This window comes from Novosphingobium guangzhouense (assembly GCF_002896965.1).
In the GTDB taxonomy this organism is placed as follows: Bacteria; Pseudomonadota; Alphaproteobacteria; order Sphingomonadales; family Sphingomonadaceae; genus Novosphingobium; species Novosphingobium guangzhouense.
Genome location: NZ_LYMM01000062.1, coordinates 169920 through 225349, shown reverse-complemented (window position 1 = coordinate 225349; position 55430 = coordinate 169920). Strand labels below are relative to the sequence as shown.

Here is a 55430-nt window from a genome sequence, read left to right as displayed (position 1 = left end):
CGGGTCGGGGCGAGGCGCGGGGTGACAAGCACCAGCAGCCCGGCATAACCGATCCCGCCCAGTACGTGAGGCATGGCCATGCCCCAGACCAGCGCGGCGTGCATGGCAACGGGGGGGAAGTGGCGCGGCCATGCCCAGCCCAGGAACATCGCCGTCAGCGTCGTTCCGGCAAACGTGCAGGCAAGCGATACTTCGATCAGGCGCCTGCGCGGCAGGCGACCATCGAAGAACCCCGAACGGTAGAGCACCATGCCGATCAGCATCAGAGGCAGTGTTTCGGAAAAGGCGCCGGATACCATCTGGATCTGCCACAAGGGCCGTTCCGTCAGTTTCACGCACAGCAGGTCCAGCCAGCCCAGCTTGGCCTCGCGCATTTCCTGCGCGGCCCAGTCGAGCATAGGCTGGATGCGCTCGGCCACCAGTTGCAACTGTTCCGCACTGGCCACGCCATCGCGCAGGGCATGCTCTGCGTCGATGGCGGTAGCGGCATCGAACATGCCCCAGATATGCCACGCGTAATACAGCGCCAATGCGGTCCACAGCAGCATGCGGTCGCTCAGCGGGCGCATCAGCAGCGCGGCGATGCCGCAGGCCGCGTAGAGGAACAGGATATCGCCCCACCACAGCAGCAGATAGTGGGCGATACCCAGCAGCAGCAGCCAGCCGAGCCGCCGCAGCTGCAGTTGGTCGGCATCGCGATCGGCCGCCTCCGCGCGTTCGTGGAACAGCACCAGCCCCGCGCCGAACAGCAGCGTGAACAGGGCGCGCATCTTCCCTTCGAAGACAAGGAGCCCGAAGGCCCATGCCGCTTCGTCCACCGGAGCAGCGGGATGGGGCAGATTGGGCGTGGTCGTGCCTATCATCGGCCCGGCGAATCCGGCGATGTTGATGGCAAGGATGCCAAGCACGGCGACGCCGCGTATCAGGTCAAGCGTATCCAGCCGCGCCGGGACGGCGGCGCAGGCGTCTTCCTCTTGCGAGAGGGTGTCGAGGGTCAGTCCCTGCTTGGCAGGCACCCGAAGCCACCGGCGGTCAGGCGGGCGCAGGCGGCATCGGCGTCCGCCTTCGAAGCGAATCCGGTGGCCTGCAGCTTGGTCAGCTTGCCCGCAGGCACCAGCGCGCGCGGATGGCCCGCCAGTTCAGGGCGTCCCTTGATCTTGCCCCACAGGGCTTCGGCATTGCCCGCAACGCCGAACGCGCCAAGTTGCACGCGCCAGGGGCCGGAAGTGACGGGCCGGGGTGCCGTTGCAGGTTTGGCCGCCGGCGCCGGTTGGGGCTTGGACACGGGAGCGGGAGCAGGCGCAGGCGAAGTTTGCGGCTCCGGCTTGGCCGCTGCCGGGCGTGCCGGGGGCGGCGCGTTACTTGCCACCGCAATCGGTGCGTGCGTCCCCAATTCGCTGGAGGCCGTCAACTGCTGGCGGTTGGCCTGTGTTTCGGCCGCGAGCTGCTGGGCAAGGACCACGCTCTTCTGGCGGTCTTCCAGCGGGATGCTGCGGTCCATCTGCTCCAGAGCGCTGGTCGCCTGTGGCAATCCGGCCTGCCTTGCAAGGCTGGCAAGGGCATAGGCCCGCACCCAGTCCTTGGGCACCAGGTCACCGTTGAAGTGAGCGACGCCCAGGATGTACTGCGCGCGCGGATCGCCGCGCGCGGCGGAATTGCGGATATAGGGCAGGGCGCGCTGGCGCTCTCCGCGCTGGAACAGCAGCAGGCCATAGGCATCGGCGGCCTGAACATGGCCCTTCGCTGCGGCCATGCCGTAAAGCGCCTCTGCGCGGGAGAGGTCAAGCGGCTCTCCGCGGCCCAGCTTGTACGCCTGCGCCAGATTGAACTGCGCGTCGGGATCGCCCCGGTCGGCCAGCGGCTGCCAGATGCGCACGGCGCCGTCATAATTCCCGGCGGACCATGCATCGACGCCGTCCTTGACGCTTGTCCCGGCTGCGGGCGCAGCTTGGACCCCCGCCCACGCAGGCAGGGCGAATGCGATCACGGCCGCAGTCAGTATCGGGAGAATCTTGCTCACGTTGTCGGCTTTCCGGTGCTGCCCCGTCGAAGGCTCATGATCCATGAACCACGGATCGGGGTAACCGCAAAGAGTTAACGCGCCGTGGACGGTAAATCCGGATGCTGAAGGCGCAGGAGCGGCCTTGTCTGCGCGACTAAGCAATTAACCGTAAATTAGGAACGCTCAGGCACTTGTCCGATGTGGGCGGTCCGAAGCGGCCAGTGCCGGGCGATGCGCCCAAGGGCATGTTGGCCGCATATCGGCGGCATATTGGGGAATCGGTTTTGCGCGTTTTGGCTTTGGCATCGCAGAAGGGCGGATCTGGCAAGACCACGCTGTCCGGGCACCTTGCCGTGGAGGCGCAGCGCGCCGGAGCCGGGCCGGTGGTGCTGATCGACATCGACCCGCAAGGCTCCCTTTCCGACTGGTGGAACGAGCGCGAGGCGGATACGCCCGCATTCGCCCGCACTACCGTGGCGCGCCTTGCCGCCGACCTGCAATTGCTGCGCGAACAGGGCTTCAGGCTGGCCGTGATCGACACGCCGCCTGCGATCACGCTGGCCATCCAGAGCGTCATTGCCGTGGCCGAACTCATCGTCATTCCGACCCGGCCCAGCCCGCACGATCTGCGTGCGGTGGGTGCAACCGTCGACCTGTGCGAGCGGTCGGGCAAACCGCTGGTCTTCGTCGTCAACGGCGCGACGCCAAAGGCGCGGATCACGGCGGAAGCAGCCGTTGCGCTGTCGCAGCACGGCACTGTCGCCCCCGTCACGGTCCACCAGCGCACCGATTTCGCGGCGTCGATGATCGATGGCCGCACCGTCATGGAGATCGACCCCAGCGGTCGCTCCGCCGCCGAGATGGCCGCGTTGTGGGCCTATGTGGCCGACCGCCTCGAAAAGAATTTCCGCCGCACGATCTTCGCCGCACCGGCTGCGGGGCAGTCTCCGCACGCCCCGGCGCAGGGAGGCGTGCTGCGTCCGGTCGGTGGCTTCGGCCGCCGGGTTCCGGCCTGATCCAGAAGGTACGCGAAACATGAAGAACCGCCACAGCAGCAGCGCCCGTAATGCGGGCTTCACTTTGTGTTCGGCCATGGTCGCAGCCCTGCTTGCCGGATGCGCGGGCGGGCAGCACGGCGTTGCCAGCACTGGCGGCGGAACCGGCGTCGGGCGCGTGCCTGCGGGACAGGTCGCCGGGATCGGCGAAGGCGTGAACGATACGGCGCTGGCCAGGGTCGAGGCCCGCGTGGCGAAGTCCCCGCGCGACATGGCTGCGCGCGCTGCGCTGGCGCAGGGCTACCTCGCCGCGGGACGCTTCGATTCGGCCGCGACGACATTCGAAGATGCGCTGGCGCTGGGCGATCGCAGCCCGCGCACGGGCCTTAGCCTGGCGCTGGCCTACATCGGTTCGGGCCGCCAGGCCGAGGCGCTGGATGTGCTGCAGCGCTTTGCAGACAGGCTTCCGGCGGGAGACTACGGCCTTGCCGTGGCATTGGCCGGCCAGCCCGCGCAGGGCGTGGAAGTGCTTTCGCAGGCCGTGCGCAAGGGTGAAAACACCGCAAAGACGCGCCAGAACCTGGCTTATGCCTATGCGCTTGACGGTCGCTGGGCCGAAGCGCGGGTGGTTGCGTCGCAGGATGTGACGGGCGAGGAACTGGACGCACGCTTGCAGGACTGGGCAAGCAAGGCCGGCGCGCAGCAGGGCCGCGCCCGCGTGGCCGGGCTGTTGGGCACGCCGCTGCGTGCCGATCAGGGGCAGCCTGCCGCACTGGCGCTGAACGGTATCGATCATACCCCGCGCGCGATGATGGCAGCGGCTGAGCCGGTTGCGCCGCTTGCCGAACTTCCGGCGGTAGAGGAAGCCGCTTCGACCCCCGCTGCCGCCCCGGTCCTTGCCGAAGCGGTGACGCCGGTTGTTCCGGATCCCGTCGTTCCGGCTCCCGCGATGCAGGAAGAAGCGCCGCGTCGTTCGATCGAGCGCGCCTTCGCGGGCAGCATCGCGCGGGTGCAGAAGCCGCAGCCGCAGCCCGTGAAGGCCGTTGCCAAGGCTGCCCCCAAAGTCGCCTCGCCCGTGCAGACGGGCAGCCATCTGGTGCAGCTGGGCTCATTCAGCACGATGGAAGGCGCCAGGCGCGCCTGGACGATCTTCCAGCGTCGCGATCCGTCGCTGCGCGACCATGCGCTGCGCATCACCGAGGCTGACGTCAATGGCCGCCGCTATTACCGTGTGGCCGCCGAAGGCTTCGCGCGCGGACCTGCGCAGTCGCTGTGCTCGACTGTAAAGGGTCGGGGGGGCGAATGCCTTGCTTACGAAGACGGCCGCGCGCTGCCGGGTACGGTCGCGCCGCATGGCAGGCCGATGCTGGCGAGCCGCTGATCACGCCGCATCGTCCCGGCTCAGGTCCGGGACGATACGACTGTCGGCCCCTTACCCGCCGACTTTCTTCATGCGCACCGCGACGCCGCCCTTGAACAGTGCAAGGACGCGGCCCTGAACGGGCTGGCGGTCGAACGGGGTATTGCCTGCGGCGGCGGCCATCTTGTCCGAATTGACGATCCACGGCCGTTCGGGATCGAGCACTGCGATGTCGGCCTCGGCGCCGACCGTCAGGCAGCCCGCGTTCACGCCCAGCAGCTTCGCCGGATTGCCCGCGATCAGATCGAAGGCACGGGCCATGTCGATCACGCCGTCGCGCACGAGGCTGAGGGTCAGCGGGAGCAGCGTTTCCGCACCTGCCATGCCCGGCGCCGAATCGCTGAACGGCAGGCGCTTGTCTTCCGGTCCGCGCGGGTCGTGGCCCGATGCGATGACATCGATGGTGCCGTCTCCGATCGCGGCGACCACAGCGCGCCGGTCCGCCTCGCAGCGCAGCGCGGGGGAGAGGTGGGTGAAGGTGCGGAAGGCGCCGATCGCAAGGTCGGAAAGCATGAAATAGGCGGGGCTGACGCCTGCCGTCACCTTCAGGCCCCGCGCCTTGGCGGCTCGCACCAGTTCAAGGCCGGCGGCAGTCGTCACGTTGCGGAAATGGATCGCGGCATTTGCCATCTCTGCCAAAGCGATATCGCGGGCGATCGCCAGCGCCTCTGCCTGTGCGGGCGCGCTGGGCAGGCCGAGGCGGGTGGCCATCTCGCCTGCGGTGGCGACGGCATTGCCGACGATTCCGGCATCCTCGGCATGGGCGATGACGACCATGCCCAGCATCCCGGTATACTGCAGCAGTCGCAGCATCGTGCCCGAATCGCCGATCCAGCGCCGTCCGGTGCAGACCGCGCGCGCGCCGGCATCGCGCATCATCGCGATCTCGGCGAGGGACTTGCCCTCCAGCCCCTGCGTCGCGGCGGCGAGCGGGTGGACCCAGAAGTCCGGCTTGCCCGACTGCGCCGCGAAGCGCACGCGGGCGGGCACGTCCAGCGGCGGGTTCTGGTCGGGCATCAGCCCTGCGCGGGTAATGCCGCCGAAGTGGAAAGCGGGCTTGTCGATCGCGAAAACGCCGATGTCCACGAGGCCGGGGGCGACGATCTGGCCGCGCGCGTCATGCACGGTATCGCCCTCCTGCGGGGCCACATCCGCGCCGATGGCGGTGATGAACCCGCCCTCACAGCGCACCGCGCCGAATTCAAGCGTGCCATCGGGAAGCAGCAGGCGGCCGCCGGTGACGGTAAGGGGTGCGTGAATGCTCATGCCCAGCCCTCCATCTTGCGGCCTTTTCGGGTGAGGACGTCAAGGCAGGCCATGCGGATCGCCACGCCCATTTCCACCTGCGTGGTGATCATCGAACGCTCCACGTGGTCGGCCACGTTGCTGTCGATCTCGATGCCGCGGTTCATCGGGCCGGGGTGCATGACCAGCGCGTTCGATTCGGCCAGTTCCAGCCGGTCGAGCGTCAGGCCGTAAAGGTGGCGATATTCGCGCGGAGAGGGGATGAACTGGCCTTCCATGCGTTCCATCTGCAGGCGCAGCATCATCACCACGTCCGCGCCCTTCAGCGCCGCGTCGAAGTCATGGAATACCGTTACGCCCATCTGCTCGATATCGGCGGGCATCAGCGCAGGCGGCGCGCAGACGCGCACTTCGGCGCCCAGCGAGGCAAGGCAAAGGATGTTGGAGCGCGCAACGCGGCTGTGCAGGATATCGCCGCAGATCGTAACGCGCAGACCATTGAAGGCGCGCTTGGCCTGCCGGATCGTCAGTGCATCCAGCAACGCCTGCGTCGGGTGTTCGTGCTGACCGTCCCCGGCGTTGAGCACCGGGCAGTCCACCTTGTCGGCGATCAGCTGCACCGCGCCCGAGGAGGCATGGCGGATGACGATGGCGTCGGCGCGCATCGAATTGAGCGTCATCGCCGTGTCTATCAGCGTTTCGCCCTTCTTCACGCTGGACGTGGCGACGGCCATGTTCACCACGTCCGCGCCCAGGCGCTTGCCCGCGATCTCGAAGCTCAGCAGCGTGCGCGTCGAGTTTTCGAAGAAGGCGTTGATGATGGTGAGGCCGGAGAGCAGTTCGACCCGCTTTTGCGCGCCCCGGTTCATCTCGACCCACTGTTCCGCCTCGTCGAGCAGGAACCAGATCTGGTGCGGGGCAAGCCCTGCGATGCCCGTGAGGCCGCGATGCGGAAAGGCGAGAGCGCCTGCCGGATAGGTATATTCTGGGGGTGTCATTAAAGACCACGCCATAGGGGGCGAGGGGGATCGGAGCAAGGGCGATCCGGCATTACATCGCGCATCTTGAAAGGAATGGAACCGGTTTGGTGCCCGCCTCTTTCCTATCCCGCACTGCGGCAGGTAAGGCTGTGAGTGAAAGGCAGGTCGATACATGAGATTCGCACGCAAGGTCTGGAAGCTGCTGGTTGCCGTGAAGGACGCACTGGCACTGCTGTTCCTGCTGGCTTTCTTCGGCGTGATTTATGCCGCACTGATGGCCCGCCCGGTCGGCGGCAAGGTTGAGGACGGCGCGCTCCTGCTGCAGCTTGACGGCACCGTGGTCGAGGAAAAAAGCAAGGTCGATCCGCTCCAGCTGCTGACCTCCGGCGGAGAACAGGTCCGCGAATTCCAGGCCCGCGACGTTGAACGCGCGCTGCGGCTTGCCGCGAAGGACAAGCGGATCAAGGCCGTCGTCCTCGACCTGTCGCGTTTTCTTGGTGGCCGCTATGTCCACCTGCACGACATCGGAACGGCGATCGACGAGGTGCGCAGGGCGGGCAAGCCGGTGTTGACGTTCGCCAACCTCTATGCCGATGACGGCGTGCAGCTTGCGGCCCACGCGAGCGAGGCTTGGGTCGATCCGATGGGCGGCGCCTTCGTGGCGGGGCCGGGCGGCAACATGCAGTTCTACAAGGGGCTTTTCGACAAGTACGGGGTCAACGCGCATGTCTATCGCGTCGGCACCTACAAGTCGGCGGTCGAACCCTATATGCGCGCCGACCTTTCGCCCCAGGCGCGCGAGGATTTCAAGCTCATCCTCGATTCGCAGTGGAACGCCCTGCGCGCAGAGATCGCGAAAGCGCGGCCCAGGGCGCAGCTCGATCGCATGGTCGCGGACCCGGTGGGGTGGAACAGGGCGCACGGCAATGACATGGCCGAAGCGGCGAAGGCTGCGGGCCTGATCGACCGCATCGGTGACCAGACCGAATTCGAGGCGCGGGTCGAAAAGCTCGTCGGCGAAAGCGCCGGCGCTCACCCGGACAAGGATGCGCCCGATTACGCGCACACGACGCTGGCCACCTGGCTGGCCGCGAACCCGGTAAAGGGAGAGGGTGCCAAGATCGGCGTCGTCACCATCGCGGGCGAGATCGTGGACGGGGACGCGGGGCCGGGCACCGCAGGCGGCGATCGCATCGCCCGGTTGCTGGATGAAAACCGCGAAGAGGGCATGAAGGCGCTTGTGGTGCGGATCGATTCGCCGGGCGGCTCGGTCATGGCGTCCGAGCGCATTCGCCGGGCGATCCAGCGCTGGCGCGATGCGAAGATCCCGGTTGTGGTGTCGATGGGCACGATGGCGGCAAGTGGCGGCTACTGGGTTTCCACCCCCGGCCAGCGCGTTTTCGCAGAGCCCGCCACGATCACCGGTTCCATCGGCGTCTTCGCCTTCATTCCCAGTTTCGAAAAGACGCTGGCAGACTTCGGCGTGACCAGCGACGGCGTGCGCTCAACCCCGCTTGCCGGGCAACCGGACATTCTCGGCGGGTTCACGCCCGAGGTTGACGGTATGCTGCAGGGCTCGGTCGAAAGCATCTACGGCAAGTTCCTCGGCATCGTCGGCAAGGCGCGCGGCAAGACCCCGCAGCAGGTCGATGCCATCGCCCAGGGGCGCGTGTGGCCGGGGGCGGACGGCCAGCGGCTTGGCCTTGTCGACCAGATGGGCGGGCTGGACGATGCGCTGGCCTATGCGGCGAAGCTGGGCGGCGTGGGTAATGGCAAATGGCAGGCGGTCTACCTGGAGGAGCCGGAGGACTCGGTCAGCGCCTTCGTGGAAAGCCTGACCTCGGGTTCGCAGGAGCAGGCTGCGGCTTATGACTTCGCCGGGCTGGTGGCGCAGCGCCAGCGGTTGCAGATGGCGCAGGCCGTGGCGCGCCTGGACGGCGTGCTTGGTGCGCAGGGCGTTCAGGCCTATTGCCTGGCTTGCGCGGCGGGACCGGACTATCGTGCGGTCCCTCGGCCGGGGGGCGGAATGTCCGCCACGGCGATGCTCGCGCGGCTGGCAGGCTGGAAGTAGCGCGAAGGGCCGGGTTGCGGCCCTTCGACGACAGGCTCGGGCCGAGCGGGGCAGCGTTTGCTCCCCTCGCTCACGCCTGAACCCGGCGAAGCATGGGCTCCGCGCAATGCCTCAGTCCGGCGGCGGCAGTTCCGTGGGGGCTTCGTCGGGCTGGTCGAAGTCCGGTCCCTGCGGCGGTGTCTCGTCGGGGGCACCGGGATCGTCGCCGGGCGTGGGAAACTCTGCCGGAGTGTCGCCGGGATTGTCGATAGGCGGCTGGGTGGCCATGGTGATCCTGCTCCTCTCGCCCCCTCGGCTGTGTAACCCGCGGTATGCGCGATCCGTTCCGCAGGGGGCTTGCGAATCGTCGCACTTGCCCTTTGCCGCGCGAAGCTATAAGCGCCCGTCCCTTGAGTTTCAGGCTACACTCATGCGGGCGTGGCGGAATTGGTAGACGCGCTGGTTTTAGGTACCAGTATCGAAAGATGTGGGGGTTCGAGTCCCTTCGCCCGCACCAATCCGTCACCTGTGCGAGGGTAGCGCCGCAGTAATGCTGGCCGCAAGGCCCTTTGGATTGCACAGGAAGGCATCGAAATGCAGATCGTCGAAACGACCAACGAAGGCCTGAAGCGCGCCTACACGGTCACCATTCCCGCCGCCACCATCACCTCGAAGGTCGAGGGCGAGGTCCAGAAGATCGCGCCGCAGGTGCGCATGCCCGGCTTCCGCCCCGGCAAGGTGCCCGCCAACCTCGTCAAGAAGATGCACGGCCCGGCGATCCACCAGGAAGCGCTGAACACCTCGATCCGTGAAGCCATGGACAAGCTGGTGGCCGACAACGCCCTGCGCCCGGCGATGAACCCCGACGTCAAGCTGACCGACGGTTACGAAGAAGGCAAGGACGCGGAACTGACCGTCAGCCTCGAAGTGCTGCCGACCATCGAAGCGCCCTCGCTCGATGGCCTGAAGCTGGAAAAGCTGACCGTTCCCGTCTCCGACGAAGCCGTGACCGAAGCGGTCGAGAACATCGCCAAGCAGCAGCAGCGCTTCGAAACCAAGGACGGCGCGGCCGCTGACGGCGACCAGCTGATCATCGATTTCACCGGCAAGCTCGACGGCGTCGAGTTCGATGGCGGCAAGGCCGAGAAGGCCCCGCTGGTGATCGGTTCGGGTCGCTTCATCCCCGGCTTCGAAGAACAGCTGGGCGGCGCCAAGGCCGGTGACGAACGCACCATCACCGTGACCTTCCCCGAAGACTACCCGGCCGAAAACCTCGCCGGCAAGGAAACCACCTTCGACATCGTCGTTCACGAAGTGAAGGCACCGGCCGAATCGAAGATCGACGACGATTTCGCCAAGGAACTGGGCCTTGAAAGCCTTGAGCAGCTTACCGGCCTGCTGCGCGGCCAGCTGGAGCAGGAAACTGCCGGCCTGACCCGCACCGCCATGAAGCGCTCGCTGCTTGACCAGCTGGCCGCCGGCCACGACTTCGCCGTGCCGCCGACCATGGTCGAGGCAGAGTTCTCGCAGATCTGGCAGCAGCTGGTGCAGGAAGCGCAGAACGAGGAAGATCCCGCTGCCGCTCTCGAAGAGATCGAAGCCGAGAAGGAAGATTACCGCAAGATCGCCGAGCGCCGCGTGCGTCTGGGCCTGCTCCTGTCGGAAATCGGCCAGGCCAACGGCGTCGAAGTGACCGCGCAGGAAATGTCGATGCTGGTCTCGCAGGCCGCTTCGCAGTACCGCGCCGAAGACCGCCAGCGCTTCGTGCAGTATGTCCAGCAGGACCCGATGATGGCAGCCCAGCTGCGCGCGCCGCTGTATGAGGACAAGGTCGTCGACTTCCTCATCGAGAAGGCCGAAGTCACCGAGCGCGAAGTGACCCGCGACGAACTGCAGGCCGCGATCGAAGCTGACGCCGACGGCGAAAAGCCGGCTGCCGAAGCCAAGAAGCCGGCGAAGAAGGCTCCCGCCAAGAAGGCCGCTGCCAAGAAGGACGAAGCTGAAGCTCCGGCCGACGAAGCTGCCGCCGAGGAAAAGCCGAAGAAGGCTCCCGCCAAGAAGGCCGCTGCCAAGAAGGCCGACGACGCTGAAGGCGAAGCTGGAGAAGCCAAGCCCGCCAAGAAGGCTCCGGCAAAGAAGAAGGCCGCTGCCAAGGAGGACTGATCCCTCCCTTGCGGTCTTGACCGATAACAAAAGGCCCGGTGCAGCGATGCACCGGGCCGTTTTGTTTGCCGTGTTGCGGCCTGATCCTGCTAGTCGGCGATCTTCCCGAAGGGCACCAGCTTGCGCGCCAGTTCCGCCGCCGCCTTGCCGTTGTTCGCGCGAAGGGAGGGCAGCACCGTCAGGGCCGCGCGCTTCATCAGTGCATCCAGCGGGGTCGTCGCCTGACCGCCCGCGGCCTCTTCGGCCCAGCGGCGGGCCTGTGTGATATCGCCAGGGTCGTTGCGGATCTGCAAAAGGGCGGCAAGGCCGGGGTAGAACGCGCGGTCCCCGCCGAGTGTTACCGCCCTGGTCAGCGCCGCTTCCCCGGCGGAGACGCGCGCGCCCAGGGCAGTGCGGGCCAGGAACCCGCCCAGTTCGTCAACCGCGCCCAGATGCCACCCGGCGATGACCATCTGCGCTTCCGGATCGCGCGGGTTCGCTGCCGCCAGCTTCTGGAACACATCGAGCGAGGCGCGCACGTCCGAACGGCTGCGGGTCAGCTTGCCGCGATAGCCGATGGCGATCGCTCTTTGCAGCGTGGCTTCACGATCTCCGGGGCGGGCGGCAAGGATCTTTTCGGAGGCGGCGATTGCCTGTTTCACCAGTTCCAGCGCGCGCGGCTTGTTGGCTGTCTGGAAGGCGGCGGTCGTCAGCAGTTCGCGGGGTGTTTCTGCAAGGGCGGCGGCGGGCGCCATTGTAACGATTGCACTTACGGCTAGCATCGTGGAACGGTACACAGGGTCTCCTGCGAAGGCTGGGGAACAGGCAGGATGGCGCAAGGCGCGGTTCGGCGCCAGCCTCTATCGGCGACCCGAAGGGATTGCGGCAGTCAGCCGGTAATACCCGCCGCCGGCTCTTCATGCTGCAGCACGGCGAACAACTGGTCTACAGCCACCGCCAGCCGTTCGTCGAGCAGCGCCAGCAGGTGCGTCCAGCCGGACAAGTGCTCCAGTTCGCCGGGGCCGTCGGAGACCCCGCGAAGGCCGATCATCGGCACGCCGTAGCGCTGGCAGGCGCGCAGCACGGCATAGGTTTCCATCTCGACAAGGTCGGCGTCGATAGCGTCATAGTCCTCCCCGCCGACAATATCGCCTCCGGTCGAAAGCGAGGCGTGAGGCACATCGGGCAGCAGGACCGGAAGGTCCATCACCGCCGGGAAGTCCGCGAAGGGCGTGGCGCCCTTGGGAAAGCCGAGCCGGGATGCATCCATGTCGCGCCATGATACCCGCTCGATCTGGTAGACCGCGCCCAGCATGCACCGCCGCGATCCCGCCGATCCCAGCGAGACGACAAGGTCGGGCAGTTCGCCTGCCGCCTGAAGTTGCTGCAGGCAGGCGGTGGTGCCGACTGCCGCCTCGATCGGCCCGACGCCCGTGATCAGCGGGCTCATGCGGGCTTTCAGGTGCGGGCCGTATTCGTGGTCGGTCGCCATGACGAACAGCACGCGCTTGTCCGCGATACGGGTGGGGGACATGTATTCTCCTGCATTTGCGTGCAGCGGGGAGGGCGCGTGATAGGGCGCACACGTTTCGCAAATGCGGCAGTGGCGGGCAAGCGTCAGGGGTTGATCCGTGCGGTGTTCGCCCCCAAGTCGGGGCGATGCAATCCCATACCCGCTCGCTCATCGCCGCTGCGACTTTCGCCGCCATCACCGGCCGCAAGGTTGCCGGGCTCTACGATCACACCCTCGGCCGCGACCGGCGCATCGCCGCCGAATGCCGGGAGGGCCGCCTGCAGGGGCGCGACGGGGACCGGGGCGCCAGGTTCGGCGGCACTCTTCCCGAGATTTTCGACGCGACGGACAAGGCGTTCATCTCGCTGGAAATCGAGGGCGAGGGGGACGCACGCAGCGCTCGCGGCTATGATCGGGGTTCGTCCACCTTCTTCACCGCGCAAGTGCGTGATGGCGTGGTGCAGGTCTATGACCACACGGCGAATGCGTGGTTCGCCTACGACGTGCAGGATCCGGATGCCGCCAGCAGCTATCTGCGTGTCGATGCGGATCGCCCGGCCTGACGGAGTTTGCTGCGGTGTGAAGCCTTGCTGTCACACCGCCGGAGCGGGGTTCTCCCCCGTCCAATCCCATCCGATAGGTTAACCCCCTTGAACATCGCGCATTGCCACGCGACATAGGCGGGGCAAATCGTAAAGAGGACTCTCATGCTCGACCTGTTCGGCGCATCCAACGCCCAAGGAAAGTTCACCACCGATCCCGTAACCGGCGCGCTTGTGCCGATGGTCGTCGAGCAGACCAGCCGCGGCGAACGTTCGTTCGACATCTATTCGCGCCTGCTGCGTGAACGCATCGTTTTCGTGACCGGCCAGGTCGAAGACCACATGGCCTCGCTGATCGTCGCGCAACTGTTGTTCCTCGAATCGGAAAATCCGTCGAAGGACATCTCGATGTACATCAACTCGCCGGGCGGCGTGGTGACGGCGGGCATGGCGATCCACGACACCATGCAGTACATCAAGCCGCGCGTGTCGACCGTGTGCATCGGCCAGGCCGCCTCGATGGGCAGCTTCCTGCTCGCCGCCGGTGAGCCGGGCATGCGCATCGCGCTGCCGAACGCGCGCATCATGGTCCACCAGCCTTCGGGCGGTGCGCAGGGTATGGCGTCCGATATCGAGATTCAGGCGCGTGAAATCCTGCGTATGCGCAGGCGCCTGAACGACCTTTACGTGAAGTACACCGGCAAGTCGCTCGACGACATCGAGAAGGCGATGGACCGCGATACCTTCCTCGAAGCCGAGGAAGCGCTGGCCTTCGGCCTGGTGGACAAGGTGTTCGAAACCCGGCCCGACGCCGACAAGGCGGAAGGGTAATCGACCCGAAAAGGAGGGAGCCGGTCCTTCAACCTATCGAAAGCATTTGGCGGTAGGATTGCAAAACCGGCTTCCCCCGGAGTAGAGTCAGCGAGTCGCCTCGCTTGGAGGCCAAAGACGGAAAATGACGAAATTGAGCGGATCTGACGCGAAAAGCACCCTTTACTGCAGCTTCTGCGGCAAGTCGCAGCACGAAGTGCGCAAGCTGATCGCGGGGCCTACGGTTTTCATCTGCGATGAATGTGTCGAGCTTTGCAACGACATCATTCGCGAAGAAACCAAGGCGGGCATTGCCGGGCGCAAGGACGGCGAAGTCGTCTCCCCGCGCGAAATCTGCGAGACGCTGAACGACTACGTGATCGGTCAGGAACGTGCGAAGCGCGTCCTGTCGGTGGCTGTCCACAATCACTACAAGCGCCTCAAGCACAGCGGCAAGCAGGGCGACGTCGAACTGTCGAAGTCGAACATCCTGCTGGTCGGGCCGACCGGTTCGGGCAAGACGCTGCTCGCGCAGACGCTTGCCAAGACGTTCGACGTGCCTTTCACCATGGCCGATGCCACGACGCTTACCGAAGCGGGTTACGTGGGTGAGGACGTGGAGAACATCATCCTCAAGCTGCTGCAGGCTTCCGACTATAACGTCGAAAAGGCGCAGCAGGGCATCGTCTACATCGACGAGATCGACAAGATCAGCCGCAAGGCCGAAAACCCGTCGATCACGCGCGACGTGTCGGGTGAAGGCGTGCAGCAGGCGCTGCTCAAGCTGATGGAAGGCACCACCGCCTCGGTTCCGCCGCAGGGTGGTCGCAAGCATCCGCAGCAGGAATTCCTGCAGGTGGACACGACCAACATCCTGTTCATCTGCGGTGGCGCTTTCGCGGGTCTGGAAAAGATCATCGCGGACCGCCTGCAGAAGCGCTCGATCGGCTTCGGCGCACATGTCGCCGATCCGGACAAGCGCCGCGTGGGCGAACTGCTCCAGAAGGCTGAGCCGGAGGATCTGCTCAAGTTCGGCCTGATCCCCGAATTCGTCGGCCGCCTGCCGGTGATCGCGACCCTCAACGACCTCGACATCGAGGCGCTGGTCAAGATCCTGAAGGAACCGAAGAACGCGCTGATCAAGCAGTACGCGCGCCTGTTCGAACTGGAAGACGTGGAGCTTACCTTCACCGACGAGGCGCTTGAGGCGATCGCCCAGAAGGCGATTGACCGCAAGACCGGCGCGCGCGGCCTGCGCTCGATCGTGGAAGGGCTGCTGCTCGACACCATGTTCGACCTGCCGACCGAACGCGATATCGCCGAAGTCGTCGTCGACAAGGACGTGGTGGACGGCCGCAAGGAACCGGTCCGCGTGCTCAAGGGCGATAAGGCGGAAGCTGCGGCGTAACGGCGCAGCCGCTGCATCAGCAAGCAAAAGGGCCGTCCGCCGCAAGGTGGGCGGCCTTTTTGTTTGCGCCGCGTGCTGTCTCGATATCGCCGGGACGCGCAGCGCTTCGCTTGGCAATCGGGGTGTGGGGCCGCACTCTGTCGTCAAAGGCAGGGGAGAGAGAAATGGCCGCGCGTGTTCCGGTATCGCGGATAATCCACACGATCCATGCGGTGGGCGATATTCACGCGGCAAGGGCGCTCTATCAGGATGCGCTGGGCGGGCTGGTCTTTGCGGAGAACTATTTCCCCGCCGAGGACCGCGACGCAGCCCTGCTTTACGTCACCGATCACATGGTCGAACCGATGGCGCCGCGCCATGCGGATGACCTTGCCAAGCCGTTTGCTCGGCAGTTCGCCAGGATCGGGCAGGCGTTTCACTCGTTCGAGATCAAGGTTGCGGATGGCAAGGCTGCCGGCGCTGCCTTGCGCGAAGCCGGCTGCACGGTGGCGAGCGACTACGGTGTGTTCTTCTTCGTGAAGCCCGAATCGACCGGCGGTGTGCTGCTGGAAGTCTGCGAACTGCCGATGCCCAATGACCCGTGGGACCGCGGCAACTGGAACCCGCAAGTCGGGGCAGGGCATCCTTGCACCGTAACCGGGCTGGACCATATCGCCTGCGTCACCGCCGATATCGAAGCGGCGCAGCGCTTTTTCACCGAAATCATCGACGGCGAACTGCTCGAAGATGCGCGCACCGAACTGCCGCAGCCGGGGCGCAGGATCGTGCTGCGCGTCGGCGATACGCGCGTGGCCTTCATCCAGCCTGATGAACCCGACGTGGGCCCGCTTGGCGCTTTCCTGCAGGGCCCGCAGAACGGCATTTACGCACTTGTCTGGAAGGTGGCCGATGCCGACCGGGCGCGGGCGCATTTCACCGGAAAGCTGGGACTGCAGCTGATCGCCGAGGGCTGTGTATCCCCCGGCTTCGCCATCGCACCGCAGGACTTCCTCGGCGCCCGGCACGAATTCGTCTAGACGACGGCTTCGCTCTCCAGCGCGCAGGGGCTGTGCCCGTCGTTTTCGATCTGGATGGTGGGGTGACCGATCCCGAATTCATGCTCAAGGTCATGGGCCAATGCGTGGAGGAAGCCGTCGCCCGGCTGCCCGCCCGGCATGACAAGATGTGCGGTCAGCGCGGTTTCGGTCGTGCTCATCGGCCAGATGTGCAGGTCGTGGACGCGCTCCACGCCGGGGCGGGCTTCCAGGAATGCACGGACTTTCGCGCCGTCGATACCGTCCGGCACGCCCAGCATGCCCATACGCAGCGAATCGCGCAGCAGGCCCCAGCTTGACCACGCGATCACGGCGGTGATCACCAGCGAGGTCAGCGGGTCGACCAATGCCCATCCGGTCCAGGTGATCAGCAGCCCGGCGATCACCACCCCGACCGAGACCAGCGCGTCGGCCATGAGGTGGACGAAAGCGCCCCGCAGGTTGATGTCGGACTTGGCCCCTTTGGCAAAGAGCAGTGCCGATAGCCCGTTCACCGCGATTCCGATCCCGGCCACGATCATCATCGTCGTCCCGCCCACCGGAGCAGGATCGGCGATGCGGCGCAGCGTCTCCACCAGGATCGCGCCGATCGCCACCCACAACAGTGCGGCATTGGCGATCGCGGCAAGGATGGAAGAGCTTTTGAGCCCGTAGGTAAAGCGTTCCGAGGGCGGCCGGGCCGAGAGAACCGCCGCTGCCCAGGCCAGCAACAACGAGAGCACGTCGGACAGGTTGTGCCCCGCATCGGCCATCAGCGCCATCGAACCGCTGACGAAGCCGGCGACCACTTCCGCGACGACGAAGATCAGGTTGAGCGATACGGCGATCGCGAAGGCGCGGCCGGGATTGGCGGGCGCGGCATGCCCATGCCCATGCCCATGCCCATGGTGGTGGCCATGACCATGGTGATGCCCGTGATGATGACCTGCGCCCATGAATCACGACTGGCACGATGCAGGGTATCGCATCAAGCGATGACGTAACATCACGCCAACATTGCGCTTTTGTGGTGTTACGGCAGCACCGGCACTTTCCCTTTCTCGTGACATTTATGCCGCAGTGCAAAATACCACACTTTCAATAAGAGTTTGAAATAACGTGAGTTTTTCTACGAATGGAGAAAAGTGTTACGCATTCGTCACAAAATTTCGCGGCGCTGCATGCATTTGAGTCCTCACCGTCAGAAAGTTGTCATATCCCGCTGCTCTTAGCAGCCGCAGCAAATGCGGCCGGGCTCAAGTGTTCGTCGCACATTGTTACCACTCCAGTCTGACAAGATCAGGGGCATAGAATGAAACTCACCTCCCTCCTCGCCACGGCGACCAGCACGATTGCTGTCGGCGCCGCCTTCATCGCGGTTCCCGCATTCGCGCAGTCGACCGGCTCGGCCGACTTCGACGGCGACACCATCATCGTGACCGGCGGTCGCGTGAACCAGACCGTTGGCGTCCGCACGCCCGATTCGCCCAAGGCGAAGGTCGAAATCGGTCAGGAACTGATCAGCGCGCAGCGCGCCGGCCAGTCGGTCAACGAAATCATCAACATGGTTCCGGGCGTCAGCTTCACCAACAACGACCCCTGGGGTTCGTCGGGTGGCTCGTTCACCATCCGCGGCTTCGATTCGAGCCGTATTTCGCAGACCTTCGACGGTATCCCGCTCAACGATTCGGGTAACTACGCGATCTACACCAATCAGCAGGTCGATGCCGAGCTGATCGAGACCGTCAACGTCAATCTGGGTTCGACCGACGTCGACAGCCCGACCCCCGCAGCGGTCGGCGGCACCGTCAACATCAACACCAAGGTTCCTGACGACGAATTCGGCGTCATGACCAGCATGTCCTACGGCGATATCGCGGCCGAAGGTTCGGGCGGCGAAGACCGTTCGTTCCAGCGCTTCTTCGCCAAGGTCGAAACCGGCGAATTCACCTCGGTCGGCACCAAGGCCTGGTTCTCGGGTTCGTACTCGCGCAACGGCGCCACCTTCGCCAACTACGGCAAGGTCGAAAAGAAGCAGTTCAACGGCAAGATCTACCAGCCGATCGGCTCGGACGGCGACTTCATCTCGATCGCCGGCCACTACAACGTGAACCGCAACAACTTCGGCGGTTCGCCGCTGAGCGCGCAGTCGATCACGCTCGACAAGGATGAGCGCTTCTACGAAGTCTCGGGCGGCGTGCCCTGCACGACCGGCCCGAACAGCGATACTCCGGGCTACTCGGGTGACTACCCCGATGCCCCGAACAGCTGCGGTTCGCAGTTCGAACGTCGCTACAACCCGTCGAACACCGGCAACATCCGCCTGAACTCGCTGTTCCACCTGAACGACAAGCTGACGTTCTCGGTCGACGCGGCCTATCAGACCGTCAAGGCCAACGGCGGCGGCACCAGCGTGGCTATCGAAGGCTACAACTCGCAGGGTTACACCGGCGTGTTCTATGGTTCGGAGCCGACCCTGTCCGGCAGCCGTGGAACCTACTACTACTACGGCAACGTGGATCTCAACGGTGACGGCGTGACCGGTTCGGGCGATGCCGTGCGCATCCTGACGCCGAGCCAGACCAACACCCGTCGTTTCGTTGCCATCGCGAACCTCGCTTACGAGATCAACGAGAGCAACAGCGTCCGCCTGTCGTACAGCTTCGACCGCGCGCGTCACCGTCAGACCGGCCCCGGCGGCTTCCTGAAGACCAACGCCGAACCCTATGACGTCTTCCCGATCAACGATCCGATCCTGGACGAATACGGCAACCGCATCGACAAGCGTGATCGCCTGTCCTACGCGACGCTGAACCAGATTTCGGGCGAATATCGCGGCAAGTTCTTCGACGATGCACTGACCGTCCTGCTGGGTGTTCGCGCGCCGTTCTTCGAACGTGAACTGAACCAGCGCTGCATCACCACCGATGCCAGCGGCAACGTCAGCTGCGTTGGCGCCAGCCAGGTCGCAGACTACCTTGCAGAGAACACCAGCGCTGTCGGTCCGCTCAAGCGCACCATCAAGTATGACAAGGTGCTGCCGAACGTCGGCGCGGTCTTCAAGCTGACCCCGGAAGTGAGCCTCGCCGGTAGCTACGCCAAGAACATCTCGGCGCCGAGCACCGACGCGCTCTACGGCACGTTCTACTACGCTGCGAACGATCCGCTCGCCCGTCGTACTGCCGAGACCTCGGACAGCTTCGACCTCAGCCTGCGCTACTCGACCCCGATCGTGCAGGCGTCCGTCACCGGCTGGTACTCTAAGTACAAGAACCGTATCGTCACCACCGTCGACATCGACGGCAACTCGACCGACACCAACCTGGGCCCGGTTAAGAAGTACGGTATCGATGCCAGCCTCGGTGTGCAGCCGGTTCAGCCGCTGTCGCTTTATGCCTTCGCTTCGTACATCAAGTCGGAAATCCAGAACGACATCCTGGGTTCGGGCGGCGTGATGCTTGACACTGCAGGCAACCGTGAGCGTGGCGCTCCTGACTGGCTGGTCGGCGGTCGCGCCGAACTGACCCTGGGCGACTTCCAGCTCGGTGCACAGGCCAAGTACACCGGCAGCCGTTATCTGAACGACATCAACACGGTGAAGTTCGGTGGCTACACGGTCGTCGACATGAACCTGCGTTACAAGCTGGAGAGCCTGGGTCTCGACAAGAGCGAAATCCAGCTGAACATCACCAACCTGTTCGACGAATACTACGTCGGCTCGTTCAGCGGTGCAGTGGCGACGTCGCCCAGCTCGGCATTCGTGAACTTCGGTTCGCCGCGTGCGATCAGTGCCACCCTCGTGATGGGCTTCTGATCCAGCACGATCCGGTAACGGAAACAGGAGAGGGGGAGGAACCGCAAGGTTCCTCCCCTTTTTCGTTGCCTTCGGAGGGGGCGCGATGCGGGCGTGGCCCGGCATCGAGCACTGCGCCAAACCGTTTTCCTACAGGGGGCGTGGCGGGTTACCGTGCCCGGATGCGTCGTTCCGGCTTTTCAGACCCTGCACTTGCGGCTCCGGCGGGTTACGGAGCCATGTTGAAGGCGCGTGTTCAGGCCCTGCGCTCCGGGAGAGGCGGCCAAGGTGACACCTTTCTCCAGCCAGGACCGTGTAAACCGTGTAAACCCAAGGTGACACTTCGGGGGCGGGCGGTCCCGCCCGGTCGCTTACTCGTAGACGCAGGAATCGTAGCCGCCGCGCTTCACCGTACCGATGCGGGCGGCGATGGTATTGCCATAGCGGCGCGTGAAACCGGCGGGATTCTTGACCGAGCGGGTCTTGGGGCTGGGCAGGGCGGCGGCCATGCGGCCCGCTTCGGACGGCGTCAGGTGCGCTGCGGACTTGCCGTAGTAGCGCTGCGCCCCGGCCTCGACCCCGTAAGTGCCGATGCCCGTCTCGGCGACGTTGAGGTAGACTTCCATGATCCGGCGCTTGTCCCACAGGTTCTCGATCAGGAAAGTGAACCAGACTTCCAGCCCCTTGCGCAGATAGCGGGTCCAGCCTTCGCCCTGCCAGAGAAACACGTTCTTGGCGGTCTGCTGGCTGATCGTGGAGCCGCCCCGGATGCGCCCGCCTTTCGCGTTGCGCTCCATCGCCTTTTCGATGGCGTCGGTATCGAAGCCATTATGGGTGCAGAACTTGCCGTCCTCTGCCGCGACGACACCGGCCACCATGTTGCGGTCGATGCGGCTGAGGGGCACCCAGTCCTTGGTGATGCCGTTGCCATCGACCAGCATCGTCACCGTGACCGGCGGCGGCACGAAGCGATACAGCACCGTCAGGCCCACGCTGATCGCAACGAACCAGACGACGATCTTGGCAATAAGGCGCATGGAAAGGGCAAATCCTGAGAAGGTGCGATCAGATGCTTACTCTCTAGGCGAATTGATCGGCTTCGCGCCAGTACCCTGCGTGGCAGTGGAGACTACGCTCCACCGATGAGTGTATTCGCAATCGCGACGTTATGTTTGCAGTATGGATAATATGCGCGATACATCCGGCCCATAACAATATGGTGGGAGAGCAGACGCATGGCGTCATCGTTCGGTGTTGGATGGCGGCAGGTGGCGGTCGGCTTCATGCTGCTGGCGGCGACGGGGATGGTCGCCGCGACATATTCCATCGTCGCCGTCCCGCTTGCACGCGAATTCCGGCCCAGCCGCACGGTTCTGATGCTGGCGATGACGGTGATGTCGGGAGTGAGCGCGGTGCTGGCGCCGCTGCTGGGCACCTTGATGGACCGCTTTCCGCTGCGGCGCCTGATGGTGACTGGAGGAGTATGTCTGGGGCTTGGCTACATCGCCATCTCGATGGCGTCCTCGTTCACGCAGGTGCTGATCATCTTTGCGGTGCTGATCGCGCCCGCAAACGTGCTGATCGGCCCGGTTGCGATCACGGTGCTGCTCTCGCGCTGGTTCGCGCAGAAGCGGGGGAGGGCCGTGGGAATTGCTATCGCGGGAATATCGGCGGGCGGCTTCCTGTTTCCGCTGATCATCTCCGGCCTGATGGCCGCGTTCGATTGGCGCACTGCGCTGAAGGCGCTTGCGGTGGTGCTGTTCGTCTGGACGATCCCCATGGCCCTGCTTGTGGTGGATCGCCCCTCGGACAAGGGCCTGAACCCCGATGGTGCTGATTATGCGCTGCCCCAGACGCAGGCGGAGATGGCAAGGAAGCCCATTTCGGCACGGGAAATCCTGACCGATCCCGCCTTCTGGATGATCGCGGTGACAGTCTCGATCGTAACGGCGGGGATGAAAGGCATGATCACCAACCTGGCACCGCTGGCCATCGATACCGGCGTAACTGCGGCGCAGGCGGCTCCGCTGATATCGATCTATGCTGCCTGCGGTTTCATCGCCAAGCTCAACTTCGCGGCGCTGGCGGACAAAGTGGGGCCGCGCGTGCTGATGTTCTGCGGGCTGGGCGGGTTCGCGATGGGGATGCTTTGCATGACGCAGGCTCATCTCGGGTACTGGGTCATTGCCCTGGCCGTGGCGGTGACGGGACTTTTCGGAGGACTGATGGTTCCGGCCGAAAGCTTCCTTGCGCCGCGTGTTTTCGGTCAGCGCGGGGTGGGGAGGGCCATGGGCCTGCTTTCGGGTGCGATCCTGCTGGCGATGCTGGCTACGCCGCCGCTTTACGGGCTGATATACGACCTGACCGGCAGCTATACCGGCATGTTCTGGACCTTTGCCGGTGTGGCTGTCGTCGCGCTCTTCTGGGTGCCGATGCTGCGCCTGCATCCGCGCGGAGAAGCGGCGTGAAGGCAAAGAAAAACCGGGCCATCCTTACGGACGGCCCGGCCTCTCGTTGTGCTTTAGGGAAGCCAGGTCAGGCTGGCATCAGGCGCTTTTCACCGGCAATGCGGTTCATCGCCTTCTGCAGCTTTTCAAAGGCCCGCACTTCGATCTGGCGCACACGTTCGCGGCTGACCGAATAGACCTGGCTGAGTTCTTCCAGCGTCTTGGGATCATCGGTCAGTCGGCGTTCCGTCAAGATGTCGCGCTCGCGCTCGTTGAGCGAACCCATCGCTTCGACGAGCATGTCGTGGCGAACCGAGGCTTCTTCGGCATCGGCGACCGTTTCGTCCTGCAGCGGGCGGTCATCCTGAAGGATATCCATCCACTGACCTTCGCCTTCTTCCCGTAGCGAGACGTTCAGCGAAGCATCGCCGCCCATCATCATACGCCGGTTCATGTTGACGACTTCCTGCTCGGAAACACCCAGCGTGGTCGCGATCTTCGCTACATCGTCGGGGTGCAGGTCGGTGTCTTCGTAGGCGTCGAGGTTCTTCTTCATGCGGCGCAGGTTGAAGAACAGCTTCTTCTGCGCGGCAGTCGTCCCCATTTTCACAAGGCTCCACGACCGCAGGATATATTCCTGGATTGACGCCTTGATCCACCACATCGCGTAAGTGGCGAGGCGGAAGCCCCTTTCGGGCTCGAACTTCTTGACCCCCTGCATCAAGCCGATGTTCCCTTCGGAAATCAGCTCGGATACGGGAAGGCCATAGCCGCGATAGCCCATGGCGATCTTCGCCACGAGGCGCAGGTGGCTGGTCACCAGCTGTGCGGCTGCAGCCGGATCCTGATGCTCCGAATAGCGCTTGGCGAGCATATATTCCTGCTCAGGAGCCAGGATCGGGAACTTGCGGATCTCGGAAAGATAGCGGTTGAGGCTCTGCTCACCGCCCAAGGCCGGGACACTCGGCAGGTTTCGATTGTTGCTCATGATCATCCGTCCTTTCTAGGTCGGCACACGGTCAAAGACCCTTGAAGGCGTCTTAGCTTGCGGCCACCTGTTCATGATAGCACATAATTGCGATTTCAGTGTCGCAGTTCATCGATCAGTGTCCGCATGTCGTCGGGAAGCGGTGAGATGAAATGGACCCTTTCCCCTGAAACGGGGTGAACGAAGCCGAGTTCCGCAGCATGAAGCGCCTGTCGGGAAAAAGTGAGCCGGTTGAGAATCGGCCGGAGCTGGGAAGGTGTTCGCCCATAGACAGGATCGCCCAATAGAGCATGGCCGATTGACGCCATGTGAACGCGCACCTGATGAGTGCGGCCGGTCTCCAGCCGGCATTCCACCAGAGTAGCGCCGCGCAGAGCTTCGAGAGTGCGGAAATGGGTCACCGCATGTTTGCCGCGTCCGTCTTCGACGAGCGCCATTTTCTTGCGATCATGGACCGAGCGGGCGATCGCGCCGCGCACTGTGCCGGCTGCTGGCCGAGGCTGGCCGCCGACCACGGCATTATAGGCACGCTCGATCGAATGATCGGCGAATTGAACCGCAAGCCCTTCATGCGCCTTGTCGGTCTTGGCTACTACCAGAAGGCCCGAAGTGTCCTTGTCGATCCGATGGACGATGCCAGGTCGCGCCACGCCGCCGATACCCGAAAGCTGGCCGCGGCAGTGGTGCAGCAGGGCGTTGACCAGCGTGCCGTCCAGGTTGCCCGCCGCCGGATGGACGACGAGGCCCGCAGGCTTGTCCACGATGATCAGGTGTTCGTCTTCATAGACGATTGTCAGGGGGATGTCCTGAGCCACGGCCTCGGCCGGGATGGCTTGCGGCACGTCGATGGCGAATGCCGTGCCGGCCTCGACCTTGAGCGATGCTTGCGCGACGGGTTTTCCGGCCAGCGAAATGCGCCCTTCGGCCATCAGCGCCTTGATTCGCTCGCGCGACAGGCCGCTGGCTTCCGCCAGTGCCTTGTCGATCCGTCCGCCATTGGCGACTTCGCCTGCGATGATGTTTGTAAGCGCCCCCATTGCGGGTACGATTTGGGGATGATCGTCGAAGTGACAAGTGGTGTTCTCGCCACATTGAACGAGGAAGCCAGAAAGGCCGCCGCCGAAGAGTGCTGCGGTTTGCTGCTGGGCCGGGGGGCGCGTATCGAACAAGCGGTGCCTGCCGCGAATGTGGCCGCTGACAGAACCGTTCATTTCGAGATAGACCCTCGCTCTTTGCTGTCTGCGTTCAAGGCTGCGAGGGCCGGAGGGCCGGAGGTGATCGGCTACTATCACTCTCATCCTACGGGAATTTGCGTGCCCTCGAAGACCGACAAGGATCATTCCACCGGGGATTCGCGCATCTGGGCGATCATCTCGGAGAGCGAGGTTGCTTTCTGGCGCGATAACGCCAATGGATTCGTTGCCCAGCCATTTCGCGTCGTCGGATAGCGGGCCGAAAGAGATGTACGAAAGAGCATTCCAAGCCCATGACCACGAGTTCGATCGAACTTGCCAGCCTGCTGTGTTCGCGCCTTTGCCATGACATGCTCAGCCCTGTTGGCGCGCTGACCAACGGCCTTGAACTGCTGGCGGACGAGAAAGACCCGGAGATGCGCCAGCGCTGCTTCGAGTTGCTTGACCAGAGCGCCCGAATTTCCACCGACAAGCTCAAGTTCTTCCGCCTGGCCTTCGGTGCGGCGGGCGGCTTTGGCGAGATGGTGGCGGTGAGCGAGGCGAAGGTGCTGGTCGACGCTCTTGTCGCCAATAACCCGCGCATCACGCTGGCCTGGGCGCTGCCCAGCGATTCGCTGCCCAAAGCGGCAATCAAGACGCTGCTGAACTTCGCGCTGATCGGCCTTGAAGCGCTGCCGCGCGGTGGCACGCTGGAGATCGCGGCAGAGTATCGGGACAACCACAGCGAACTCGTGGTTCGTGCGGCAGGTCCGCGCATCGCCTTCGACCGTTCCGTCGGGGCGGCGCTGGAAGGCACGCTGCCGGAAGGTGAGCTTTCGAGTCGCACGGCTCCGGCGGCGATGCTGTATCAGCTTGCTGTCGAACTCTCGGGCCAGCTTCAATACGTGCTGGCCGAAGACGCGCTGGTGCTCGGCGCAGTCTTGCCGAGGGCCTGACTTCCCGACTGGCGCAGGTAAGCGGAGATAGCCCCATGTTCCCAGTTCCGGTCCTGCCAGGCTTTTCGCAGCCCTTCTGGTGCAGCGCTGGCAGGATGGGAGTGGCTGCGTGAACCGCTGGCTCGTCAACCAGACCGTTGCTTCACCCAACTGGAATGAGCGCAAGCTGCCGGTCAGCATGGTAGTGCTGCACTATACGGGCATGAAATCTGCCCAGGAAGCGCTCGATCGTATGTGCGATCCGGATGCCGAGGTGTCCGCGCACTATATGATCGATGAGGAGGGTATCGTCACCTCACTGGTCCCGGAGGATAAGCGGGCATGGCACGCGGGGCGCTCCTACTGGCGCGGCATCACCGACGTCAATTCGGCGAGCATCGGCATCGAACTGGTCAATCCCGGGCACGAATGGGGCTATCGTCCATTTCCAGAGCCGCAAATGGACGCGCTGTTGCCATTGCTGGCAGACATCGTCGATCGTCACGACATTCCGCGCGCCAATGTTGTTGCACACTCTGACATCGCGCCTGCCCGCAAGCAGGATCCCGGGGAGTATTTCGATTGGAACCGGCTGGGGGAACTGGGGCTGGCGCTGGAGATCCCCCGCGCGAAGATGAACCTGTTCTACGATAACCCCGGCGCCTTCTACCTCGCACTTGAGCGGTTCGGCTACGACATCACGGATGGCCGGGCCGCTGTCACCGCTTTTCAGCGGCGCTGGCGGCCGATTTTCATGGACGGTGAGATCGACGGGGAAATCGGCGGGATACTGTTCGAACTTCTGTTGGAGCGTGACACCGGTCGTGCTAGGTGACCGCCCGCGTCGGGGAGCCGGGCAGCCGCGGGGTCTTTATGACCGCGAGGAAAGTCCGGGCTCCACGAAACAAGGGTGGCAGGTAACGCCTGCCGGGCGAGGAAGGTTTTCAGGCCTTCCGAAGCTTAGGGAAAGTGCCACAGAGAGCAAACCGCCGCGCTTCGACAGGCTCTTCATGAGCGGGTCGAAGAAGGTAAGGGTGAAAGGGTGCGGTAAGAGCGCACCGCGCTGCCGGTAACGGTAAGCGGCTTGGTAAACCCCACCCGGAGCAAGACCGAATAGGGGCTGCGCGTCGGCGTCGCGAAAGCGGGAGATCGACGGGTTCGTTTCGGACCCAGGCAGCCCGGGTTGGTCGCTTGAGCGAGGCAGCAATGTCTCGCCTAGAGGAATGGCTGCCGCCGCGGCGTAAGGTCCCTCGGGCTTCGGCCCATTTTGGGGAGACCACGCCAGGAACAGAACCCGGCTTACAGGCTCCCCGACGCGTCTCCGGAATTGTGCAAGATTATGCGGCCTCGCTGCAGGCGACTTCGCGGTCGCTGGCAGTCAGGAACCAGCGGTCGGTCCCTTGCAGGCCAATGGCGGTCAGAGTGCCGTGCAGAAACGCACCGGTGTCGATGCCGATGCGATTGTCGCGTTCATCCGGCTCTGGCGTGATGGTATGGCCGTGAACGACGAACGCGCCGAAGTCTCCGCGGTGGCTCAGGAACGGTTCCCGTATCCAGCGGCAATCACGTCCCAGTTGGTGCTCAAGTGGAGTATCCGGGCGGACGCCGGCATGAACGAACGCGTAGTCGCCAACGCGGACCATCTTCTTGAAACCGTCGAGAAAGTCGAAGTCGTCCTGAGGGATGGCTTCGTTCATCAGGCGCTGCATTTCCTCGGTGTCAGCCGAGAGCAATACTTCCTTTTCAATGCCGTAGGAGAGTATCGTCTCAAGGCCGCCGAATTTGAGAAAGCCCTGCATGGCCTCTGCATCCTTGCTGGCGACAAGGAGCATTTCTTCATGGTTGCCCTGGATGAACTCGACGTTGCGCTCCATTCCCCATTGGCGTGCACGCGCGACCACCCTTGCACTGTCATCGCCGCGATCGATGAGATCCCCAAGCAGAACAACCGTTGTGTGCGCACGGCCGCGCGCAGCATCGTCTGTCTCGATGGTATGGATCAGCTCTTCGAAGAGGTCGGCCCGGCCGTGGATGTCGCCCACGGCATAGACACGTTCACCTGAGGGGAGCGAAGGGGCTCGCCGTTGATCGGGCCGGCCCATGAGCTTTCGTATGGCGTTCAGCATTTATTGCACTGCGGTATAAACTGCTCGGTCACGCTGCACAACCCGTAGGAACCGCAAGAGGTTGCAGTGACAAAAAGCGCACACATAGTTTCCCGTTCATTGCTGTAACGAAATTTATCTTGTCCGCAGGGTGGCTGCAGTGCAGCAATAGCGTGTCGTCACGATGGAGCCCGAACGAGGCGTCAAGTAGCGACCGCAGGTGGGACAAGACATCCAAAGACAATAATTCTGTGAGGGAAACACCATGCTCTTGTCCGTCCGCGGCGTCTTGGCCGCCACTTTTCTTGCGGGCACTGCACTCGCTGCAGTTCCGGCATTTGCGCAGGACGCTGAGGCGCCCAAGAACATCACCGTATCTGGCAGCGCAGCACTGACTAGCGATTACCGCTTCCGCGGCGTTTCGCAGTCGGGGGGCGATATTGCGATCCAGGGCGGCATCACTGTATCGCACTCCAGCGGGTTCTATATTGCTACCTGGGGTTCTTCCATCGATCTGGGGGAGACTTACGGCAGCACCGAGCTCGATATCTTTGGTGGCTGGACGGGCGAAGTGACACCCGGCCTCACGCTTGATGCAGGGCTGCTGTATTACGCCTATCCCAACGGTCACGTCGGGACGGCGGAATTCTTCGAGCCTTACGCGTCGGTTTCCGGGCAGGTCGGTCCGGCCAAGGTAAAGGTGGGTGCCAACTATGCCTGGAAGCAGACTGCGCTGCCGAACTTTGCCGGCACTTCGAAACATGACAACCTTTACATTTACAGCAACGTCGACATCGGTATCCCCAATACGCCGGTGACCGTTTCGGGCCATATCGGCTACACTGATGGCGCGCTGGCTCCGTGTTATTACTGTAGCGCTGACAAGACTGGCGTGGACTGGTCAATTGGTGCGTCGGCGACCGTCTATGGTCCGCTTTCCGTCAGCTTGTCCTATGTGGGCGTCACCGGTCCAAGCATCGACAGCTACACCGATGACACTGTAGTTGCGACACTGACCGCAGCATTCTGAGTAATTACAAAGGACGATCCGCCCGGAAATCGCGGGCGGATTGTTCCGTTTCAGAATAAGATCCGCAAGCCGCATCGGCGGGGTGCTGCAAGGGGCGTCCTGCTTTCCCGCTGTGCGTACTTTTGCGCTGTCGGTGCGGGTGTAGCGTTTTGCTATGGGTCTGCGCCGGCGATGGGTCGCCGCCCCTTGTGCTCTCTTCGAGGGGGCCTATCTTGCGCCATCGCAATCTTCCCCGCTCATGTCTTGTGATACCGGCAGATTGTTTTGCTCAAGACGCATTGTTCGTCACGATAGACGAATTAGAGAAGGCTTTCCCCATGACCCGCTATCTGCACACCATGATTCGCGTGACCGACCCGGACGCGACGATCCGGTTCTTTGACCTTGTCGGATTGAAGGAAACGCGCCGTTTCTCCAGCGAGCAGGGGCGTTTCACCCTGATCTATCTTGCAGCTCCGGGGCAGGAAGATGCCGAGGTTGAACTGACGTACAATTGGCCCGCTGAAGATGGATCTGCCGAGACTTACACGGGTGGTCGCAACTTCGGTCATCTGGCGTTTCAGGTGAAGGACATTTACGAGACCTGCCAGCGACTGCAAGATGGGGGCGTGACCATCAACCGTCCTCCGCGTGACGGGCACATGGCCTTTGTTCGGACACCGGACGGGATTTCGGTGGAGCTTCTGCAGGATGGCCGCCTCGATCCCGCGGAGCCTTGGGCAAGCATGGCCAACGTCGGGGAATGGTAACTCTGCGAGTTCCGTTGCGCTGCTGTTAACTTTGTGAAACTTCAGCCCTTCGCATTTGCGAAGAAGGCGTCCCCCACTCATAAGACCTGCCAGCGATCGACGGCAAAAGACTGATCGGTCGCTGGCTTTGACGCCGGGGGGCAAGGTGCGGCAATCGCAGATACTGATCGATACTCTCGCCTATTTCCAGACTTTCGAGCAGGAACTTTTGCTGTTCGTCGCGTTCTGGCTCGCCATTGGCGCTTTGGACGAATTCGTGGTCGACATCTGCTGGATCGGTCTACGGGCGACCGGCCGTGCACGGGATGGCAAAATCTCACGCACTGAAGCTACTGCGCCTCTGTCGGGGAGGGCGGCGATCTTTATCGCGGCATGGAGCGAGGCAGAGGTTATCGGCTACACGATTCGCCATGCCCTGGCGAATTGGCGGCATCGCGATTTTACGTTGTACCTTGGCTGCTATTGCAACGATCCGGCGACGATTGCGGCTGCGGTTGAGGCCGCGCAAGGAGATCCGCGGATTCGGATCGTCGTTGGAGCGGAGGAGGGGCCGACCACGAAAGCGGGATGCCTCAATCGAATTTATGCGGCCCTTTGCGCAGACGAGCAGCGCTATGGATGGCGCTATCGATCGATAGTGCTGCACGACGCCGAAGATATGGTCCATCCCGCTGAACTCGCCGTGATCGATCGGGCTCTGTGCGGGATGGATTTCGTGCAGCTTCCGGTTCGTCCTGAATTGCAGCCGGCATCGCCGTGGATCGCGGCTCACTATGCTGACGAATTTGCCGAGGCCCATGGCAAGACCATGGTCGTCAGGGATGCGCTGGGTGCCGCGATGCCCGCCGCCGGGGTCGGGTGCGGGTTCTCGCGCGATATGATCGCGCGGATAGCGCGGCGGCGGGGCGAGGAATTTGGGCCTTTCGCGGCGGAATGTCTTACCGAGGATTACGAACTGGGCCTGTTGGTGCGGCGTGAAGGGGGCAAATCCGGCTTCGTTCGTGTTCGCGACGAAGCCGGGGAACTCGTCGCGACACGCGCGTATTTTCCGGCCCGGCTGGCGGATGCCGTGCGGCAGAAGTCGCGCTGGATTCACGGTATATCGTTTCAGAGTTGGGACCGCCTTGGCTGGGGCAAAGGCCTTGCAGACCAGTGGATGGCCCTGCGTGATCGCCGCAGCCCATTGACGGCCCTCGTGCTTGCTTGCGGCTATCTCCTCTTGATCCTGCAAGCGGTATTGCAACTGGCTGCACGTCAAGGCCTTGTCGAACAGGCGGCTATGTCTCCGTGGCTGGGGGCACTACTGTCGATCTGCCTTGTCAGCTTCGTCTGGCGTAGCGTTTTCCGGTTTGCCTTTACCCTGCGTGAGTACGGTCTGATCGAAGGCCTTGGCGCGATCCCTCGGGTTATTGCCGCCAATGCCATTGCCATCCTTGCCGCGCGGCGCGCGCTGATGAGCTATCTTACTGCTCTGGGAGGTGCAGCGGTGCAATGGGAGAAGACACGGCACGTGGGCCACCCCGCGATACCGGCATCCAGCCTCTCCGGCGCAAGGCTGGCCGCATCGTGAAGGGGGGCAGCATTTCACGGGGCCATCCGTTGATGGCATTGCTGGCGCTCATGGGCGGCTGGGTTGGAGGGCGCGCGGCAACGTGGGAGCCTGTGGTGCCGACACTCGCAGCCACCACGCACGCGCAAGGAGAGACGGCAGGTTCCGGGATGATCGCGGCCCCGCTCCAGTCGTTGCCGGGCTATGGAGAAATTCCGTCCAACCCAGCCGACTTGCCTGCCGTTATCCCGCCGCCGCCGGCGTTTGCAATGCGCTACGCCCTGATGCCGGCGCCGCAAGGGGGCTACGCGGCTCCTTCATCGCCCGCGAAGGTGTCCGGTCTGCCGCATCTGCGCAAGGATTTCGCAGATTTTGAAACTCTGCCGCGCTTCTACGCGCCGGAAGTGCCTGCAGGAAGGTCGATTCCTCTCGCCCCCGGGACTCCCGTCGCGCCGCCTCGCCAGCGCAGGTTGTCGATGGATGCATGGGCGCTGATGCGCCGTGACAGTGCAGCGGGCGCAGCGTCGGTCGGGGCCATGCCGGGAGTCTACGGAGCAAGTCAGGCGGGCGGGATACTGCGTTATCGGCTTGCCATGGCCAGCCGGCATCGACCGATCATCTATCTGCGAAGCACCTCAAGTACAGGCCGGATTCGCGAGACGACCGCCGCGCTGGGGTTGTCGGCCCGGCCGATTGCATCAGTGCCGGTAGTCGCGGCGCTGGAAGGCCGGATGACCGACCAGATGGGGCGGCGGATCATACAGGGTGCCGCCATGGCGATCACCGAACTGCCTGCATTCCCACTGTTCGCCGGCCTGCGCGGCGAAGCCTATGGGCAGGCGGGATATGTCGCAGGCGGGTACTCTACATTTTTCGCTGACGGTCAGTTTCGCGCCGACCGCGCACTTGTGAGTCTGGGCCGCGCAGATGTTCGAATTGGAGGAGGCGTCTGGGGCGGAGCGCAGAAGGGGGCAGAGCGGCTCGATGCCGGACCAAGCGCCACTTTGGCCATGCCGCTGGGCAGCCGCATCAACGGCCGTATCGCAGTTGACTGGCGCTTTCGCCTTGCCGGCGATGCACAGCCGGGATCGGGGCCTGCACTCACACTATCCGCAGGATTCTGAAACGCGTCTTTTCCGAGGCGCAATGCTGCGGTAGCGAGGTTGCCGCAATGGACGTTTATCTTCCCATCGCCAACCTTTCGGTCAACGGTTTCATCATCGTCGGGCTGGGGGCGTTGACCGGGGTGCTTTCGGGCATGTTCGGCGTGGGCGGCGGTTTCCTGACGACACCGCTGATGATCTTCTACGGTATTCCGCCAACAGTTGCTGCCGCTTCGGCGGCCAGTCAGGTGACCGGGGCGAGCGTCTCGGGTGTGTTCGCGCATACGCGTCGCGGCGGCGTGGACTATCAGATGGGGGCCGTCATGGTGGCGGGCGGCATCATCGGCACGGGCCTAGGGTCGTTGCTGTTCACGGTGCTGGAGCAACTTGGGCAGATCGATACGGTCATCAACATTCTATATGTCGTTCTGTTAGGGTCCATCGGCGGCCTGATGGCGAAGGAAAGCATCCTGTCGATCCGCGCGGAGCGTAGCGGGATTCCGATCGCTGCCCGAAAGCGCCGACATCATCCCATGGTCGCCAGCCTGCCTATGCGCTGGCGGTTCTATCGCTCGGGCCTTTACATCTCTCCGCTTGCACCGCTTCTGCTTGGGATTGGTACGGGTATCCTGACGATGCTGATGGGGATCGGCGGCGGCTTCGTACTGGTGCCGGCGATGCTCTACATTCTGGGTATGAGCGCGAACGTCGTAGTCGGCACTTCGCTGTTCCAGATTCTGTTCGTTACCATGGCGACGACCATGATGCATGCGCTGACCACCCATGCGGTCGATATAGTGCTGGCTTCGCTTCTGCTGCTTGGATCGGTATCAGGCGCACAAGTCGGCGCGCAGTTTGCCCAGAAGGCAAGCCCTGTGAAGCTGCGCCTCATCCTGGCGATCATCGTGCTGCTTGTCGCAGGGCGTATGGCGCTGGGTCTGGGCTATCGGCCGGACGAGATATATACGGTGGCGCCGCTGTGAAGGTATGGTTCGCATTGCTGGCGCTTTTTGCGCTGACGGGTGCGCGAGATCCGATCCTGGTACCCGAAGTGTCACAGCATGAGGTCGATCTTCAGCAAGGTTTCACCGGCACCGAACTTCTGCTCTTCGGTGCGGTACTGACGCCGGAAGGTTCGCGCGCGGCTCAGGATTACGACATCATCGTGGTCCTCAAAGGCCCCACACAATCCGTCGTACTGCGTGAAAAGCAGAAGGTTGCCGGAATCTGGATCAACGCGGCAAGCACCGAGCTGCGCAGCGCGCCGAGTTACTACGCCATCGCGTCGAGCCGTCCGATCGCCGATATCGTCGATGACAAGACGGCAGCGATATATGAGCTTGGCCTGCGATGGCTGCAGTTGTCACCGATCGGCGCCATCGATCCGGACGAGCAGGCCCGTTTCTCTTCGGGGCTCGTCGATCTCAATCGGCGCAACGGCCTTTACCGGGAGCAGGAACGCGGCGTCACCGTCAAGGAACAGGTGCTTTACCAGGCACGCATCGAGCTGCCGTCACGCGTGCCGACCGGTATGTACACGGCAGAGACGTTTGCCGTCTCCAAAGGCCGCGTAGTTGCTTCGGCCAGCAGCCAGGTCGAAGTGCGCAAGCTTGGCATCGAGCGGGCCATTGCGAATTTCGCTGAGAACTATGGCTTTGCCTATGGGCTGCTGGCGGTATTCGTGTCGGTAGCCATGGGCTGGCTGGCGGGCCGTCTCTTTGCGCTGATCTGATACCCGCAGTAGCTCTTAGGCTGAAATTAACCCCGTCGCTCGTAGGCATCGCAATCGGTTGCGAAACATGTGCGATAGGTTGACGAAGGCAATGCATCTCGACGGGCTCAGTATGGATCAGAAACCCCTTGCCGACGCAGCAACGGTGCCGGGACTGGAGCCGATCGGCGTGGTTCTTGATATCAGCGGGGCAGGCAGTCGCATTGCATTCGATCTTGAACGCCTGAACGAGATCACCGCAGCCGCGGATCCCGCAGTGGCCATGTCGGGGCAAGTCAGCAGTCAGGTGAAGATCCGTGTCGGGACCGGCTGGCTTCTGGCAAGCGTGCGCAACCAGCGGCAGGACGGGCGCGTGGCCGGTGTCCTGTCGGAAGTGGATTTCCTGGGCGAAGGTCTGGCCGATGCCGGGACGGGCCGCATCCACGGTTTTCGCCGTGGTGTTACGCGCTTTCCGATACCGGGCGCGCTGGTATATCCGGCGACAAGCGAAGACCTGCGGCAGATCTATGCGAGCGACGGGCGGTCGGCGATCCAGGTCGGCAATGTCTACCCCACGCGCGATATCCGCGCGGGGCTTTACGTCGATGCGCTGCTGGGCAAGCACTTTGCCCTGTTGGGTTCCACCGGCACCGGCAAGTCGACCAGCGCGGCGCTGATCCTCCATCGCATCTGCGAGCATGCGCCCGAAGGCCATATCATCATGGTCGACCCCCATGGCGAATACGCGGCGGCTTTCCGCGATACCGGGGTCATCCTCGACGTATCGAACCTGCAGATGCCGTACTGGTTGATGAACTTCGAGGAGCATTGCGAAGTCCTGCTCACTTCGCGCGGGGATGACCGGCAGCTGGATGCGGAGATTTTGGGCAAGGCGCTGCTTGAAGCCCGATCCAAGAATCGGCTGGCAGAGCAGATGGGGCGCATCACGGTGGATTCGCCGATCCCCTTTCTGCTGTCCGATCTGGGCAACATACTCAACAATGCGATGGGCAAGCTGGACAAGGGGCATACCAGCGCGCCTTATCTGCGCATCCGCAACAAGCTGGACGAGATGCGCGGCGACCCACGTTACCAGTTCATGTTTTCGGGCATGCTGGTGGGGGACGTGATGGCGGATTTCATCGGCAAGCTGTTCCGCCTTCCGTCGCGGGGCCGTCCGATTTCCATCATTGACGTATCGGGCGTGCCGACCGAGATCACCTCCACCGTCGTCGCCGTGCTCAGCCGCATGGTCTTCGATTTCGCCGTCTGGGCGCGCGAGGAAGAGACGCGCCCGATCCTGCTCGTCTGCGAGGAAGCGCACCGCTACGTCCCGAACGAGAGGAATGCCGATGGCTCATCGGTCGGGCGCATCCTTTCGCGCATCGCGAAGGAGGGGCGCAAGTACGGGATATCGCTTGGTCTTATCACCCAGCGGCCTTCGGATCTGGCCGAGGGCGTTCTGTCGCAGTGCGGCACGATCATTTCGATGCGCCTCAACAACGAGCGCGATCAGGCCTTCGTGCGCGCTGCCATGCCGGAAGGTGCGCGCGGTTTCCTCGATTCGATCCCGGCGCTGCGCAACCGCGAATGCATCGTCTGCGGCGAGGGCGTGGCGATCCCGATGCGCGTTTCGTTCGACGATCTTGAGGAGCGCAAGCGCCCGGCTTCGGCCGATCCCTCCTTCACCCAGCTGTGGAACCGCAGCGGCGGCGAAGAGGAGATGGTCCTGCGCACCGTCCAGCGCTGGCGGGCTCAGGGGCGCTGAACGGCGTTGAAACCCCGCGTCCTGATCCTCAACCCTTGAACGCCCGGCGCCACTTGCCCGAGCGGTAGTACGCCAGCGTCAGGATCACCGTCAGCGAAGAACCTACCGGATAGGCCCACCACACCGCCTCGCTGCCGATGAAAGGGCGGGCGACGGCGTAGAAGCCAAGGCGTCCCGGATAGAGGCCGAGGAACAGCAGCACCAGCGGCGCAACCACGGCGCCGTAGGCGCGCATGGTGCCGGTCAGGATCATGGTGATCGAAACGATCACGAACGATGCGGTGCAAACGACCTGAATGTGCTCCGCGATGGGCAGGGCAGGGCTTTGCCCGCCCAGGAACAGCGCCAGCAAGGGCCGGTCGAACCCGACGATGAGCGCGGCCACGGCGGTGGACATGACAAGATTGGTGCCCATGCCGGTCAGCGTCACCTTGCTGACGCGGCCGTGGTCCCCGGCGCCCAGAGACTGCGCGACCATGGCGCTGACCGCCGAACCGATGGCGAAGGCGGGCATCTGCAGGTAGTTCCACAGTTGCAGCGATGCGCCATAGGCGGCGGCGGCATCCAGCCCCTCGCGGTTGACGAGGCTGACCATGATCAGGCCCGCCGAAGACACGATCAGCATCTGCGCGCCCATCGGCAGGCCCTTGGCCAGCACATAGCGCAAGTCTTCTCCACCGGGGCGCAGGTAGCCGAGTTCGGGGCCGCGCAGGCGCAGCGGCAGATCCTTGCGATAGATCACCCATATCTGCAGCACCATGCCGGCGGTATTGGCGATAGCGGTGGCGATGGCCGATCCTGCGACCCCCAGCGTCGGCAGCGGGCCGACGCCGATGATCAGGAGCGGGTTGAAAGCAATGTCCAGCACCACGGCCAGGATCATGGCGTAGAGCGGTGTCTTCGAATCGCCGACGCCGCGCATGCCCATCGACACCATCATGTTCACGGTCGCCAGCGGGATCGTCACGAAGATGACCTGCAGATAGGCGAGCGCATCGCCGCGGCTGGGGGCGGGCGTGCCCAGCGCGTCGAGCAGGGCGCCCGCGCCGAACCAGCCGACCACGCCCGTCGCGATCGAGATCAGGATGCAGAAGCCGACGCCGGTGCCGAAGGTGCGCCGCGCCGCTTCGATATCGCGTGCGCCGAAATGCTGCCCCACGCGCACCGTCGTTGCCATGCCGAAACCGAAGACGGCGGCGAAGACAAGGAACATCACGATGTTGGCATTGGCGGTTGCGGCCAGCGCGCTTTCGCCCAGCAGGCGGCCTACCCAGATTGCGTTGACCGATCCGTTCAGCGTCTGCAGCACGTTGGACAGCAGCATCGGGATCGAGAAGAACAGCAGCGTCTTGAGGATCGGCCCCTTGGTGAGATCGCCGCGCATCGCCGGGCGTGCGGGTGCTTCGACCTGCGGAGTGTCGGCGGTCGAGCTGTCCTCACACAGCGGGATGGGCGATGCTTCGTTCATGTGCCTCTCGTGTCGCCCCACAGGTGGATGTGCAAGCGGTCGGTGAACCGCAAACCATGCTGCGAGCAGAAATCCGCCAGCCAGCCCGACCGTTCCCGGATGACATCGCTGGAGCGGCCTTCGGGCATCAGGAACAGGCGGGCGCCGGGGATGGCGTAAGTCTGTTGCAGCGCCATGACTTCGTCGACGTCGGCGCGGGTGGCGACCACGAACTTGAAGAAGGCGCGCGGCTCTGCGGCCCAGGCGGAAAGGCGGTCGGGCAGCAGGGCAAGGTCGGCGGGGTTGCCGCTGTGCGCCAGCTTGGGGCTGACGTTGTACTGGTCTATCCGGGCGTCCAGCGCGGGGTGCGGGGCGACGGTGGAGTTCGTTTCGACTTCCACGTGCATGCCGGGACGGATTGCGTCGAGCGCGGCGAGCATCCGGGCCAGCGCCGCGCCCTGCAGCAACGGTTCGCCGCCGGTGATGACGAGCCGGTCTGGCACCAGATCGGCCACCGCCTGCGCGAGTTCTGCTTCCTCCATGGTCACCTGATTCTCGCGCCGTTCGAAGGCTAGCGCGTCGCGGTGGAAGCGGTTGTCGCCGGTGAAGCGCCATGTGTAGGCGGTGTCGCACCACTGGCAGGCGAGGTTGCAGCGGGACAGGCGCACGAAAGTGCTCGGTCGGCCCATGGACGGGCCTTCGCCCTGCAGGGAGGCGAAGATTTCCGGCTGGCCGGGGGTGGTGGTGGCCAAAGTCAGCATTGCGTGAGGATCATCGTTCGTGCGTCATGAAGTGACAGGGTTTACACGGTTTACACGGTCCAGAGGGAAATGGTGTCACCTTGGGCCGTTTCGGGGGCTGAAAGTGTCACCTTGGCGGTGAAACCTGTCACCTTGCGGTGAAAAAGTGTCACCTTGCGACGGCGAGGTGTCGCCTTGCGAGGGTCAGGTGTCACCTTGCGAGGGTGAGGTGTCACCTTGTAGGCGAAGCTGGGCATGGCGCGATGGTGTCAGAGACACGCCATGTAGGAAAGCGCCACGGCTAATGGCGCTCTCCAGCCGGGCAGGGGCAGGGGGACGATGCGGGCGGGGGAGAGGCCGGCGCTGCTTGCGAAGCCGACCTCCCATGTTCCTCAGCCCAGCCGCGCCAGTGCGGCGGAGAGGCGCTCTGCCTCGGCCGAATGCGCGGCGTGGTCGGCCCTGGCCTTTTCCACCGCCTCGGGCTTGGCCTTTTCGACGAAGGCCGGGTTTTCGAGGCGCTTGCCCAGCGAGTCCCGTTCCTTGGCCGCAGTGGCGAGCGCCTTTTCCAGACGGGCCTTCTCGGCGGCAATGTCGATCACGCCTTCAAGCGGGATCGCCAGCATCGCGTCCCCGGCGCCGACCTGCATCGCCGGGCCCGCAGGGGCGGCTTCGAAGCGGATGCCGTCAAGGCGGGCAAGGCGGTCCACCACGGCCGGGTTGCGCTCGATCACGGCGCGCGTCTCGGCCGAAGGATCGGCAAGGTAGGCGGTCAGGCGCGCGCCCGGCGAAATGCCGAGTTCCGCCTTGGCGCCGCGCAAGTTGCCGACGAGAGCGATCAGCCATTCGACTTCGGCCTTGGCCCCGGCGTCCACCGCAGCTTCGGGCGCGGGCCATGCGGCCACGATCAGTTCCGCCTCGCGGTTGCCGGTCTTGCTCCACAGCTCTTCGGTGACGAAGGGCATGAAGGGGTGCAGCATCACCAGGATCTGGTCGAGCACCCAGCCGGCGACGGCCTTCGTCTCTTCATCGAACGAACCCTTGATCAGTTCGATGTACCAGTCGCAGAACTGGTTCCAGACGAAGTGATAGATCGCGTTGGCGGCGGCATCGAAGCGCAGGTCGGCCATCGCCTTGTCGAGCGCGGCGACGGTTTCCACCACTTCGCCGATGATCCAGCGGTTGACCGCCGAAGTGGCCTTGGGCGCGGCGACAGAGGTGCTGCCGGTGATGCCGTTGGACTGGCAGAAACGCGCGGCGTTCCACAGTTTGGTGGCGAAGTTGCGATACCCCTCGACGCGCTTTTCATCCATCTTCACGTCGCGGCCCTGGCTCTCCATGGCGGTCATGAAGAAGCGCAACGCGTCGGCGCCGTACTGGTCGATGAGGCCCAGCGGATCGACGACGTTGCCCTTGGACTTGGACATCTTCTGCCCGTCGGCAGCGCGCACCAGGCCATGCAGATAGAGCCGCTTCCACGGCACTTCCTTCATGAAGTGGATGCCCTGCATCGCCATGCGCGCATCCCAGAAGAACAGGATGTCGAAGCCGGAAACCAGCAGGTCGTTGGGGTAGTGCTTGGCAAGCAGCGCCGAATCCTGATCCGGCCAGCCCAGCGTCGCGAAAGGCCACAGCGCCGAGGAGAACCACGTGTCGAGCACGTCGTTGTCGCGGGTCAGCGCCTTGTTGCCGGCCAGCGCCTGCGCTTCCTCCTCGGTTTCGGCGACGAAGATTTCGCCGTCTTCGGAGTACCACGCCGGAATCCGGTGGCCCCACCAGAGCTGGCGGCTGACGCACCAGGGCTGGATGTTTTCCATCCAGTTGAAGAAGGTCTTTTCCCAGCTCTTGGGCACGATCTCGATCGAGCCGTTGCGCACCGCTTCCATCGGCGGGATGGAGAGCGTCTTGGCATCGACGTACCACTGGTCGGTCAGCCAGGGCTCGATCACCACGCCGCCGCGGTCGCCGTAAGGCGTCGCGATGGTGCGCGGCTCGGCGTCGTGCTCGACTTCGTTGCCTTCCTTGTCCTTCGTCACGTGCGGGATCAGGAGGCCCAGCTCCTTCATCGCCTCGACCACGGCGGTACGCGCGTCGAAGCGGTCCATTCCAAGGAACATGTGCGGGATCAGGCCGTCCGCCGTCTGGCAGACCTTCGCCTCGGCATCGAGCATGTTGAGCATGTCGCGCGCCTCGATCCCGGCGCGCTTGCCGACTTCGAAGTCGTTGAAGTCATGCCCCGGGGTGATCTTCACCGCGCCCGAACCCAGTTCCGGGTCGGCGTGCTCGTCGGCCACGATGGGAATTTCGCGGCCCGTGATCGGCAGGGTGACGGTGGCCTTGCGATCGAGCAGCGGCTTGTAGCGCTCGTCGTTGGGGTTCACGGCCACGGCCATGTCGGCCAGCATCGTTTCGGGGCGCGTGGTGGCGACTTCGATATGGCCTGAACCGTCCGACAGCGGATAGTTGAAGTGCCAGAAGTGGCCCTGGATCTCGCGCGTTTCCACTTCAAGGTCGCTGATTGCGGTCTTGAGCTTGGGGTCCCAGTTCACCAGCCGCTTGTCGCGGTAGATCAGGCCCTGCTTGTGCAGGTCGACGAAGACCTTGACCACGGCCTTGGTGAAGTGCGGGTCCATCGTGAACTGCTCGCGGCTCCAGTCCATGGAGCAGCCCAGACGACGCAGCTGGCCGGTGATGGTGCCGCCGCTTTCACGCTTCCATTCCCAGACCTTCTCGATGAAGGCTTCGCGCGAATAGTTGGTGCGCTTGTCCTGCCTCGCTTCCATCTGGCGCTCGACCACCATCTGCGTGGCGATGCCCGCGTGGTCGGTGCCGACCACCCACAGCGCATCCTTGCCGCGCAGGCGCTCGTAACGGATCACCACGTCCTGCAGCGTATTGTCGAGCGCGTGGCCGATGTGGAGCGAACCCGTGACGTTCGGCGGCGGGTTTACGATGGTGAAGGGCGCCGCATCGGGGCGCTCGGGACGGAACAGGTTGTTGGCTTCCCAGTGGGCGTACCACTTGGCCTCGATCCCGGCGGGGTCGAAAGTCTTGTCGAGCGCGGGCTCGGAAACGGTGTCGGTCATGGCGTCGGTCATAGCTGGGCGCCATGCCAAACCGCGGGTTTGCGCGCAAGAAGCCATTGCCATGGCATCGCCGCAATCGCATGCGAACAGGGCGCAGTAACACAATCGACACATCCGGTCGCAACCATGGAACATCTTGCCGGTCCATGGTTTTTCCCCCAAAGCGAGCGAACATGCGGGAATGGGCTGAATTCACCCTGTCGGAAAACGACCAAGGCGGCGACCACGTACTGGCGCTGAAAGGGCCTTTGTGCGTCCATTCGCTGGGCAATCTCGATGCCAAGCTGCACGGGCTGAGCGGCAATTTCGATCGGGTCGACATGTCGGGCGTCACCGATATCGACACGACCGGCGCCTGGCTCGTCACGCACTATGCCAACAAGCGCGGCGTGAAGATCACCGGCGAAAGCGAACAGGCCCGCCGCCTTTTCGCCGCCATCGGCGACATGCACGAACACGAGGCGGAACCCGAACCCAGGCTGCCGTTCCTTACCCGTCAGGTTTCGGAACTTGGCGATCTCATGGCGAACTGGGGCAGGGGCGTCGTCAAGGTCGTCGATTTCCTGGGCGAACTGATCATTGCGCTGGGCAGCGTGATCCGCCGCCCGTCGCGGCTGCGCGGCACGGCGCTGGTGTTCCACATGCAGTATGTGGGCATCAACTCGCTGTGGATCATCGGCCTGATGAGCTTCCTCATCGGCATCGTGATCGCGCAGCAAGGCGCGGTGCAGCTGGCGCAGTTCGGCGCCGAAATCTACACGATCAACCTGACCGGGCGCCTGTCGATGCGCGAACTGGGCATCCTGATGACCTCCATCATGGTCGCCGGGCGTTCCGGTTCGGCCTTCGCGGCGCAGATCGGCACGATGAAGCTGACCGAAGAGGTTGACGCCATGCGCACAATCGGTGTTTCGCCGATGCAGGCGCTGGTGGTGCCGCGCGTGCTGGCATCGATGTTGATGATGCCGCTGCTGGGTTTCTATTCCTCGGTGCTGGCCATCATCGGCGGCGCGGTTATCGCTGACCTTGCGCTCGATATCCCGTTCTGGACCTTCCTCCAGCGCACGCAGGAAGTGGTGCCCATCACTGACGTGTGGATCGGTCTGGTCAAGGCGCCGGTCTTCGCGCTCGTGGTGGCGCTGGCAGGCTGCTATCAGGGCATGCAGGTTACCGCCAACGCCGAGGAAGTGGGCGGGCGAACCACGCAGGCGGTGGTGACGGCGATCTTCACGGTGATCGTGCTGGACGCCTTCTTCGCCATCTTCTTCACCAAGATTGGCTGGGCCTGATGGACCTGTCGGACGACTATAAGGGCGAGTACCCGATACTCGTCGAAGGGCTGCGCAACAGCTTCGGCGAGCATGTGATCCACGAAGGGCTCGACCTCAAGGTCCGCAAGGGCGAGGTTCTGGGCGTCGTTGGCGGTTCGGGTACGGGCAAGTCCGTGCTGATGCGCTCGATCATCGGCCTGCAACAACCGACCGACGGCAGCATCACGGTGCTGGGCCACAAGATGGGCGATGCCACCGAGGAGGATGCGGTCGACCTGCGTTCGCGCTGGGGTGTGCTGTTCCAGGGCGGCGCGCTGTTCTCTACCCTGACGGTGGGCGAAAACGTGGAAGTGCCGCTCAAGCAGTTCTTCCCCGAAATCACCGACGATCTGCGCGCGGAGATCGCCCGCTTCAAGGTGCGCCTGTCGGGCTTGCCCGAAAGCGCGGCGTTCAAGTTCCCGAGCGAGCTTTCGGGCGGCATGAAGAAGCGCGCCGGTCTGGCCCGCGCGCTGGCGCTTGACCCTGAACTGCTGTTCCTCGACGAGCCGACCGCGGGCCTCGACCCGATCGGGGCCGCCGCGTTCGACAGCCTGACGCGCGAGCTGAAGGAAACGCTGGGGCTTACCGTGTTCCTCATCACTCACGATCTCGACACGCTTTATGCGATCTGTGACCGGGTGGCGGTGCTGGCGGACAAGAAGGTGATCGCGGTGGGCACCATTCCGGAGCTTCTCGCGCTCGATCATCCGTGGATTCAGGAATACTTCAACGGCCCGCGCGGTCGCGCAGCGCTGGATTCCAAGAAGGAAACCGCTGTGAAGGACGACCCGGCGCCTGCCCCAAAGGGCGGTGCGCCGGAACATGACGGGGAGGCGGCCGTTGAAACGGGCGTCGAAACGGGTTCGCCGTCCCCGATGGACAGTAGCAGGTCGGAGGCATAGGGGCTCGGGCGATGGAAACCAAAGCCAATCACGTCTGGGTCGGAGCGGTCACGCTGGTTCTGCTGGCATGCCTTGCGGCCTTCGTCATCTGGATCGCGCGCCTGGGCGACGGTTCGAAGACGGAATACGACATCTTCTTCAAGCAGTCGGTGGACGGGCTCGCCAAGGGTTCGGGCGTCGATTACGTGGGCGTGCCTTCGGGGCAGGTCACCCAGATCGAACTGTGGCCGCAGGACCCCAGCTTCGTGCGCGTGCGCATCAAGGTGGACAGCAAGCTGCCGATCACCGTGGGCACGACCGCGACGATCCAGGGCAGCTTCACCGGCGTTTCCGACATCCAGCTTGAAGGCGCGGTCAAGGGCGCGCCGCCGATCACCGAGCCGGGGCCGGAAGGCGTCCCCGTGATCCCGACCAAGCCCGGCGGCTTCGGAGAGATCCTGGCCAATGCCCCGCTGCTGATGGAGCGGCTGGCGACACTGACCGAAAACCTCAACCAGCTGATGAGCGCGGAAAACCGCAAGTCGATCACGGGCATCCTCGCCAATACCGACAAGATGACCAGGGATCTGTCGCAGGCGACGCCGCAGCTGCGCGCGACGATGACCGAACTTCAGGCGACGCTGCGGCAGGGCACGCAGACGCTCGCCGCGTTCGAGGGTGTGGCGCACAAGGCCGACGATCTGCTGGGCGACGAGGGTAGCTCGCTGGCCGCGCAACTGCGCCAGACGCTGGCCTCCGCGCAGAAGTCGATGGACCAGCTCAACAAGACGATGGAACACGCGCAGCCCGCGCTTGATCAGGTGTCCGAACAGACGCTGCCCGCCGCCGAAAGCGCGATCCGCGATCTGCGCGCCACCAGCAAGGCCCTGCGCAGCCTGACCGAAAAGATCGATGAGCAGGGCGCGGGCGCACTGCTCAAGGGGCAGAAGCTGCCCGACTACAAGCCTTGAGGATTTGGCCATGAGGGATAAGGCGATGAACCGTTTTGGCCGTCAGCTGCTGACCGCCGCTGCCGCCCTTGGCCTGACGGCCGGCCTTGCCGGTTGCGTCAGCCTTGGCACCAAGCCGCCGGATCAGTTGCTCAAGCTGACGGCGGAAGACAGCGCACCGGCAGGGGCGACCGCAAGCGGGCAGCTGACCGACGCCATCGTGGTGATGGACCCCGAATCCGATCGCGGGCTGGATGTGCTGCGCGTGCCGGTCCGGGTAAACGATTCCAGCATCGCCTATCTCAAGGATGCGCTCTGGGTGGAAAAGCCCACGCGCCAGTTCCGTTCGCTGCTGGCAGAGACGCTGCGCGCGCGCACCGGCCAGTTGGTGGTCGAAGGCGGGGACTTCGAAGTCACCGGCAAGACGCTGATCGGCGGGCGCCTGCTGCAGATGGGCTATGATGCCCAGCGCAGCGCAGTGGTGGTGCGCTTCGACGCGGTGCGGAGCGAACGCGGCAACGGTCCTCTCCAGACCCGCCGTTTCGAAGCCGTGGTGAACGGCATCGAGGCCAAGGCGGGGCCAGTTGGCGTGGCGCTCAATCAGGCGTCCAACGATGTTGCGCGGCAGGTTGCGGACTGGATCAAGGGCTGAGTATCCGGTTGGCGATCAATGCAAATTGCATGTCGGAATAAAATATTCCCGTTGCAGTAATTTAATTGGCGCGCGTAAATTGCCGGCATCGCAAACGAATGAATGTGCCGATTTCTGCGGAAGTCGGCATTTTATTTGGTTATTTTGGTTGTCACTATTTTGTCACATGGGGTTTCTGCTTTCCTGCATTTGTTAGCTATCTGATTTGACGTGCTATTTTTCATGGCTATGCGGCGCGTCCCTGCTGCCGATTTCGGCGCGGGTGCGACAAGAATTTGCAGGAGCATACCATGAAGAAGTTCGTCCCGGCTCTCGCCGCCGCAGCGCTGTTCGCCGTCCCGGCCGCTGCCCAGGCGCAGGCCTTCGTCCAGGCTGAAACGGGCCTCGATTCGATCTCGTTTGGCGGCGAGTCGGATGAGGGCGTCAGCTATGGCGTGAGCGCGGGCTACGACATGCCCCTGTCGAACGGCCTGTTCGTCGGCATCCAGGGGACCGTTGCCGACAGCACCACCAAGGAATGCGCGTCGCTGGGCGAAGAGCGCGCTTGCATCAAGACCGGCCGCGATCTTGCTGCCGTTGTCCGTCTGGGCACGCAGGTTGGTGACCGCAGCAAGCTCTACGTTCTGGGCGGCTACACCAACGCCCGTCTCCGCGCGACGTACACCGATGGCGTGGACAGCTACGGCGAAGGTGCCAACGGCGACGGCTTCCGTCTCGGCGCGGGTGCACAGTACGACCTGTCCGACCGCCTCTTCGTGAAGGCCGAATATCGTTACTCGAACTATGAGAGCGACTTCAGCCGTCATAACGCGATCATCGCGCTGGGCGCGAAGTTCTGATCTGACGGAAACGAGGAGGGGCGGGCGTCTTCGGCATCCGCCCTTTCACGACGCAAAAAAGGCCCGCCCGGCTGATGTCGTGGCGGGCCTTTTCGTTTCAGCGGTTCAGCGCGACAATTGCGCCAGAGCGATCGCCAGCTGGAATGCCTCGAACCGGGCGGCGCGGCGTTCTGCGGCTTCCCAGTCATCGCCCCAGAGTTCGACCTGCCAGTCGGCCTCCAGTTCGGCGGCCTGCCACAGCGCTTCGGCATCCGTGCCGGGGCGGATCGCCTCCAGCGCGATGACCAGCGATGCGGCAAGGCTGGAAAGCATCTTGAGCGCGGCCAGTTCGAAATCGCCCAGCGCTTCCAGTTCGGTGCGCAGGCGCGCCAGCGTTGCTTCGGGCTGGGGCTTGTGGATGATCCCGGAAATCCGCGTGAAGGTCACGCCAAGCCGTGCTTCCACGGCCGCCAGCAGCGGTTCCCAGACTTGCGCCTGCCGCTTGTAGAGCGCCTCGTCCGGATCGGCGCGATAGCACAATGTATCGGTTTCGGCGTAGGGCAGCAGTTCGGCGATCACGCCTTCGCGGTTGGTCGCCACGGCATCGATCGCGAAGTCCGCAAGATCGCGATAGCGGAACGCGGCCGTGTCGATTTCGTCGCCCTGCGCGGCCCATTCGGCGGCCAGCGCTTCTGCCAGCGCCTGCGTGGGAACGATCTGGGGGCGGCCTGCCGCGGTGCGGATCGGGCGTCCGTCAAGCGTCGCTCGCCAGCCGTCTTGCGTGGGCTGGGTGCTCGCCTCTTTATAGAAACGCTTCATTTGGGAGTGCGCCACTTTCGGATGAGAAGGGTGGGGATGACGAAAGTGTCGGCCAGCCCGTTGGCGATGAGAAGGTAGGCGATCCAGTCCGGCGCGCCCGCAAGGATGCGTCCCTGCGTCATCAGCAGGCCCAGCACGATGAAGCCGACGCCCGCGATCCGCACAAGGTTGATGATCGCGAAGCGCAGCGCCGCCGGATCGCGATCTCGCGATGGTGCCGTCACGAGAGCAAGTGCTCCAGCAACTGCGCCGGGGTTTCGACGACGATTTCGGCGCCTGCCTCGGTCAGTTCGCGCGGGTGGTGGTAGCCCCAGTCGACGCCGATGGCGCGGACCCTTGCGGTCGTTGCCATCTGCATGTCGTATACGGTGTCGCCGATCATCACGGCCTCGCCTGCCTGCGCCCCGGCTTCGAACAGGGCCTCTTCCAGCATCGCGGGGTGCGGTTTGGAGGGGTGGCGGTCGGCGGTCTGCAGGGTGACGAAAAGGTCGGCTACGCCGTTGGCCTCAAGGCAGAAGCCCAGGCCCCGGTCCGACATGCCGGTGGCGACGCCCAGTGTCCACCCGTTGGCATGAAGATCGCGCAGGACCTGTGCGATTCCCGGAAACAGCGGCTGGGCCACGCGGCCCTGTTCGCGCGCGGTGCGGAACGACAGCTTGTAGGCTTCGGCCATGGCGTGCTGTTGTTCGGCATCGGATGCGGGCAGCAGCTGGCGGATCGCCTGCGGCAGCGACAGGCCCACCGCGCGGCGGATGTTCCCGCGCGAAGGGGCCGGGAGCGAGAAGGCGGCGAAGGCCGCCTCCATCGCCTCGCAGATCGGCGCCTGACCGTCTACAAGCGTACCGTCGCAGTCGAAGACCGCCAGCTTCATACCGCTGCCCGTCAATGCGCCCGTCAACGGCCGCGACCGCGCGGCGTGCCGCCGGTGTTCGGGCCGGGCTTGGGTCCGGCCTTGGGTCCGGAACGTGCGCCGCTGCGCGGGCCGGAAGGCTTGGCGCCTGGCTTTGCGAACGGCTTCTTGCCAGATGGCTTTCCGGCAGGCTTGCCGGAAGGCTTTCCGGGGCGGCTCAGCCGGTTCTGGCCGGAAGAGGGGCCGTCGCTGCGCTTGCGGCGCTCGCCCCGGCGTTCCTTGCGGTATTCCTTGGCGTGCTGCCTGGCGGCCTTCTTCTGGTCTTCCTTGGTGAATTCGACCGGCGCCTCGACCTCGAAATCGCCTTCCGATTCGACGAAGCCCAGCGATTCGAGCGAATTGGCGAAGTGTTCGGGCAGCGGGGCGGTGACGTCCAGCGGGGCGCCGTCCGGATGCTCTATGATCAGGCGGCGGGCGTGCAGGTGCATCTTGCGGCTGATCGAGCCGGTCAGGAACGCTTCCTGCCCGCCGTACTTGCCGTCACCCACGATCGGGTGGCCGATCGCCGCCATGTGGACGCGCAGCTGGTGCGTGCGGCCGGTCAGCGGGTGCAGTTCGACCCACGCCGCGCGGTTGCCCGCACGGTCGATCACGCGATAGCGGGTGCGGGCGGTCTGGCCTTCTTTCTCGTCCACATGCATCTTTTCGCCGCCGGTGCCCGGCTGCTTGGCGAGCGGCAGTTCGATCATGCCGTCGTTGATGCTCGGCACGCCCACCACCAGCGCCCAGTAGATTTTCTTGGCGGAGCGGCCGGAAAACCGCTTGGAGAAGAATGCCGCGCTGCCCGGCGTGCGGGCGATGAGGAGGACGCCCGAAGTGTCCTTGTCCAGCCGGTGGACAAGACGCGGGCGCGGACCCTTTTCGACATAGGCGTCGAGCAGGCCGTCGACGTGCTCCTTCATGCCCGATCCGCCCTGCGTGGCGAGGCCGGGCGGCTTGTTGAGCACGATCGCGGCGCGGTCCTGCGTCAGCACCATCGAATCGGCGAGTTCGATCTCTGCCTCGGTCAGTTCGCGCCGGGGGCGTTCTCCGGCGGCATTGGTCTTCTGCTCGCCACCGGGAGGGACGCGCAGGGTCTGGCCGGCCGCAAGGCGGGTGTCGACGTCGGCGCGCTTGCCGTCGACGCGAATCTGGCCGGTGCGCGCCCAGCGCGAAACCATCGCGAAGCCGACTTGCGGCAGGTGACGCTTGAACCAGCGATCGAGGCGGACGCCGTCGTCGTCGTGACCGACGGTGAACTGGCGGACGATATCAGTATTGCTCATGCCATGCTCCGCATAACAAAAAGGCCAAGGAACAGGCTGCCGAATCCGGCGAGCAAGGTGGCGAGGGTGTAGAAGGCGGCAGTGCCGATCTCTCCACGCTCTATCAGCGTGGCAAAGTCGAGACTGAACGAGGAGAACGTGGTGAAGCCGCCCAGCACGCCCACGGCGATGAGCAGGCGGGTGCCTTCACCATGCGAGCCGAAGCGGGCGAGCCAGCCGGTGGCGAGCCCCATGGCGAGGCTGCCGAGCACGTTGACGGTCAGCGTACCGTAGGGAAACGCGCCGGCGCGCACCGGGCCGAGCATGGCGGTCCAGCCGCGTCCGACAAGGAAGCGCAGCCATGAACCGAACGCACCGCCAAGCGCCACGTAGAGCGAGGCCGCAAGAAAGGAAGGTTGGGGCATGGCGTCGCCTTAGCCGCGAACGCCCGAGAATCCAATCGTTGCGGCTTAACTCTTGTCTTCGAGCCGTCACTTTGCTAACGGGCCGCTCAATCAGCTGCCTCCGAGTCCGGCGGCGGCCTTATTATTGGCTCAAGATTCGCGGCTCGCCACGCCAAACCGGATGCGTGGCGGCCCCGTCTGTTTTTGTGAGGTGTTTCGGTTTATGCAGATTCTCGTCCGCGATAACAACGTCGATCAGGCTCTTCGGGCTCTCAAGAAGAAGCTGCAGCGTGAGGGCGTGTATCGTGAAATGAAGCTGCGCCGTCACTTCGAGAAGCCCTCGGAAAAGCGCGCTCGCGAAAAGGCTGCTGCTGTGCGCCGCGCCCGCAAGCTTGAGCGCAAGCGCGCCGAGCGCGACGGCTCTAAGTAAGAGCCTTTCTGCCCCTCGTGGGCAGGCACCGATAAAACTCGTGTGAGCGGCTTGAATGCCGCGCCGGGTTGAGCCATTAGGGCGCGGAAATCACCATTCCGCGCCCTTTGTGCATCTGCAGCAGATGTGCTGTCGGGCGGTTCATAAGAATACTAAAAGGGCTTCAGACGATGACAGAGATCACCCGTGTCCCGCTTCAGCCGATCACCAAGGGTTCGGTTTCCAAGATCTGGATCGGCGTGGTCGCCATCGCTCTGGCCTCGGCCGGCGTCGCCTATGCGGCGCTGCCGCCCGCACCCACCGTCAAGACGCTGACCGCCGGCACCGGCGCTTCGCCGACGATGGAAGATGTCGTGCTCATCAACTACAAGGGCATGCTGACCGACGGCAAGGTGTTCGACGAGAACAAGAACTACCCCAACCCGGTGGCGCAGTTCGTGCCCGGCTTCTCCAAGGCGCTGATGAAGATGCAGCGCGGCGGCAAGTATGACGTGACGATCCCGGCCGAGCTGGCCTATGGCGCCAACCCGCCCGCCGGTTCGCCGATTCCGGCCAATGCCGACCTGAAGTTCGAAGTCGAACTGATCGACTACAAGAGCCTTGCCGAAATCCGCCAGCAGCAGCAGATCCTGCAGCAGCTTCAGCAGATGCAGGGCGGGGCTGGCGTTCCGGGTGCTCCCGGCGCGGTTCCGGGCGCTCCGGCTCCGGCGCAGCCCTGATGAAATCGGCATTGGCGGCGCTGCTCATGGTTGCAGCGCCTTCGGCCGCAGTCGCGCAGGCTGCGCCTGCAGTTCCCGCGACTCCTGCTGCCCCGCAAGTGAAGGTCGAGCCGATCACGCCCGGTACCGGCGGCAAGCCTCCGGCGCATTCCTACGTGCTCATCAATTACAAGGGCATGCTGACCGACGGCACCGTGTTCGACCAGAACGAACATATGCCGATGGCGCTGGATGAGGTTGTTCCCGGCTTCGCGCAGGGTCTTGTCCAGATGGAGCGCGGCGGGCGCTATCGCCTCACCATTCCGCCCGAACTCGGCTATGGCGCAGAAGCGTCCGGCCCGATCCCGGCGAATTCCACGCTGGTCTTCGAGATCGACCTGCTCGATTTCAAGACTGCAGAGGAAATCCAGGCGATGATGGCCCAGATGCAGGCGCAAGCTCAGGCCCAGGCCCAGGCCCAGGCCCAGGCAGGCCAGCCGCAGGGCGAGGCTGGGAAGCCCGCGCAGTAACCGTCTCGGGGCGACGCGCGCTTGAAGCCGTGCCGCCCCGCTGCTAGCGCACCACTATCGAATTTCCGCCCGCCGTGCGTCCAGCGCGGCGGGCTCAAACGTAAAGGAAAGCCATGTCGGTCGATACCGCAACCGTGGCGAAGATCGCCAGCCTCGCGCGCATCAAGGTGAGCGAGCCGGAGCTTGAGGCCATGGTGCCCGAGCTGAACGGCATTCTCGCCTGGGTGGAACAACTTGGGCAGGTGAATACCGACGGCATCGAACCGATGACCGCCGTGATCCCCAACACCCTGCGCCTGCGCGACGACGTGATCGATGCCGATCCGCTGACCGGCGGTGACAAGCGCGACGCCGTTCTGGCCAATGCTCCTGCCGCCGAACACGGCTTCTTCGGCGTGCCCAAGGTGATCGAATAACATGAGCGAAATTACTGATCTTGGCGTAGCCGCCATCCGCGACGGCGTTGCCGCCGGAACCTTCTCCGCCGTCGAAGTGGCAGAGGCGTTCAACGCCAATGTCGCGGCGGCGCAGGGCGCGCTGAACGCCTTCATCGTCGCTACCCCCGATCACGCGATCGAGGCGGCGAAGGCCGTGGATGCAAAGCGCGCCGCGGGCGAGACGCTTGGCGCGATGGCGGGCGTGCCGATCGGCATGAAGGACCTGTTCGCCACCACGGGCGTCCAGACCACGGCCGCCAGCCACATCCTCGAAGGTTTCGTGCCGCAGTACGAATCGACTGTTTCGCAGAAGCTGTGGGACGCGGGCGCGGGCCTGCTGGGCAAGCTCAACCTTGACCAGTTCGCGATGGGTTCGTCGAACGAGAGCAGCCATTTCGGCTCGGTCGTGTCGCCCTGGCGTCGCCCCGGCAGCAATGCGCCGCTGACGGCGGGCGGTTCCTCGGGCGGTTCCTCGGCGGCGATCGCGGCGCGCCTTGCGCCTGCGGCCACCGGCACCGACACCGGCGGCTCGATCCGCCAGCCTGCCGCCTACACCGGCACCACCGGCATCAAGCCCACGTATGGCCGTTGTTCGCGCTGGGGCGTGGTGGCTTATGCCAGCTCGCTCGACCAGGCGGGTGCGATGGGCCGCGACGTGACCGACTGCGCGATCATGCTGGAAAGCATGGCGGGCTTCGATCCCAAGGATGCGACCAGCCTGGAACTGCCGGTGCCGAACTGGACCGCAGCGCTTGTCGGCGACCTCAAGGGCAAGAAGGTCGGCATTCCGAAGGAATACCGCGTCGAGGGCATGCCCGCAGAGATCGAGGCGATCTGGGAACAGGGCATCGCCTGGCTCAAGGACGCGGGCGCCGAAGTGGTCGAAGTCTCGCTGCCGCACACGCAGTACGCGCTGGCGACCTACTACATCATCGCGCCTGCCGAAGCCTCGTCGAACCTCGCGCGCTATGACGGCGTGCGTTACGGTCTGCGCGATCTGCCCGATGGTGCGGGCCTGCAGGACATGTACGCCGCCACCCGCGCGGACGGCTTCGGGCCGGAGGTCAAGCGGCGCATCCTGATCGGCACGTATGTGCTGTCGGCGGGCTTCTACGACGCCTATTATACCAAGGCGCAGAAGGTCCGCGCGCTGATCTCGCAGGACTTTGCCAAGGCGTTCGAACAGGTCGACGTGCTCCTCACGCCGACCGCGCCAAGCGCCGCGTTCGCGCTGGGTGAAAGCAACGAAGACCCGATCGCGATGTACCTCAACGACGTGTTCACGGTTCCCGCTTCACTGGCGGGCCTGCCCGCGATGTCGGTGCCGGCCGGCCTCGACGCGCAGGGGCTGCCGCTGGGCCTGCAGATCATCGGCCGCCCGCTCGACGAGCAGGGCGTGCTGAACGCAGGTCTGGCGATCGAGGGGCGTGCAGGATTTACGGCGAAGCCGGGGAAGTGGTGGTAACATGAGCACGTATCGCATCCAGGGCGCCACCGGGGACTGGGAGGTCGTGATCGGCCTTGAAATCCATGCGCAGGTCACGTCCAATTCCAAGCTGTTCTCCGGTTCGGCGACGGCGTTCGGCGCGGAGCCGAACACGCAGGTCTCGCTCATTGACGCGGCGATGCCGGGCATGCTTCCGGTGCCGAACCGCGAATGCATCCGTCAGGCGGTGCGCACCGGCATGGCCATCGACGCGCAGATCAACAAGTGGTCGCGCTTCGATCGCAAGAACTACTTCTATGCCGATCTTCCGCAGGGCTACCAGATCAGCCAGCTTTACCACCCGCTTGTCGGCGAAGGCTCGATCACGATCGAGGCGGACGAGAAGGCTGGCATCCCCGAAGACAAGGTCATCGGGATCGAGCGCATTCACGTCGAGCAGGATGCGGGCAAGCTGATGCACGATCAGCACCCCACGATGTCCTATGTCGATCTCAACCGTTCGGGCGTGGCGCTGATGGAGATCGTCAGCCGTCCCGACATGCGTTCTCCTGCCGAAGCAGGGGCTTACGTATCGAAGCTGCGCACGATCCTGCGCTATGTCGGTTCGTGTGACGGCAATATGGATCAGGGCTCGATGCGCTGCGACGTCAACGTTTCGGTGCGCAAGCCCGGTGACGAGTTCGGCACCCGTACCGAGACGAAGAACGTCAATTCGGTGCGCTTCGTCATGCAGACGATCGAGCACGAGGCGAATCGCCAGGTTGATGTGCTGGAAGGCGGCGGCAAGATCGTGCAGGAAACCCGCCTGTTCGACCCCAACACCGGCACCACGCGGTCGATGCGTTCGAAGGAAGATGCGCACGATTACCGCTACTTCCCCGATCCCGACCTGCTGCCGCTGGAACTGGACGACGCGTTCCTTGAGGATTGCCGCGCCTCGCTTCCCGAACTGCCCGATGCCAAGCGCGCACGCTATGTCGGCGAACTGGGGCTTTCGGCCTATAACGCGGCGGTGCTGACGGCGGACGTCGATACCGCGCGCTGGTTCGAAGTGCTGCTGGGCAAGGCCGCAGCCGCGCAGGGCAAGCAGCCCGCAGACGTCGCCAAGCAGGCGGCCAACTGGCTGATTTCGGAATTCTTCGGCGCGCTGAACAAGCTGGGCAAGGCGCTGGATACCTCGCCGGTCAGTCAGGGGCAGGCAGCCGAACTGCTGGCCTTGGTGGGCAAGGGCACCATTTCGGGCTCGATCGCCAAGCAGGTGCTGGAGATCATGCTTGAAACCGGTGACGATGCCGGTGCGATCGTCGAGCGCGAGGGGCTGAAGCAGGAATCGGACACCGGCGCAATCGAGGCCAAGGTGGACGAAATCCTCGCCGCGAACGGTGACAAGGTTGCCCAGTACAAGGACGGCAAGGTCGCGCTGTTCGGCTTCTTCGTGGGTCAGACGATGAAGGCGATGCAGGGCAAGGCCAACCCGCAGGTCGTCAACGAGATCCTGAAGGCCAAGCTGGGCTGAGGCCACAGATCCGATGCAATGAAACACGCCGCCGTGCCCTGTCGGGTCCGGCGGCGTTTTCGTTTGTTCGCGGTGCAGGCACGTGCGTCTCAAATTGAGACCGTTCGCAATAATCCGCTTGTCTTCGCGCGTGGCGGTGTTATCGATTGCGCGAAGACCGGGGGGGTCTTTCCTACAATTTCGCGCGATGGTGCCTGAAAAGGCATCGCTTTCGCGCATCTGAAGGACGGTATGTGACGGATCGGGTGATCAGGTCGCCGGTCGTCTCACGGGCTCACCTGGGGGGGTGAGGGGGCTCGGCACTGCGCCACAGTGGAGCGCGCGGTGCCGGGCCTTTTCCGTACTGAGCAGACCTTGTTACGAAGATCGCCGGGTGCCCGTCAGCTCCATCGTTCCGAACATCCCGGCCTTCACGGTCCCGGTCAGCGCATCGCCTTCCACCGTGGCCGTGCAATCGAGGTTCATCGGCATCGGCATGGTCATCTTCATCGACCAGATGAGGGTCTGCCCCGCAACCCTGCCGTTCTCCACATCCATCGCCCCAAGGTCGCCGGAGATATGGCCGGTGAACGTATCACCGGCCTGAGGAACGATCGTCAGCACGCCCTTCTGGCGGCCGAGCGGGGTGTTGGTGACGCAATCGTAAATTCCTGCAACGGACATTCCGCTCTCCTTATTCGTCGCCCGCATCGCTGCCCGCATCAGGGGCCGCAGTGGGTGCAGGGCGGACCTCTACGGGCAAACCCAGTCCCTTGAGCTGCGGTTCCACCACCTTGCGGTCGCCGACTATCACCCAGGTCAGGTCGGCAGGCTGCAGATACTGCGCGGCCGCACCGCCGATCGCCTTCATATCGATCCCGCGATAGGTCTGGGCAAGGCGGGCGTAATAGTCTTCCGGCCGCCCCAGCCGGTCGTTCTTGACGATGGCGGCCAGCACCTGCCCGTTGGTTTCGAATTCGTTGGGCAGGCCGCGAATCGCGCCGTCCGTTACGCGCTGGTATTCCTCGGCCGAAATCGGCTGCTTTTTCGGCAGGGCGGCCATGTCGGCGATGATGGCGCGGACCGAATCGCCCGTGCGGTCTGCCTGCACAGGGGCCATGACCTGCAGCGCTACCGGGCCGGTAGACTGGCTCACGCCCGAACGCACGCCGTAGCTCCAGCCCTTGTCCTCACGGATGTCGAGGTTGAGGCGTGAGAGGAAGCCGTTGCCGACGATGTCGTTGGCCAGCGTCAGCGCCTCTTCATTGGGCGTGCGGCCCGTCAGCGGCAGCACTCGGCCGGCAAGGATCACCGACTGCGGGGAATTGGGCCGGTCGATCAGCACCACGCGCGATGCGGGCACGGGCGCGGCGGTATCCAGCGGCTTGACCGGCTTTGCGGTTGCCGGGGCCTTCCAGCCGCCAAACGCCTTTTCCAGCATCGGCTTGAGTTCGGCCATCGTCACGTCACCCACGACGGTGATCCGCGCAAGGTCGGGGCGCAGCCATTTGGCGTGGGCGGCGCGCAGTGCTTCGGGCGTAAGCGCGGCAAGTGCGGTATCGGTGCCAAGGCCATCCGCGGGCTGGGCATAAGGGTGCGTGCCGAACAGTTCGCCGCTCATCGTGCGGGCGGCGAGTGCGTTGGGGGTCGACTGGGCCTGCGCCA

General features: G+C 64.3%; 53 protein-coding genes, 1 tRNA gene and 1 other RNA gene (2 of these 55 cut by a window edge). 33 read left to right on the top strand and 22 right to left on the bottom strand.

Annotated elements, in window-relative coordinates; all coding sequences use genetic code 11:
* Window positions 1-1016, bottom strand: the 5' portion of a protein-coding gene (locus A8V01_RS21505; protein ID WP_103098331.1) for a DUF418 domain-containing protein. Its footprint begins 268 nt before the window's first position; the window shows 1016 of its 1284 coding nt (coding positions 1-1016); the start codon lies at window positions 1014-1016; its stop codon lies beyond the left edge, outside the window.
* Window positions 995-2020 carry an SPOR domain-containing protein gene (locus tag A8V01_RS21500; protein WP_245892761.1) on the bottom strand — a complete coding sequence of 342 codons (1026 nt, stop codon included), beginning with the start codon at window positions 2018-2020 and terminating at the stop codon, window positions 995-997. The genes A8V01_RS21505 and A8V01_RS21500 overlap by 22 nt, the downstream gene beginning before the upstream one ends.
* 266 nt (window positions 2021-2286) lie before the next feature.
* Here A8V01_RS21500 and A8V01_RS21495 point away from each other — a divergent pair, with 266 nt between their 5' ends.
* Together A8V01_RS21495 and A8V01_RS21490 are read left to right on the top strand one after the other, a co-directional pair.
* Window positions 2287-3018: a ParA family protein gene (locus A8V01_RS21495; RefSeq protein ID WP_103098375.1), complete on the top strand. Its 732-nt coding sequence runs from the start codon at window positions 2287-2289 to the stop codon at window positions 3016-3018.
* Between the two features lie 19 nt (window positions 3019-3037).
* Window positions 3038-4378 (top strand): tetratricopeptide repeat protein, encoded by a 1341-nt coding sequence (locus tag A8V01_RS21490; RefSeq protein ID WP_103098329.1) that lies wholly within the window; start codon window positions 3038-3040, stop codon window positions 4376-4378.
* A 51-nt stretch (window positions 4379-4429) separates the two neighbouring features.
* On the opposite strand, the gene A8V01_RS21485 is transcribed toward A8V01_RS21490, so the two are convergent.
* Entirely contained in the window at window positions 4430-5683 is a 1254-nt protein-coding gene (locus A8V01_RS21485) for a dihydroorotase (protein ID WP_103098328.1), read from the bottom strand.
* The gene (locus A8V01_RS21480; RefSeq protein ID WP_103098327.1) at window positions 5680-6660 is read right to left on the bottom strand and encodes an aspartate carbamoyltransferase catalytic subunit; all 981 of its coding nucleotides are present in this window, start codon (window positions 6658-6660) and stop codon (window positions 5680-5682) included. Before A8V01_RS21480 ends, A8V01_RS21485 begins: the two co-directional genes overlap by 4 nt.
* Before the next feature lie 154 nt (window positions 6661-6814).
* On the opposite strand from A8V01_RS21480, the gene sppA reads away from it, so the two are divergent.
* Window positions 6815-8713 (top strand): signal peptide peptidase SppA, encoded by a 1899-nt coding sequence (gene sppA / locus A8V01_RS21475; RefSeq protein WP_103098326.1) that lies wholly within the window; start codon window positions 6815-6817, stop codon window positions 8711-8713.
* Between the two features lie 111 nt (window positions 8714-8824).
* Here the strand turns inward: sppA and A8V01_RS28755 are convergent, their stop codons facing one another.
* Window positions 8825-8980, bottom strand: a complete 156-nt coding sequence (locus tag A8V01_RS28755; RefSeq protein ID WP_170066025.1) for a hypothetical protein — start codon at window positions 8978-8980, stop codon at window positions 8825-8827.
* Window positions 8981-9124: 144 nt separating this feature from the next.
* Between A8V01_RS28755 and A8V01_RS21470 the strand changes: the two genes are divergently transcribed.
* Both A8V01_RS21470 and tig read left to right on the top strand, forming a co-directional pair.
* Window positions 9125-9209: transfer RNA gene (locus A8V01_RS21470), tRNA-Leu, on the top strand.
* A 77-nt stretch (window positions 9210-9286) separates the two neighbouring features.
* Window positions 9287-10855, top strand: coding sequence for a trigger factor (tig, locus tag A8V01_RS21465; RefSeq protein WP_103098325.1), 1569 nt, complete (start codon window positions 9287-9289; stop codon window positions 10853-10855).
* 89 nt (window positions 10856-10944) lie between these two features.
* On the opposite strand, the gene A8V01_RS21460 is transcribed toward tig, so the two are convergent.
* Together A8V01_RS21460 and A8V01_RS21455 are read right to left on the bottom strand one after the other, a co-directional pair.
* Window positions 10945-11631, bottom strand: coding sequence for a tetratricopeptide repeat protein (locus A8V01_RS21460; RefSeq protein ID WP_425437353.1), 687 nt, complete (start codon window positions 11629-11631; stop codon window positions 10945-10947).
* A 92-nt stretch (window positions 11632-11723) separates the two neighbouring features.
* Window positions 11724-12368, bottom strand: a complete 645-nt coding sequence (locus A8V01_RS21455) for a 5'-methylthioadenosine/S-adenosylhomocysteine nucleosidase (protein ID WP_103098323.1) — start codon at window positions 12366-12368, stop codon at window positions 11724-11726.
* A 125-nt stretch (window positions 12369-12493) separates the two neighbouring features.
* Between A8V01_RS21455 and A8V01_RS21450 the strand changes: the two genes are divergently transcribed.
* The 4 genes from A8V01_RS21450 (at window position 12494) to A8V01_RS21435 (ending at window position 16123) form a co-directional block, all read left to right on the top strand.
* Window positions 12494-12910, top strand: a complete 417-nt coding sequence (locus tag A8V01_RS21450; RefSeq protein WP_103098322.1) for a hypothetical protein — start codon at window positions 12494-12496, stop codon at window positions 12908-12910.
* A 144-nt stretch (window positions 12911-13054) separates the two neighbouring features.
* Window positions 13055-13720, top strand: a complete 666-nt coding sequence (clpP, locus tag A8V01_RS21445; protein ID WP_103098321.1) for an ATP-dependent Clp endopeptidase proteolytic subunit ClpP — start codon at window positions 13055-13057, stop codon at window positions 13718-13720.
* 124 nt (window positions 13721-13844) lie between these two features.
* A complete protein-coding gene (clpX, locus tag A8V01_RS21440; RefSeq protein WP_103098320.1) occupies window positions 13845-15107 on the top strand; it encodes an ATP-dependent Clp protease ATP-binding subunit ClpX in 1263 nt (420 codons plus the stop codon).
* A gap of 164 nt (window positions 15108-15271) precedes the next feature.
* On the top strand, window positions 15272-16123 hold the full coding sequence (locus A8V01_RS21435) for a VOC family protein (protein ID WP_103098319.1): 852 nt from the start codon (window positions 15272-15274) through the stop codon (window positions 16121-16123).
* Here A8V01_RS21435 and A8V01_RS21430 read toward each other — a convergent pair.
* Window positions 16120-17076, bottom strand: coding sequence for a cation diffusion facilitator family transporter (locus A8V01_RS21430; RefSeq protein WP_103098318.1), 957 nt, complete (start codon window positions 17074-17076; stop codon window positions 16120-16122). The genes A8V01_RS21435 and A8V01_RS21430 overlap by 4 nt on opposite strands.
* A gap of 356 nt (window positions 17077-17432) precedes the next feature.
* Here A8V01_RS21430 and A8V01_RS21425 point away from each other — a divergent pair, with 356 nt between their 5' ends.
* The gene (locus tag A8V01_RS21425; protein WP_103098317.1) at window positions 17433-19934 is read left to right on the top strand and encodes a TonB-dependent receptor; all 2502 of its coding nucleotides are present in this window, start codon (window positions 17433-17435) and stop codon (window positions 19932-19934) included.
* Window positions 19935-20284: 350 nt separating this feature from the next.
* Here A8V01_RS21425 and mtgA read toward each other — a convergent pair whose 3' ends face one another.
* A complete protein-coding gene (gene mtgA / locus A8V01_RS21420) occupies window positions 20285-20950 on the bottom strand; it encodes a monofunctional biosynthetic peptidoglycan transglycosylase (RefSeq protein WP_103098316.1) in 666 nt (221 codons plus the stop codon).
* A gap of 198 nt (window positions 20951-21148) precedes the next feature.
* Here mtgA and A8V01_RS21415 point away from each other — a divergent pair, with 198 nt between their 5' ends.
* Window positions 21149-22381: an MFS transporter gene (locus A8V01_RS21415; protein ID WP_103098315.1), complete on the top strand. Its 1233-nt coding sequence runs from the start codon at window positions 21149-21151 to the stop codon at window positions 22379-22381.
* Between the two features lie 67 nt (window positions 22382-22448).
* Here the strand turns inward: A8V01_RS21415 and rpoH are convergent, their stop codons facing one another.
* A complete protein-coding gene (rpoH, locus tag A8V01_RS21410) occupies window positions 22449-23348 on the bottom strand; it encodes an RNA polymerase sigma factor RpoH (protein WP_103098374.1) in 900 nt (299 codons plus the stop codon).
* 95 nt (window positions 23349-23443) lie between these two features.
* Window positions 23444-24385 (bottom strand): RluA family pseudouridine synthase, encoded by a 942-nt coding sequence (locus A8V01_RS21405; protein WP_103098314.1) that lies wholly within the window; start codon window positions 24383-24385, stop codon window positions 23444-23446.
* Window positions 24386-24403: 18 nt separating this feature from the next.
* Here A8V01_RS21405 and A8V01_RS21400 point away from each other — a divergent pair, with 18 nt between their 5' ends.
* From A8V01_RS21400 to rnpB, 4 genes are all read left to right on the top strand, one after another.
* Window positions 24404-24796 carry a M67 family metallopeptidase gene (locus tag A8V01_RS21400; protein WP_103098313.1) on the top strand — a complete coding sequence of 131 codons (393 nt, stop codon included), beginning with the start codon at window positions 24404-24406 and terminating at the stop codon, window positions 24794-24796.
* Window positions 24797-24834: 38 nt separating this feature from the next.
* Window positions 24835-25476 (top strand): histidine phosphotransferase family protein, encoded by a 642-nt coding sequence (locus tag A8V01_RS21395; RefSeq protein WP_103098312.1) that lies wholly within the window; start codon window positions 24835-24837, stop codon window positions 25474-25476.
* 109 nt (window positions 25477-25585) lie between these two features.
* Complete coding sequence (locus A8V01_RS21390) at window positions 25586-26290, top strand: N-acetylmuramoyl-L-alanine amidase (RefSeq protein WP_103098373.1); 705 nt, start codon at window positions 25586-25588, stop codon at window positions 26288-26290.
* A 9-nt stretch (window positions 26291-26299) separates the two neighbouring features.
* Window positions 26300-26773, top strand: an RNA gene (gene rnpB, locus A8V01_RS21385) — RNase P RNA component class A.
* Between the two features lie 19 nt (window positions 26774-26792).
* On the opposite strand, the gene A8V01_RS21380 is transcribed toward rnpB, so the two are convergent.
* Complete coding sequence (locus A8V01_RS21380) at window positions 26793-27581, bottom strand: metallophosphoesterase (RefSeq protein ID WP_103098311.1); 789 nt, start codon at window positions 27579-27581, stop codon at window positions 26793-26795.
* A gap of 244 nt (window positions 27582-27825) precedes the next feature.
* Between A8V01_RS21380 and A8V01_RS21375 the strand changes: the two genes are divergently transcribed.
* The 7 genes from A8V01_RS21375 to A8V01_RS21345 all read left to right on the top strand — a co-directional run bounded on the left by A8V01_RS21375 (window position 27826) and on the right by A8V01_RS21345 (window position 35470).
* Window positions 27826-28590, top strand: coding sequence for a TorF family putative porin (locus tag A8V01_RS21375; RefSeq protein WP_103098310.1), 765 nt, complete (start codon window positions 27826-27828; stop codon window positions 28588-28590).
* Between the two features lie 317 nt (window positions 28591-28907).
* Window positions 28908-29339 (top strand): VOC family protein, encoded by a 432-nt coding sequence (locus tag A8V01_RS21370; RefSeq protein WP_103098309.1) that lies wholly within the window; start codon window positions 28908-28910, stop codon window positions 29337-29339.
* A gap of 145 nt (window positions 29340-29484) precedes the next feature.
* The gene (locus A8V01_RS21365) at window positions 29485-30909 is read left to right on the top strand and encodes a glycosyl transferase family protein (protein ID WP_245892760.1); all 1425 of its coding nucleotides are present in this window, start codon (window positions 29485-29487) and stop codon (window positions 30907-30909) included.
* A gap of 32 nt (window positions 30910-30941) precedes the next feature.
* Window positions 30942-32012: a hypothetical protein gene (locus A8V01_RS21360; protein WP_103098307.1), complete on the top strand. Its 1071-nt coding sequence runs from the start codon at window positions 30942-30944 to the stop codon at window positions 32010-32012.
* Window positions 32013-32059: 47 nt separating this feature from the next.
* On the top strand, window positions 32060-32974 hold the full coding sequence (locus tag A8V01_RS21355; protein ID WP_103098306.1) for a sulfite exporter TauE/SafE family protein: 915 nt from the start codon (window positions 32060-32062) through the stop codon (window positions 32972-32974).
* On the top strand, window positions 32971-33723 hold the full coding sequence (locus A8V01_RS21350; RefSeq protein WP_103098305.1) for a TIGR02186 family protein: 753 nt from the start codon (window positions 32971-32973) through the stop codon (window positions 33721-33723). The genes A8V01_RS21355 and A8V01_RS21350 overlap by 4 nt, the downstream gene beginning before the upstream one ends.
* 112 nt (window positions 33724-33835) lie before the next feature.
* A complete protein-coding gene (locus A8V01_RS21345) occupies window positions 33836-35470 on the top strand; it encodes an ATP-binding protein (protein ID WP_245892759.1) in 1635 nt (544 codons plus the stop codon).
* A gap of 28 nt (window positions 35471-35498) precedes the next feature.
* Here the strand turns inward: A8V01_RS21345 and A8V01_RS21340 are convergent, their stop codons facing one another.
* The 3 genes from A8V01_RS21340 to A8V01_RS21330 all read right to left on the bottom strand — a co-directional run bounded on the left by A8V01_RS21340 (window position 35499) and on the right by A8V01_RS21330 (window position 40740).
* Window positions 35499-36938 (bottom strand): MATE family efflux transporter, encoded by a 1440-nt coding sequence (locus tag A8V01_RS21340; protein WP_103098303.1) that lies wholly within the window; start codon window positions 36936-36938, stop codon window positions 35499-35501.
* Window positions 36935-37678 carry a 7-carboxy-7-deazaguanine synthase QueE gene (locus A8V01_RS21335; protein WP_103098302.1) on the bottom strand — a complete coding sequence of 248 codons (744 nt, stop codon included), beginning with the start codon at window positions 37676-37678 and terminating at the stop codon, window positions 36935-36937. Before A8V01_RS21335 ends, A8V01_RS21340 begins: the two co-directional genes overlap by 4 nt.
* A gap of 371 nt (window positions 37679-38049) precedes the next feature.
* On the bottom strand, window positions 38050-40740 hold the full coding sequence (locus A8V01_RS21330) for a valine--tRNA ligase (RefSeq protein WP_103098372.1): 2691 nt from the start codon (window positions 40738-40740) through the stop codon (window positions 38050-38052).
* Between the two features lie 173 nt (window positions 40741-40913).
* Between A8V01_RS21330 and A8V01_RS21325 the strand changes: the two genes are divergently transcribed.
* The 5 genes from A8V01_RS21325 (at window position 40914) to A8V01_RS21305 (ending at window position 45372) form a co-directional block, all read left to right on the top strand.
* Entirely contained in the window at window positions 40914-42029 is a 1116-nt protein-coding gene (locus A8V01_RS21325) for an ABC transporter permease (RefSeq protein WP_103098301.1), read from the top strand.
* Window positions 42029-42952 carry an ABC transporter ATP-binding protein gene (locus tag A8V01_RS21320; RefSeq protein ID WP_103098300.1) on the top strand — a complete coding sequence of 308 codons (924 nt, stop codon included), beginning with the start codon at window positions 42029-42031 and terminating at the stop codon, window positions 42950-42952. The genes A8V01_RS21325 and A8V01_RS21320 overlap by 1 nt, the downstream gene beginning before the upstream one ends.
* An 11-nt stretch (window positions 42953-42963) precedes the next feature.
* Entirely contained in the window at window positions 42964-43902 is a 939-nt protein-coding gene (locus tag A8V01_RS21315) for an MlaD family protein (protein WP_103098299.1), read from the top strand.
* A gap of 10 nt (window positions 43903-43912) precedes the next feature.
* Window positions 43913-44533, top strand: coding sequence for an ABC-type transport auxiliary lipoprotein family protein (locus A8V01_RS21310; protein WP_425437352.1), 621 nt, complete (start codon window positions 43913-43915; stop codon window positions 44531-44533).
* A gap of 290 nt (window positions 44534-44823) precedes the next feature.
* Window positions 44824-45372, top strand: a complete 549-nt coding sequence (locus A8V01_RS21305) for an outer membrane protein (RefSeq protein ID WP_103098371.1) — start codon at window positions 44824-44826, stop codon at window positions 45370-45372.
* 105 nt (window positions 45373-45477) lie between these two features.
* On the opposite strand, the gene A8V01_RS21300 is transcribed toward A8V01_RS21305, so the two are convergent.
* Genes A8V01_RS21300 through crcB form a run of 5 tightly spaced genes read right to left on the bottom strand, consistent with a single transcriptional unit; the run spans window position 45478 to window position 48749 of the window.
* Window positions 45478-46170, bottom strand: a complete 693-nt coding sequence (locus tag A8V01_RS21300; RefSeq protein ID WP_103098297.1) for an ATP12 family chaperone protein — start codon at window positions 46168-46170, stop codon at window positions 45478-45480.
* Window positions 46167-46394, bottom strand: a complete 228-nt coding sequence (locus A8V01_RS21295) for a hypothetical protein (RefSeq protein WP_103098296.1) — start codon at window positions 46392-46394, stop codon at window positions 46167-46169. Before A8V01_RS21295 ends, A8V01_RS21300 begins: the two co-directional genes overlap by 4 nt.
* Window positions 46391-47041 carry an HAD-IA family hydrolase gene (locus A8V01_RS21290; protein WP_103098295.1) on the bottom strand — a complete coding sequence of 217 codons (651 nt, stop codon included), beginning with the start codon at window positions 47039-47041 and terminating at the stop codon, window positions 46391-46393. The genes A8V01_RS21295 and A8V01_RS21290 overlap by 4 nt, the downstream gene beginning before the upstream one ends.
* Before the next feature lie 23 nt (window positions 47042-47064).
* Window positions 47065-48345 (bottom strand): RluA family pseudouridine synthase, encoded by a 1281-nt coding sequence (locus A8V01_RS21285; RefSeq protein WP_103098294.1) that lies wholly within the window; start codon window positions 48343-48345, stop codon window positions 47065-47067.
* Window positions 48342-48749, bottom strand: coding sequence for a fluoride efflux transporter CrcB (crcB, locus tag A8V01_RS21280; RefSeq protein WP_103098293.1), 408 nt, complete (start codon window positions 48747-48749; stop codon window positions 48342-48344). The genes A8V01_RS21285 and crcB overlap by 4 nt, the downstream gene beginning before the upstream one ends.
* A 202-nt stretch (window positions 48750-48951) precedes the next feature.
* On the opposite strand from crcB, the gene rpsU reads away from it, so the two are divergent.
* The 6 genes from rpsU (at window position 48952) to gatB (ending at window position 53786) form a co-directional block, all read left to right on the top strand.
* Window positions 48952-49158, top strand: a complete 207-nt coding sequence (gene rpsU / locus A8V01_RS21275) for a 30S ribosomal protein S21 (RefSeq protein WP_008832565.1) — start codon at window positions 48952-48954, stop codon at window positions 49156-49158.
* A gap of 170 nt (window positions 49159-49328) precedes the next feature.
* Window positions 49329-49877 carry an FKBP-type peptidyl-prolyl cis-trans isomerase gene (locus A8V01_RS21270; RefSeq protein WP_103098292.1) on the top strand — a complete coding sequence of 183 codons (549 nt, stop codon included), beginning with the start codon at window positions 49329-49331 and terminating at the stop codon, window positions 49875-49877.
* The gene (locus A8V01_RS21265; RefSeq protein WP_103098291.1) at window positions 49877-50386 is read left to right on the top strand and encodes an FKBP-type peptidyl-prolyl cis-trans isomerase; all 510 of its coding nucleotides are present in this window, start codon (window positions 49877-49879) and stop codon (window positions 50384-50386) included. Before A8V01_RS21270 ends, A8V01_RS21265 begins: the two co-directional genes overlap by 1 nt.
* 113 nt (window positions 50387-50499) lie before the next feature.
* Window positions 50500-50802: an Asp-tRNA(Asn)/Glu-tRNA(Gln) amidotransferase subunit GatC gene (gene gatC / locus A8V01_RS21260; RefSeq protein ID WP_103098290.1), complete on the top strand. Its 303-nt coding sequence runs from the start codon at window positions 50500-50502 to the stop codon at window positions 50800-50802.
* Between the two features lies 1 nt (window position 50803).
* A complete protein-coding gene (gene gatA / locus A8V01_RS21255; RefSeq protein ID WP_103098289.1) occupies window positions 50804-52288 on the top strand; it encodes an Asp-tRNA(Asn)/Glu-tRNA(Gln) amidotransferase subunit GatA in 1485 nt (494 codons plus the stop codon).
* A gap of 1 nt (window position 52289) precedes the next feature.
* Window positions 52290-53786, top strand: a complete 1497-nt coding sequence (gene gatB, locus A8V01_RS21250) for an Asp-tRNA(Asn)/Glu-tRNA(Gln) amidotransferase subunit GatB (RefSeq protein ID WP_103098288.1) — start codon at window positions 52290-52292, stop codon at window positions 53784-53786.
* Window positions 53787-54143: 357 nt separating this feature from the next.
* On the opposite strand, the gene A8V01_RS21245 is transcribed toward gatB, so the two are convergent.
* Both A8V01_RS21245 and A8V01_RS21240 read right to left on the bottom strand, forming a co-directional pair.
* Window positions 54144-54449, bottom strand: a complete 306-nt coding sequence (locus A8V01_RS21245; RefSeq protein ID WP_103098287.1) for a hypothetical protein — start codon at window positions 54447-54449, stop codon at window positions 54144-54146.
* Between the two features lie 10 nt (window positions 54450-54459).
* On the bottom strand, window positions 54460-55430 hold the final stretch of the coding sequence (locus A8V01_RS21240; RefSeq protein ID WP_103098286.1) for a M16 family metallopeptidase. The gene runs 1960 nt beyond the window's last position; only the last 971 of its 2931 coding nucleotides appear in the window; the start codon falls outside the window, past its right edge; the stop codon is at window positions 54460-54462.

What these genes read in the sequence shown, in the direction of transcription:
- A8V01_RS28755 (WP_170066025.1), bottom strand. Translation starts at nt 8,980, where the DNA reads ATGGCCACCCAGCCGCCTATCGACAATCCCGGCGACACTCCGGCAGAG.
- A8V01_RS21290 (WP_103098295.1), bottom strand. Translation starts at nt 47,041, where the DNA reads ATGAAGCTGGCGGTCTTCGACTGCGACGGTACGCTTGTAGACGGTCAG.
- A8V01_RS21300 (WP_103098297.1), bottom strand. Translation starts at nt 46,170, where the DNA reads ATGAAGCGTTTCTATAAAGAGGCGAGCACCCAGCCCACGCAAGACGGC.
- A8V01_RS21485 (WP_103098328.1), bottom strand. Translation starts at nt 5,683, where the DNA reads ATGAGCATTCACGCACCCCTTACCGTCACCGGCGGCCGCCTGCTGCTT.
- A8V01_RS21270 (WP_103098292.1), top strand. Translation starts at nt 49,329, where the DNA reads ATGACAGAGATCACCCGTGTCCCGCTTCAGCCGATCACCAAGGGTTCG.
- A8V01_RS21320 (WP_103098300.1), top strand. Translation starts at nt 42,029, where the DNA reads ATGGACCTGTCGGACGACTATAAGGGCGAGTACCCGATACTCGTCGAA.
- gatA (WP_103098289.1), top strand. Translation starts at nt 50,804, where the DNA reads ATGAGCGAAATTACTGATCTTGGCGTAGCCGCCATCCGCGACGGCGTT.
- A8V01_RS21305 (WP_103098371.1), top strand. Translation starts at nt 44,824, where the DNA reads ATGAAGAAGTTCGTCCCGGCTCTCGCCGCCGCAGCGCTGTTCGCCGTC.
- sppA (WP_103098326.1), top strand. Translation starts at nt 6,815, where the DNA reads ATGAGATTCGCACGCAAGGTCTGGAAGCTGCTGGTTGCCGTGAAGGAC.
- A8V01_RS21430 (WP_103098318.1), bottom strand. Translation starts at nt 17,076, where the DNA reads ATGGGCGCAGGTCATCATCACGGGCATCACCATGGTCATGGCCACCAC.
- A8V01_RS21375 (WP_103098310.1), top strand. Translation starts at nt 27,826, where the DNA reads ATGCTCTTGTCCGTCCGCGGCGTCTTGGCCGCCACTTTTCTTGCGGGC.
- A8V01_RS21450 (WP_103098322.1), top strand. Translation starts at nt 12,494, where the DNA reads ATGCAATCCCATACCCGCTCGCTCATCGCCGCTGCGACTTTCGCCGCC.
- A8V01_RS21265 (WP_103098291.1), top strand. Translation starts at nt 49,877, where the DNA reads ATGAAATCGGCATTGGCGGCGCTGCTCATGGTTGCAGCGCCTTCGGCC.
- gatC (WP_103098290.1), top strand. Translation starts at nt 50,500, where the DNA reads ATGTCGGTCGATACCGCAACCGTGGCGAAGATCGCCAGCCTCGCGCGC.
- A8V01_RS21335 (WP_103098302.1), bottom strand. Translation starts at nt 37,678, where the DNA reads ATGCTGACTTTGGCCACCACCACCCCCGGCCAGCCGGAAATCTTCGCC.
- A8V01_RS21285 (WP_103098294.1), bottom strand. Translation starts at nt 48,345, where the DNA reads ATGAGCAATACTGATATCGTCCGCCAGTTCACCGTCGGTCACGACGAC.
- crcB (WP_103098293.1), bottom strand. Translation starts at nt 48,749, where the DNA reads ATGCCCCAACCTTCCTTTCTTGCGGCCTCGCTCTACGTGGCGCTTGGC.
- rpsU (WP_008832565.1), top strand. Translation starts at nt 48,952, where the DNA reads ATGCAGATTCTCGTCCGCGATAACAACGTCGATCAGGCTCTTCGGGCT.
- A8V01_RS21425 (WP_103098317.1), top strand. Translation starts at nt 17,433, where the DNA reads ATGAAACTCACCTCCCTCCTCGCCACGGCGACCAGCACGATTGCTGTC.
- A8V01_RS21480 (WP_103098327.1), bottom strand. Translation starts at nt 6,660, where the DNA reads ATGACACCCCCAGAATATACCTATCCGGCAGGCGCTCTCGCCTTTCCG.
- tig (WP_103098325.1), top strand. Translation starts at nt 9,287, where the DNA reads ATGCAGATCGTCGAAACGACCAACGAAGGCCTGAAGCGCGCCTACACG.
- A8V01_RS21310 (WP_425437352.1), top strand. Translation starts at nt 43,913, where the DNA reads ATGAGGGATAAGGCGATGAACCGTTTTGGCCGTCAGCTGCTGACCGCC.
- A8V01_RS21245 (WP_103098287.1), bottom strand. Translation starts at nt 54,449, where the DNA reads ATGTCCGTTGCAGGAATTTACGATTGCGTCACCAACACCCCGCTCGGC.
- A8V01_RS21325 (WP_103098301.1), top strand. Translation starts at nt 40,914, where the DNA reads ATGCGGGAATGGGCTGAATTCACCCTGTCGGAAAACGACCAAGGCGGC.
- rpoH (WP_103098374.1), bottom strand. Translation starts at nt 23,348, where the DNA reads ATGAGCAACAATCGAAACCTGCCGAGTGTCCCGGCCTTGGGCGGTGAG.
- gatB (WP_103098288.1), top strand. Translation starts at nt 52,290, where the DNA reads ATGAGCACGTATCGCATCCAGGGCGCCACCGGGGACTGGGAGGTCGTG.
- A8V01_RS21455 (WP_103098323.1), bottom strand. Translation starts at nt 12,368, where the DNA reads ATGTCCCCCACCCGTATCGCGGACAAGCGCGTGCTGTTCGTCATGGCG.
- A8V01_RS21360 (WP_103098307.1), top strand. Translation starts at nt 30,942, where the DNA reads ATGGCATTGCTGGCGCTCATGGGCGGCTGGGTTGGAGGGCGCGCGGCA.
- clpP (WP_103098321.1), top strand. Translation starts at nt 13,055, where the DNA reads ATGCTCGACCTGTTCGGCGCATCCAACGCCCAAGGAAAGTTCACCACC.
- A8V01_RS21355 (WP_103098306.1), top strand. Translation starts at nt 32,060, where the DNA reads ATGGACGTTTATCTTCCCATCGCCAACCTTTCGGTCAACGGTTTCATC.
- A8V01_RS21340 (WP_103098303.1), bottom strand. Translation starts at nt 36,938, where the DNA reads ATGAACGAAGCATCGCCCATCCCGCTGTGTGAGGACAGCTCGACCGCC.
- A8V01_RS21395 (WP_103098312.1), top strand. Translation starts at nt 24,835, where the DNA reads ATGACCACGAGTTCGATCGAACTTGCCAGCCTGCTGTGTTCGCGCCTT.
- A8V01_RS21405 (WP_103098314.1), bottom strand. Translation starts at nt 24,385, where the DNA reads ATGGGGGCGCTTACAAACATCATCGCAGGCGAAGTCGCCAATGGCGGA.
- A8V01_RS21490 (WP_103098329.1), top strand. Translation starts at nt 3,038, where the DNA reads ATGAAGAACCGCCACAGCAGCAGCGCCCGTAATGCGGGCTTCACTTTG.
- A8V01_RS21415 (WP_103098315.1), top strand. Translation starts at nt 21,149, where the DNA reads ATGGCGTCATCGTTCGGTGTTGGATGGCGGCAGGTGGCGGTCGGCTTC.
- A8V01_RS21330 (WP_103098372.1), bottom strand. Translation starts at nt 40,740, where the DNA reads ATGACCGACACCGTTTCCGAGCCCGCGCTCGACAAGACTTTCGACCCC.
- mtgA (WP_103098316.1), bottom strand. Translation starts at nt 20,950, where the DNA reads ATGCGCCTTATTGCCAAGATCGTCGTCTGGTTCGTTGCGATCAGCGTG.
- A8V01_RS21435 (WP_103098319.1), top strand. Translation starts at nt 15,272, where the DNA reads ATGGCCGCGCGTGTTCCGGTATCGCGGATAATCCACACGATCCATGCG.
- A8V01_RS21400 (WP_103098313.1), top strand. Translation starts at nt 24,404, where the DNA reads ATGATCGTCGAAGTGACAAGTGGTGTTCTCGCCACATTGAACGAGGAA.
- clpX (WP_103098320.1), top strand. Translation starts at nt 13,845, where the DNA reads ATGACGAAATTGAGCGGATCTGACGCGAAAAGCACCCTTTACTGCAGC.
- A8V01_RS21370 (WP_103098309.1), top strand. Translation starts at nt 28,908, where the DNA reads ATGACCCGCTATCTGCACACCATGATTCGCGTGACCGACCCGGACGCG.
- A8V01_RS21380 (WP_103098311.1), bottom strand. Translation starts at nt 27,581, where the DNA reads ATGCTGAACGCCATACGAAAGCTCATGGGCCGGCCCGATCAACGGCGA.
- A8V01_RS21315 (WP_103098299.1), top strand. Translation starts at nt 42,964, where the DNA reads ATGGAAACCAAAGCCAATCACGTCTGGGTCGGAGCGGTCACGCTGGTT.
- A8V01_RS21345 (WP_245892759.1), top strand. Translation starts at nt 33,836, where the DNA reads ATGGATCAGAAACCCCTTGCCGACGCAGCAACGGTGCCGGGACTGGAG.